Annotated in this window: 58 protein-coding genes (1 of these 58 running past the window's edge); 23 read left to right on the top strand and 35 right to left on the bottom strand. The window is 54.7% G+C overall.

Features of this window, described 5'->3' with window-relative positions; all coding sequences use genetic code 11:
* Window positions 1-1,080, top strand: partial view of a CobW family GTP-binding protein gene (locus RBB62_RS17170; protein ID WP_309400355.1) — the 3' portion only. 174 nt of this gene lie to the left of the window's left edge; only the last 1,080 of its 1,254 coding nucleotides appear in the window; the start codon falls outside the window, past its left edge; it ends in the stop codon at window positions 1,078-1,080.
* On the opposite strand, the gene RBB62_RS17165 is transcribed toward RBB62_RS17170, so the two are convergent.
* From RBB62_RS17165 to RBB62_RS17080, 18 genes are all read right to left on the bottom strand, one after another.
* Window positions 1,077-1,547: a MerC domain-containing protein gene (locus tag RBB62_RS17165; protein WP_425499902.1), complete on the bottom strand. Its 471-nt coding sequence runs from the start codon at window positions 1,545-1,547 to the stop codon at window positions 1,077-1,079. The genes RBB62_RS17170 and RBB62_RS17165 overlap by 4 nt on opposite strands.
* A gap of 85 nt (window positions 1,548-1,632) precedes the next feature.
* Complete coding sequence (locus tag RBB62_RS17160; RefSeq protein ID WP_309400354.1) at window positions 1,633-2,733, bottom strand: choice-of-anchor M domain-containing protein; 1,101 nt, start codon at window positions 2,731-2,733, stop codon at window positions 1,633-1,635.
* 35 nt (window positions 2,734-2,768) lie between these two features.
* The gene (locus RBB62_RS17155; protein ID WP_309400353.1) at window positions 2,769-3,512 is read right to left on the bottom strand and encodes a type II secretion system protein; all 744 of its coding nucleotides are present in this window, start codon (window positions 3,510-3,512) and stop codon (window positions 2,769-2,771) included.
* A 322-nt stretch (window positions 3,513-3,834) separates the two neighbouring features.
* The gene (locus RBB62_RS17150; RefSeq protein WP_309400352.1) at window positions 3,835-4,740 is read right to left on the bottom strand and encodes a glycosyltransferase family 9 protein; all 906 of its coding nucleotides are present in this window, start codon (window positions 4,738-4,740) and stop codon (window positions 3,835-3,837) included.
* 14 nt (window positions 4,741-4,754) lie between these two features.
* Entirely contained in the window at window positions 4,755-5,909 is a 1,155-nt protein-coding gene (dprA, locus tag RBB62_RS17145; protein ID WP_309400351.1) for a DNA-processing protein DprA, read from the bottom strand.
* A 5-nt stretch (window positions 5,910-5,914) separates the two neighbouring features.
* Window positions 5,915-6,313, bottom strand: coding sequence for an META domain-containing protein (locus RBB62_RS17140; RefSeq protein ID WP_309400350.1), 399 nt, complete (start codon window positions 6,311-6,313; stop codon window positions 5,915-5,917).
* A 27-nt stretch (window positions 6,314-6,340) separates the two neighbouring features.
* Entirely contained in the window at window positions 6,341-7,888 is a 1,548-nt protein-coding gene (locus tag RBB62_RS17135; protein ID WP_309400349.1) for an NAD(P)H-hydrate dehydratase, read from the bottom strand.
* 3 nt (window positions 7,889-7,891) lie between these two features.
* Entirely contained in the window at window positions 7,892-8,305 is a 414-nt protein-coding gene (gene acpS / locus RBB62_RS17130) for a holo-ACP synthase (protein ID WP_309400348.1), read from the bottom strand.
* On the bottom strand, window positions 8,305-9,069 hold the full coding sequence (locus tag RBB62_RS17125) for a pyridoxine 5'-phosphate synthase (RefSeq protein ID WP_309400347.1): 765 nt from the start codon (window positions 9,067-9,069) through the stop codon (window positions 8,305-8,307). Before RBB62_RS17125 ends, acpS begins: the two co-directional genes overlap by 1 nt.
* Window positions 9,070-9,123: 54 nt before the next feature.
* On the bottom strand, window positions 9,124-9,879 hold the full coding sequence (locus RBB62_RS17120) for a ribonuclease HII (RefSeq protein WP_309400346.1): 756 nt from the start codon (window positions 9,877-9,879) through the stop codon (window positions 9,124-9,126).
* A gap of 8 nt (window positions 9,880-9,887) precedes the next feature.
* Complete coding sequence (gene moaA, locus RBB62_RS17115; protein WP_309400345.1) at window positions 9,888-10,961, bottom strand: GTP 3',8-cyclase MoaA; 1,074 nt, start codon at window positions 10,959-10,961, stop codon at window positions 9,888-9,890.
* Window positions 10,961-11,416, bottom strand: a complete 456-nt coding sequence (locus RBB62_RS17110) for a molybdenum cofactor biosynthesis protein MoaE (RefSeq protein ID WP_343219102.1) — start codon at window positions 11,414-11,416, stop codon at window positions 10,961-10,963. Before RBB62_RS17110 ends, moaA begins: the two co-directional genes overlap by 1 nt.
* A 2-nt stretch (window positions 11,417-11,418) precedes the next feature.
* Complete coding sequence (locus RBB62_RS17105; RefSeq protein ID WP_309400341.1) at window positions 11,419-11,661, bottom strand: MoaD/ThiS family protein; 243 nt, start codon at window positions 11,659-11,661, stop codon at window positions 11,419-11,421.
* Window positions 11,658-12,281: a molybdenum cofactor guanylyltransferase gene (gene mobA, locus RBB62_RS17100; RefSeq protein ID WP_309400340.1), complete on the bottom strand. Its 624-nt coding sequence runs from the start codon at window positions 12,279-12,281 to the stop codon at window positions 11,658-11,660. The genes RBB62_RS17105 and mobA overlap by 4 nt, the downstream gene beginning before the upstream one ends.
* Window positions 12,274-12,759: a cyclic pyranopterin monophosphate synthase MoaC gene (moaC, locus tag RBB62_RS17095; RefSeq protein WP_309400339.1), complete on the bottom strand. Its 486-nt coding sequence runs from the start codon at window positions 12,757-12,759 to the stop codon at window positions 12,274-12,276. Before moaC ends, mobA begins: the two co-directional genes overlap by 8 nt.
* Complete coding sequence (locus tag RBB62_RS17090; RefSeq protein ID WP_309400337.1) at window positions 12,756-13,955, bottom strand: molybdopterin molybdotransferase MoeA; 1,200 nt, start codon at window positions 13,953-13,955, stop codon at window positions 12,756-12,758. Before RBB62_RS17090 ends, moaC begins: the two co-directional genes overlap by 4 nt.
* A complete protein-coding gene (locus RBB62_RS17085) occupies window positions 13,952-14,422 on the bottom strand; it encodes an MOSC domain-containing protein (protein WP_309400336.1) in 471 nt (156 codons plus the stop codon). Before RBB62_RS17085 ends, RBB62_RS17090 begins: the two co-directional genes overlap by 4 nt.
* Window positions 14,423-14,551: 129 nt before the next feature.
* Window positions 14,552-15,853: an alginate export family protein gene (locus RBB62_RS17080; RefSeq protein ID WP_309400334.1), complete on the bottom strand. Its 1,302-nt coding sequence runs from the start codon at window positions 15,851-15,853 to the stop codon at window positions 14,552-14,554.
* Between the two features lie 334 nt (window positions 15,854-16,187).
* Here RBB62_RS17080 and RBB62_RS17075 point away from each other — a divergent pair, with 334 nt between their 5' ends.
* The gene (locus RBB62_RS17075) at window positions 16,188-16,955 is read left to right on the top strand and encodes an exodeoxyribonuclease III (RefSeq protein ID WP_309400333.1); all 768 of its coding nucleotides are present in this window, start codon (window positions 16,188-16,190) and stop codon (window positions 16,953-16,955) included.
* Here the strand turns inward: RBB62_RS17075 and RBB62_RS17070 are convergent.
* From RBB62_RS17070 to RBB62_RS17060, 3 genes are read right to left on the bottom strand one after another with little or no spacing between them, the layout of a single operon-like run.
* A complete protein-coding gene (locus RBB62_RS17070; protein ID WP_309400332.1) occupies window positions 16,939-17,613 on the bottom strand; it encodes a PqiC family protein in 675 nt (224 codons plus the stop codon). The two genes, RBB62_RS17075 and RBB62_RS17070, sit on opposite strands and share 17 nt — an antisense overlap.
* Before the next feature lie 4 nt (window positions 17,614-17,617).
* Window positions 17,618-18,622, bottom strand: a complete 1,005-nt coding sequence (locus RBB62_RS17065) for an MlaD family protein (protein ID WP_309400331.1) — start codon at window positions 18,620-18,622, stop codon at window positions 17,618-17,620.
* A 58-nt stretch (window positions 18,623-18,680) separates the two neighbouring features.
* On the bottom strand, window positions 18,681-19,466 hold the full coding sequence (locus RBB62_RS17060; protein ID WP_309400329.1) for an ABC transporter ATP-binding protein: 786 nt from the start codon (window positions 19,464-19,466) through the stop codon (window positions 18,681-18,683).
* 158 nt (window positions 19,467-19,624) lie between these two features.
* On the opposite strand from RBB62_RS17060, the gene RBB62_RS17055 reads away from it, so the two are divergent.
* The 9 genes from RBB62_RS17055 (at window position 19,625) to lipA (ending at window position 27,610) form a co-directional block, all read left to right on the top strand.
* Window positions 19,625-19,999, top strand: coding sequence for a lycopene cyclase domain-containing protein (locus RBB62_RS17055; protein WP_309400328.1), 375 nt, complete (start codon window positions 19,625-19,627; stop codon window positions 19,997-19,999).
* Window positions 20,000-20,161: 162 nt separating this feature from the next.
* Window positions 20,162-21,490: a hypothetical protein gene (locus RBB62_RS17050; protein WP_309400326.1), complete on the top strand. Its 1,329-nt coding sequence runs from the start codon at window positions 20,162-20,164 to the stop codon at window positions 21,488-21,490.
* The gene (locus RBB62_RS17045; protein WP_309400324.1) at window positions 21,487-22,308 is read left to right on the top strand and encodes a type II secretion system protein; all 822 of its coding nucleotides are present in this window, start codon (window positions 21,487-21,489) and stop codon (window positions 22,306-22,308) included. Before RBB62_RS17050 ends, RBB62_RS17045 begins: the two co-directional genes overlap by 4 nt.
* Window positions 22,309-22,386: 78 nt before the next feature.
* The gene (locus tag RBB62_RS17040) at window positions 22,387-22,857 is read left to right on the top strand and encodes a hypothetical protein (RefSeq protein ID WP_309400323.1); all 471 of its coding nucleotides are present in this window, start codon (window positions 22,387-22,389) and stop codon (window positions 22,855-22,857) included.
* Between the two features lie 74 nt (window positions 22,858-22,931).
* Entirely contained in the window at window positions 22,932-23,066 is a 135-nt protein-coding gene (locus RBB62_RS17035) for a hypothetical protein (RefSeq protein WP_309400322.1), read from the top strand.
* 305 nt (window positions 23,067-23,371) lie between these two features.
* Window positions 23,372-24,010, top strand: a complete 639-nt coding sequence (gene lipB / locus RBB62_RS17030; protein WP_309400321.1) for a lipoyl(octanoyl) transferase LipB — start codon at window positions 23,372-23,374, stop codon at window positions 24,008-24,010.
* Window positions 24,011-24,124: 114 nt separating this feature from the next.
* Window positions 24,125-25,039, top strand: a complete 915-nt coding sequence (locus RBB62_RS17025) for a restriction endonuclease (RefSeq protein WP_309400320.1) — start codon at window positions 24,125-24,127, stop codon at window positions 25,037-25,039.
* A gap of 27 nt (window positions 25,040-25,066) precedes the next feature.
* On the top strand, window positions 25,067-25,882 hold the full coding sequence (locus tag RBB62_RS17020; protein ID WP_309400319.1) for a DUF2726 domain-containing protein: 816 nt from the start codon (window positions 25,067-25,069) through the stop codon (window positions 25,880-25,882).
* 825 nt (window positions 25,883-26,707) lie between these two features.
* Window positions 26,708-27,610 carry a lipoyl synthase gene (gene lipA / locus RBB62_RS17015; RefSeq protein WP_309400318.1) on the top strand — a complete coding sequence of 301 codons (903 nt, stop codon included), beginning with the start codon at window positions 26,708-26,710 and terminating at the stop codon, window positions 27,608-27,610.
* A gap of 147 nt (window positions 27,611-27,757) precedes the next feature.
* On the opposite strand, the gene RBB62_RS17010 is transcribed toward lipA, so the two are convergent.
* Window positions 27,758-28,318: a hypothetical protein gene (locus RBB62_RS17010; RefSeq protein ID WP_309400317.1), complete on the bottom strand. Its 561-nt coding sequence runs from the start codon at window positions 28,316-28,318 to the stop codon at window positions 27,758-27,760.
* A 123-nt stretch (window positions 28,319-28,441) separates the two neighbouring features.
* On the opposite strand from RBB62_RS17010, the gene malQ reads away from it, so the two are divergent.
* The 4 genes from malQ (at window position 28,442) to recD2 (ending at window position 34,610) form a co-directional block, all read left to right on the top strand.
* Window positions 28,442-29,974, top strand: coding sequence for a 4-alpha-glucanotransferase (gene malQ, locus RBB62_RS17005; protein ID WP_309400315.1), 1,533 nt, complete (start codon window positions 28,442-28,444; stop codon window positions 29,972-29,974).
* An 83-nt stretch (window positions 29,975-30,057) separates the two neighbouring features.
* Window positions 30,058-30,306 (top strand): exodeoxyribonuclease VII small subunit, encoded by a 249-nt coding sequence (gene xseB, locus RBB62_RS17000; RefSeq protein ID WP_309400314.1) that lies wholly within the window; start codon window positions 30,058-30,060, stop codon window positions 30,304-30,306.
* A 25-nt stretch (window positions 30,307-30,331) separates the two neighbouring features.
* Entirely contained in the window at window positions 30,332-32,275 is a 1,944-nt protein-coding gene (gene dxs / locus RBB62_RS16995; protein ID WP_309400313.1) for a 1-deoxy-D-xylulose-5-phosphate synthase, read from the top strand.
* Window positions 32,276-32,405: 130 nt separating this feature from the next.
* Window positions 32,406-34,610: an SF1B family DNA helicase RecD2 gene (recD2, locus tag RBB62_RS16990; RefSeq protein ID WP_309400312.1), complete on the top strand. Its 2,205-nt coding sequence runs from the start codon at window positions 32,406-32,408 to the stop codon at window positions 34,608-34,610.
* Here the strand turns inward: recD2 and RBB62_RS16985 are convergent.
* Window positions 34,607-36,499 carry an SBBP repeat-containing protein gene (locus RBB62_RS16985; protein WP_309400311.1) on the bottom strand — a complete coding sequence of 631 codons (1,893 nt, stop codon included), beginning with the start codon at window positions 36,497-36,499 and terminating at the stop codon, window positions 34,607-34,609. The two genes, recD2 and RBB62_RS16985, sit on opposite strands and share 4 nt — an antisense overlap.
* Before the next feature lie 101 nt (window positions 36,500-36,600).
* Window positions 36,601-37,608 (bottom strand): porphobilinogen synthase, encoded by a 1,008-nt coding sequence (hemB, locus tag RBB62_RS16980; RefSeq protein ID WP_309400309.1) that lies wholly within the window; start codon window positions 37,606-37,608, stop codon window positions 36,601-36,603.
* 142 nt (window positions 37,609-37,750) lie between these two features.
* Here hemB and RBB62_RS16975 point away from each other — a divergent pair, with 142 nt between their 5' ends.
* The gene (locus RBB62_RS16975) at window positions 37,751-39,781 is read left to right on the top strand and encodes an FG-GAP repeat protein (RefSeq protein WP_309400308.1); all 2,031 of its coding nucleotides are present in this window, start codon (window positions 37,751-37,753) and stop codon (window positions 39,779-39,781) included.
* 415 nt (window positions 39,782-40,196) lie between these two features.
* On the opposite strand, the gene RBB62_RS16970 is transcribed toward RBB62_RS16975, so the two are convergent.
* The 4 genes from RBB62_RS16970 to RBB62_RS16955 form a co-directional block, all read right to left on the bottom strand.
* A complete protein-coding gene (locus RBB62_RS16970) occupies window positions 40,197-41,240 on the bottom strand; it encodes a type III polyketide synthase (RefSeq protein WP_309400307.1) in 1,044 nt (347 codons plus the stop codon).
* Window positions 41,241-41,264: 24 nt separating this feature from the next.
* The gene (locus tag RBB62_RS16965) at window positions 41,265-41,990 is read right to left on the bottom strand and encodes an NAD(P)/FAD-dependent oxidoreductase (protein ID WP_309400306.1); all 726 of its coding nucleotides are present in this window, start codon (window positions 41,988-41,990) and stop codon (window positions 41,265-41,267) included.
* A 284-nt stretch (window positions 41,991-42,274) separates the two neighbouring features.
* Window positions 42,275-42,925 (bottom strand): class I SAM-dependent methyltransferase, encoded by a 651-nt coding sequence (locus tag RBB62_RS16960; protein ID WP_309400305.1) that lies wholly within the window; start codon window positions 42,923-42,925, stop codon window positions 42,275-42,277.
* A gap of 55 nt (window positions 42,926-42,980) precedes the next feature.
* Complete coding sequence (locus RBB62_RS16955) at window positions 42,981-44,531, bottom strand: sodium:solute symporter family transporter (protein WP_309400304.1); 1,551 nt, start codon at window positions 44,529-44,531, stop codon at window positions 42,981-42,983.
* Window positions 44,532-44,889: 358 nt separating this feature from the next.
* On the opposite strand from RBB62_RS16955, the gene RBB62_RS16950 reads away from it, so the two are divergent.
* Window positions 44,890-45,363 carry a type II secretion system protein gene (locus RBB62_RS16950; RefSeq protein WP_309400303.1) on the top strand — a complete coding sequence of 158 codons (474 nt, stop codon included), beginning with the start codon at window positions 44,890-44,892 and terminating at the stop codon, window positions 45,361-45,363.
* Here the strand turns inward: RBB62_RS16950 and RBB62_RS16945 are convergent.
* The 3 genes from RBB62_RS16945 to RBB62_RS16935 form a co-directional block, all read right to left on the bottom strand.
* Complete coding sequence (locus RBB62_RS16945) at window positions 45,350-45,556, bottom strand: hypothetical protein (protein WP_309400302.1); 207 nt, start codon at window positions 45,554-45,556, stop codon at window positions 45,350-45,352. The two genes, RBB62_RS16950 and RBB62_RS16945, sit on opposite strands and share 14 nt — an antisense overlap.
* Window positions 45,553-46,029 carry a Holliday junction resolvase RuvX gene (ruvX, locus tag RBB62_RS16940; protein ID WP_309400301.1) on the bottom strand — a complete coding sequence of 159 codons (477 nt, stop codon included), beginning with the start codon at window positions 46,027-46,029 and terminating at the stop codon, window positions 45,553-45,555. The genes RBB62_RS16945 and ruvX overlap by 4 nt, the downstream gene beginning before the upstream one ends.
* 222 nt (window positions 46,030-46,251) lie before the next feature.
* A complete protein-coding gene (locus tag RBB62_RS16935; protein ID WP_309400300.1) occupies window positions 46,252-47,346 on the bottom strand; it encodes a mannose-1-phosphate guanylyltransferase in 1,095 nt (364 codons plus the stop codon).
* Window positions 47,347-47,966: 620 nt separating this feature from the next.
* Here RBB62_RS16935 and RBB62_RS16930 point away from each other — a divergent pair.
* Window positions 47,967-48,680, top strand: coding sequence for a hypothetical protein (locus tag RBB62_RS16930; RefSeq protein WP_309400299.1), 714 nt, complete (start codon window positions 47,967-47,969; stop codon window positions 48,678-48,680).
* Window positions 48,681-48,773: 93 nt separating this feature from the next.
* On the top strand, window positions 48,774-49,919 hold the full coding sequence (gene moeB / locus RBB62_RS16925) for a molybdopterin-synthase adenylyltransferase MoeB (RefSeq protein WP_309400298.1): 1,146 nt from the start codon (window positions 48,774-48,776) through the stop codon (window positions 49,917-49,919).
* Between the two features lie 226 nt (window positions 49,920-50,145).
* Here moeB and RBB62_RS16920 read toward each other — a convergent pair whose 3' ends face one another.
* From RBB62_RS16920 to RBB62_RS16910, 3 genes are read right to left on the bottom strand one after another with little or no spacing between them, the layout of a single operon-like run.
* Window positions 50,146-50,931, bottom strand: a complete 786-nt coding sequence (locus RBB62_RS16920; protein ID WP_309400297.1) for a heme ABC transporter ATP-binding protein — start codon at window positions 50,929-50,931, stop codon at window positions 50,146-50,148.
* A 2-nt stretch (window positions 50,932-50,933) separates the two neighbouring features.
* Window positions 50,934-51,992: a FecCD family ABC transporter permease gene (locus tag RBB62_RS16915; protein ID WP_309400296.1), complete on the bottom strand. Its 1,059-nt coding sequence runs from the start codon at window positions 51,990-51,992 to the stop codon at window positions 50,934-50,936.
* Window positions 51,993-52,031: 39 nt separating this feature from the next.
* Window positions 52,032-52,943 (bottom strand): heme/hemin ABC transporter substrate-binding protein, encoded by a 912-nt coding sequence (locus tag RBB62_RS16910; RefSeq protein ID WP_309400295.1) that lies wholly within the window; start codon window positions 52,941-52,943, stop codon window positions 52,032-52,034.
* Window positions 52,944-52,998: 55 nt separating this feature from the next.
* Between RBB62_RS16910 and RBB62_RS16905 the strand changes: the two genes are divergently transcribed.
* From RBB62_RS16905 to RBB62_RS16890, 4 genes are all read left to right on the top strand, one after another.
* Window positions 52,999-54,036 carry a hemin-degrading factor gene (locus tag RBB62_RS16905; RefSeq protein WP_309400294.1) on the top strand — a complete coding sequence of 346 codons (1,038 nt, stop codon included), beginning with the start codon at window positions 52,999-53,001 and terminating at the stop codon, window positions 54,034-54,036.
* 106 nt (window positions 54,037-54,142) lie between these two features.
* The gene (locus tag RBB62_RS16900; RefSeq protein WP_309400293.1) at window positions 54,143-54,805 is read left to right on the top strand and encodes a PEP-CTERM sorting domain-containing protein; all 663 of its coding nucleotides are present in this window, start codon (window positions 54,143-54,145) and stop codon (window positions 54,803-54,805) included.
* A 141-nt stretch (window positions 54,806-54,946) separates the two neighbouring features.
* A complete protein-coding gene (locus RBB62_RS16895; RefSeq protein WP_309400291.1) occupies window positions 54,947-56,182 on the top strand; it encodes an InlB B-repeat-containing protein in 1,236 nt (411 codons plus the stop codon).
* 5 nt (window positions 56,183-56,187) lie between these two features.
* Window positions 56,188-56,994 (top strand): prepilin-type N-terminal cleavage/methylation domain-containing protein, encoded by an 807-nt coding sequence (locus tag RBB62_RS16890; RefSeq protein ID WP_309400290.1) that lies wholly within the window; start codon window positions 56,188-56,190, stop codon window positions 56,992-56,994.
* Here RBB62_RS16890 and RBB62_RS16885 read toward each other — a convergent pair.
* Window positions 56,950-57,137, bottom strand: a 188-nt coding sequence (locus RBB62_RS16885; RefSeq protein WP_309400289.1) for a hypothetical protein, incomplete at its 5' end; no start/stop codon positions are given. The genes RBB62_RS16890 and RBB62_RS16885 overlap by 45 nt on opposite strands.

Genomic DNA, 57,137 nt, shown 5'->3' with positions numbered 1-57,137 from the left:
ATTGATGCGGCTCTGATACGCAATCAATTGAAAGAGCTCGATGGCCCCATCGCCGGCATGCTTGAGCTACAGGGCGGCTGCATTTGTTGCTCGATTCAAAACGATTTGCTGGATGCGCTGTTGGAGCTCTGGCATCGCTATCAGCCAAGCCATATTCTGATTGAAGCAACGGGCGTAGCTGTGCCGAAATCCATTCTGGAAACGATTTACACCATGAACCCAGCTGGTCGCAAGGGAACGGATTTTCTGCGCGTCGCCAACACCGTAACCGTTCTGGATGGTGCCAATCTGGCGAACCATTTTGAGTCTCCGGAAAATACTGGCGAGCAGCGGCGACGCCACTTGCTCTTGGCAGATCCACGTAGGCCGCTGCAAGAATTGCTCATGGAGCAGGTTGAAGTTGCCGACATTTTGCTCATCAATAAATCGGATGTACTGCCAGATGAAGACTGCGAGCGTTTCAAGCGATACCTACGGACGCTGAATGAACGCGCGGAAATCTGGCAATGCGCCTTTGGCCAAATCGATGTTGCTCGACTCATGCAGGACAGCCGTTTCTGCGAAAGCGACACGCTCACGGCTTCCAGTTGGCAACGCGCGATCATGGGCAATCGCGAAGGAAGGCTTTGTGATGCAAAGTTTACGCCGATCACACATCGCCCCGACTACGTAAGGAGTCCCCAGCGTAGTCACAAAGACTACGGACTGGAGACATTTATCTACAATGCGCGGCAACCGTTTGGGGAGACAAAATTCTTGTGCGTGCTACGCGACGGGCTCCCCGGCGTGATTCGCGCCAAAGGCTTTTTCTGGTCCGACGCTCACCCCGAGTTGGTGGGTCTGTTGTCCATCGCCGGCGCCATGTTGCGCACGGATTATCTCTCCCCCTGGTGGCATACTAAAGTGCAGCGTGGTGAGGCATCGCTGGAAGCAATGCCCGCGCTGGTTCAGGAGGCATGGCTGCCCCATGTGGGTGACCGACGTCAGGAATTGGTCTTTATCGGAATTGACCTCGACCGTGATCGGATTGCCCAACTGCTCGACGAGTGTTTAGTAACGCAGGACACTGCGGTGCGTTAATGCGCGCACTTCGACCTGCGGCAGAGCAGGAAATTTCGTGAGTGACCGGCGACAAGAAACAAGCCGCCCAACGTGTTCATTATTGGGAGCCAGGCCAACTCCGAGTGTTCGGCTGGCAGTTCATTGCTGGCACTACTGGGTAATGCGCAATGTCGGCAAGTGGAACAGTCGCTTGAATCCGAAGTGGCAGACGGCGTAATATTCGCGGTTGAAAAGTCATCATGCAAAGCCCGTTCGCTGAGCAAAGCGGCTACCAGCAGGCTCAGTCCAATGAACGCCAGGACAACGACGATGCGGTCCTTATGCTGTCGGCATCCAGAGAACAGCGCTAAGGAGGTTGTCGGGATCACGAGCAAGAGCATCCATAGGTGAAAGTTTTCGTTGACCCAAAACGTGGTTGCCAAAATCGGTAAGGCCACCAATAGCACGGGCGTGACCAGGCAATGAATACCGCATACAACGGCCATAGAAATCGCCAGATGATCCAGTAAAGAACTCTTAGACTGAGTGCAGGAAAAACTCATCACTTCAAAATTTCCCAATCAAATTCTACTATTCCCCAAGCACAACCAAGACTCGCCCAAATCGACTAAGAGCGCCTTCGGTCGGATCGATTACTACTACGCGCTCCCAGTCGTCATCGATTGAGGTGACAGTTTCTTCAGTCGCGGTTTGCCAATCCACAGCACTCAAGCCAGAGGCGAACTGAGCTTCATAAGTGATTTCCGATGTGCCCGAATCTTTGCGTCTAACGTATTCTATTTGCAGTTGAGCATCATTGTTTAAAGTCAAAGCAGGCAGGCCGCTCACACCGACACCCGGCTCCAGGGATGCGACAGTAGAGGCAAGGGGGGAGAGGTTAAAGGCATACTCCAGAAGCAGCGGCACACCGTCTTGGTTCGCGTCCGCCGTGGCACCGGTAACTGCCTCGTTGAACAAATCGCCTCCCGAAAAATAGGTGGCCTTCCAAATCGCATAGGTCCCCACGGCAAAGATAACGCCCTCCACTTCGCTTTGCGTAGGGTCGGTCATCCCCTCGCCAGCGTAGGCGCTTGCTTGCATGCCCAATCGATAAATACCTTTTTCGGTGAAACCCCAATTCAGGTGACTGTGCCCGTTAGCCAGTTGGTAGTAGGCATCCGTTGAGTCTAACCCATCGGAAGTCGCAGCCCAGACTACAGTGCCACTCGTTGTGCTGTTTTGCCAAAGGGAAACTTGGGGATCCTCGCCCTCGCCGGAGTAGTCCACCTCAACTAAAGTCATTTTGATCCATGACTGCGAGCCTTGTGAGCTCACGCGTGAGTCGCTCGGTGTGTAGCTGGCAATGGCGCCTAGTTCCTGCTCATTGCGAAATCCCGGCCAGGCAAAGCCGCCATCCGACTGGGGCGCAATCCATACTGGGCTACCAGCAGAGCCGCCTAGAAACTCAAAGCCACTGTTTGGAATGGAATAACGTGGGCCGCCCGATGTGTATGGAATATCCTCAAGTGGAAAAGCCACCTGATCAAAAGCTGCAAAGTTTTCTGGATTCTCAAAACTCCCATAAACAATTTCCGCACCCCAAGTTGAGGACGCCGACTCGTAGTTGAAGCGAACGTCCGCATGGCCGTCGATCAGAATTGAACCCTGACCATTGGCAAGGCATGCGCTCACAAGCAGTGAAGCTATCGCTCGTATAAACATAAGAATTACTGAACTGCAGCGATGTTATCGCCATTGACTATTTTCTCTTTAACGGCAGCCGCAGATATACTTTCCACGTGGGTGTCCGCATACAGGTAATTCGCGGAGCCGGAGGTTAAATCGTTTTCTCTGCCTCCATGACGATTGGGTTGAATATCCCGGAGCACCGAGCTCCAGCCGGTCCAATCGCTTGAGTGCGTGTGGTCATTGGTGGCTCCTATTGGCATCGAGTCCGAAACATTAAACGCGAGAATCGTCTTCGCTGGATTGGGAATCAAGGAGGGCCGATTGTATACTTTACCGACAGTATTGCCAAACGGGTCCAACGTCTGGTCAGCAGCAAAGACATTGCTGTTTAAAATATAGCTGGTTCCGCCTGCCTTTAAGCGCTTATCCGCTTTGGGGTCCACTGGGCAGATTCTAACCTCATCAAGATCTTCGAGGTAATCAGAAAGGGTATAAATCCACGATTCGTTTAGGTCGGTTGTATTCGCCTTAGGATACTCTCCGTGGTCGTTGGCATACAGCTGGAGGCCAAAGCCGATCTGCCGCATGTTGCTGGCGCAAGCAGCTTGATGGGCTTTTGCCTTTACGCCACCAATGACCGCAATCAGCAAGCTCCCCAAGATCGCCAAGACCGCAACAACTGTCAGCAGCTCAACCAAGGTAAACGCCTTGCGCAATGTTCGTGATTTTTCCATTTTGATCGAATCGTAGACAGGACGAATTGAATTGCAAATATTTTGCAATAAAATCGTGTTACGTGAGCAAGCAGGTAGGCCAGGTCGCGCTGACGTTACGCGCGATATCAATCTTTCAAATCCATACTACAAGCCAGGTTCCATCATAAAATCGCTCCTTGGGAATCTCCCTACTTGATCAGCAATGGGCGATCGATCGGGCATGTTCGGTCGCGCGCCACCCCGTCTCCATCCAACCTCAAACAATGAATCGCAGTTTGACCAAGGCTAACCCGAAACTCGATTTTTCCTAAGAGGGCGTCTAAAAACTCAATTGACCTTCCCCGAAGACGCTCTCCAACGAAGGTCAATTGAGTTTTTAGACGCCCTCTTAGGACTGGATTTCTGCTAAAACCGTATCCGATCGCAAAAGCGATAGCTCACCCTCCGGCGCACGGACCACTCGGTTACTTGGCGCACTTAGTGGATACGGCCCATAGCGTTCTGGCGGTGTTGGCCCGAAAATGCCTATCACTGGCCTCCCCATTGCCGCTGCCAGATGCATCGGACCACTATCATTGCACACGGTGACTTTCGCACTGGCAATCATCATGGGCAGAACATCTAGTGCCGTTTGCGCCGTTAAATTAAAGAATCGGTCTGATGGCCAATGAGCATTGCCTTCCGCAGAAACATCACCACCCCAAACAACCGTCTCCCCATCGCCCAAAAGCAGTTCGGTTAGCTCCAAAAATCCGGGCCATTCCTTCTCGGCACGTCGGCTTCCGGGAAATAGCAGATAATAGCCATTGGGTAATTCCGGTAGCGCATGATGTGGATCAGAAAAAGTCAACGCGCCAAGTAATTGGTTTTCCAAGCCCATTACCGACATAAACTCACGTAAAATGTCGACAGCGTGAGGCGCATCTCCGGGCGGCAATTTAGCCTTAACGCCACAAGCCAAGGCGCTGCCTTCGCGCGCATCGCTACGTCCAATTCGATGCTTGCGGGGCGTCTTTGAACAAGCCGCCATAACGCCACTGCGCGCCAATCCCTGCATGTCGAGAACCCAGTCGTAGTCGACATCGCGGATATCTGCAATCAACTGCCCAAATGCGCCGAAACCTCCTCCACGATAGAATGGCAGCACGCGGCTAACCGTGTCGCAGGCTTCAACCATCGGCGCAAAGATATCACGAGCTACCCAATCGATCTGCGCACCATCGAGCTGTAGGCGAATCGATTCCGCAACCTGCAAGCCATGAATAATGTCGCCCAGCGATGAAGGTTTTATCACAAGAATCCGCATACTTACTTGCGTCGTTCATAGCATCCGTCGGCTCGTTTGCCAACGCAGCGTTTGAGCTCCAACATGAGCAGGGTCGCCGAAACCGCCGCCACCGGCAGGCCGCTCTTGTGCGCAATTGCATCGCGGGTCAACGCCTCACCTTCGAGCAGGGGTTGAAAGACTGCGCGCTCATCGTTGTTTAAATCCTTGAGCAGGTTCTCCCGTTCGTCTGCCTTGATCGCATTGCCGGATGATCCACCGTCCAGATTCAATTCCGCTTGTTGTCCGCCGCCGTAAGCCAGTTCATTGATCAGATCGTCAATGGAAGTCAGCAGCACCGCGCCATCCCGAATGAGTTGATGGCAGCCCGCGCTACTGGGTTGGTCAATGCGCCCGGGCACCGCGAACACTGGGCGGTTTTGCTCCATGGCAAAACGTGCGGTTATCATGCTGCCACCACTCTTATCCGACTCCACTACGATGGTTGCCGCAGACATCCCGGCGATCAGGCGGTTCCGCATTGGAAAGGTCGTGCGACTGGCCCTGGTGCCAAACGGCAATTCACTAATCAAGGCCCCGCGCTCACCGATCTTTTTGTAGAGCTCAATGTTTTCCGGTGGATAAACAATGTCGACGCCGCATCCTAATACCGCCGCCGTATCGCCCCCGGCATCGATGGCCCCTTGCTGCGCTGCGGTGTCAATCCCGCGCGCCAAGCCGCTGACGACGCAGAAGCCCATGCGGACGAGATCCTCCGCCAAGCGCTTAGCAACGCTTTGACCATAGAGCGTAGTCCGGCGACTCCCCACAATCGCCACGGATTTCACACTCGGGCGCAGTGGCCCAATAATATAGAGCCCAAGTGGCGGATCGTAAATTTTCTTCAGCGGCTTCGGATAATCTGCATCGGTTACCGCTACAAAACTGGCGCCAGCGCGAGCCAGCCGCTTCTCCTCACGGGCCAGGTCGAAGTGCTTTTCCCAGTTTTGAATAATGTCAGCAGTGTCTTGCCCAACACGCTCGACGCGCAGCAAGGCCGACTTACTCGCGGAAAGAACTGCGATTGGATCGTCTTTAAATTCGTTGAGCAAACGCCGCAGCGTCACCGGCCCCAATCGAGGCAATCCATTCAGCGCCAGTAAGGCCTGTGTTGTGGTCAACGAAGCAGATGCGCTCATCTTGATTACTCCGACTTACTGAAGACAATGGTGGATTCCGTTTTGCTAAAAACCAGCTCGTCAGTTTTCTGCTCCATGACGGAGCCTTCCATCTGCGAAATAAAACGGCTCTCGAACTGCATGATATGGGCAGGACCACCGCGGCGAGTCACGATCATCGGGCCGACTTTGCCGAACTCAACCGAAGCCTGCCATCGGTTGATCGGGCCATTTCCGTGAATTTCTTTATTCTTCAACTCTAACGTAACCGCCTCCACGGTCGGCGCTTCACCATCAATTGAAGTCAACGAGTAGGTCTGATCATTCTCGGTGGGCATTGACTTGCTGGATGCGCAACCGGAGAAGAATGCGACGAGTCCAAACGTGAGCGTCAAGAGGATGATGGATACGGAATGTTTGCTCATTGCAGACATACTCTACGGATTCTTCCACTATGCCAAACGTAAAACGGGCGACAGAAAATCTAATAATTCCGTCGTAGCAACCGATACCGCACCACGCTCTCGCGCGAGTAAATCTGCCGCCATCCCATGCCAAACAACGCCAGCGCCAGCAGCGTGAAAGGCTCGTTCGGGCCATTGTGCCAGGAGCCCTCCAATCAAGCCACTTAGCAGATCGCCACTGCCACCACGCGCCAATACTGGTCCACCGAATGGCGAGGCATGCACCAGTTGGCCATTGGTAACCCGCGTCAGCGGCCCTTTATAAACAGTGATGATATCGTGCTTGTGCGCATGCCAAGCCAGTGCTTCTCGATCATAAGCCGCTGAATCCTGACCACTGATTCGCATGAATTCACCCGCATGCGGCGTCACGATGACCGCGCCTTTGTTCGGGCCGCGCTCAGCAGCTTTCTCAATCACCGAAGGTATGAGCGCATCGGCGTCGAGCACCATTGGTGCTTGGATTTCTGAAACCATTTCTTCGATTAGAGCCCGCGTTTCGGCTTCTTGCCCAATACCCGAACCACAGAGCACCGCCGTGGCCCTGGGCAGTTTTTCTCTAAGCAAATGCCAGCCTTCGAGCGCCAGTCCACCCTCGGGAGTTTCCGGCCAGGGAACCCACATGACCTCGGGGGCCTGTGCTGCAAATTGAGCTGCGACACTCTCCGGTGCAAAAGCCGTCACCAACCCTACTCCACTATGCAACGCAGCCTTGGCGTTCATGAGTAAGGCACCAGGCATGCTGCGTGAGCCAGCCACAACGAACAGGTGCCCGAACTTTCGCTTGTCGCTGGCCGATGGACGCCAGTTTCGCAAAGGCGCTAGCACGTCAGGCGTCAGGACATCTTCGCCGCTCGCTTGCGGTCCAGTGTAAAGCTCATCGAAGAAACCGATGTCCAGGTAGCGGATGCGGCCAACGTTTTCCGCGTGCTGAGGATCTAAGGCGGGAGCCTTTAAAATGCCCGTAGCATAAGTCGTGTTCGCTTGAAACGCATCGGGGTCGCCCAAGCCGCTGGGGAGATCTACCGCTACGCGAAACCGAATGGACGGATGCGCATTCACCGAGCTAAGCAGTTGTTTCACGTTGTCCCTCAGCGGCGGCTTAAATTGCATGCCGAGCAAACCGTCGAAGCATAGCTCAAAATCCAGATTGCCCATCTTCATGGCTGGAATCACCTGTGCCTTACCAGTAGTCTCCAAGTTATCCCAAGCGCGACGGGTTAAGGATCGGCATTCCTTTTTCTCAACTAGCGGCACGATACTCACCTCCGCTTCGGGACGCAGCTTCAGGATTTCATCGGCGGCAAGCAACGCGTCACCACCATTGTGACCTTTGCCCACCAGCACCAGAATGCGCGGTTTGCGATGTGCGCGCGAATGCATGTGTGCGACTTCGCAAAAATCGTCCAAAGCCGCGCGCCCCAATGAACGGCCGGCTTTATTCATTGCGGTCCATTCCGCTTCTTTGCCGGTCAGCAATTGCTTTTCGTGGGCAATCGATTCTTCGCAGGTCAGGATTGGGTCGGCGTAAATCATCTTCTAGCTGGGATTCCGAACCACGACAGCAAACGCCATGGCTTGGGTCGAAGTATGCGACAGCGACAGGAGCACTTCCGTTCCACCAACTTTCTCCAGCAAGGCCTGTCCTTGATCATCGAGCACCGCGACTGGCTCGCCGTTTTGCCCTTTGCCGACACTCAGCGATAATAAGCCAAACTCTTTACCGATCCCCGTTCCGAATGCTTTAGAGACCGCCTCCTTGGCCGCAAACCTTGCCGCGAGCGAGGGATAAGGGTTCCGCATTTGCAGGCAGTAAGCTTGCTCGGCTTCCGTATAAATACGGGTAAGGCAACGCTCACCATGACGCTCATGCATTTCGCGAACACGCTCGATGTCCACGAGGTCGCAGCCAATGCCAATCACGGCGCCTTGTATGCGGGTGGGGTCGATCATCAGCGATAAATCCCGTTCATCAGGGCTTTCATTTCCCGAACGGCTTCATTGACACCAACAAACAATGAACGGCTAACAATGCTGTGGCCGATGTTCATTTCATGCAGCCACGGAATTTCTCGCGCGTGCTTGATGTTGCTATAGTTGATGCCATGCCCAGCATTCACCTTGAGCCCGGCATCGTGCGCGCGCACGGCGCCGTGCTTGAGCTTGGTCAGTTCCTCATCCATGCCCGCGCCGTAAAATACGTTGGCAAAGGCACCCGTGTGCAGCTCAACAAATTCCGCTTCCAGTTCTGCCGCCATATCAATCTGCGCCGCCTCTGGATCAATGAACAAGCTCGTGGCAATCCCATTAGCTTTCATCGCGGCGATCACGTCTTTGACGCGGCTCTGGTGCTTGATGACGTCCAATCCGCCTTCTGTCGTGACCTCCTCCCGGCTTTCGGGCACGAGGAGCACAACTGCTGGCTTCACTTCACAAGCGATTTTGGCCATTTCTTCCGTTGCTGCCATCTCGAGGTTCATCGGAACCTGGATCATCTCGATCATGCGATACACATCGCTGTCTTGAATGTGGCGGCGGTCTTCGCGCAAATGCAGCGTGATGCCATCTGCACCAGCACGCTGCGCAGCCAAGGCGAAATCAACAGGGTCAGGCTCCACCATGCGGCCGCGGTCCAAGGGGTTTTCGCGATAGCGTGCCTGCCGTAACGTTGCGCTATGGTCGATATTTACGCCTAATAATACGTTTTGAGAAATCATGAATAACGGGATTTAAACGATGCAGCTTAGGCCAAAATTTTGGCGGCGCAAAGTTTAAAACAACTCCCGCTGCTCGCAGACATTCGCTGGTAAATCCAGCTTCCGCAGGAAGACCTTGCGGTGATGTGGCGTTGGGCCATGAGCTCGCAACGCTTCCAAGTGTCGCGGGGTGCCATAACCTTTGTGTTGATCATAGCCAAAACGCGGATCCTCTTCGTGCAGTTGGAGCATCACCCGGTCGCGTGTCACCTTGGCCACAATGGAGGCCATCGCGATTGCCAGGCTCTTACCATCGCCGCCGACCACCGCTTCATGCGCCCAGGGGAATGGCTTGAGCGGTTTGCCGTCTACCATGATGCGCGGGTAATCCGCGACTTTGTTATCGCACTTAAGCAATTCGCTCCCCACCGAATCTGCTCGAAGCAGTGTCAGCTCCAAGGCGTCCAACGCACGCTGCATGGCGAGCCTCGTGGCGCCTAAAATATTATGGACTTCAATTTCCTCCACGCTCGCCACGCCTGGGGCCACGGCGACAAGCTTATCCGCAGTCCATTGCTCGATGAGGGTAAATTGAGCTTCGCGCTGCTCGGCCTTCAGTTGTTTGGAATCGTTGATTGCTGTGCTCGCTCGCTTGAAGCCAACGTGGTCGTAGGCGTCTGCGGGGATGTGAGCTACTGCGGCAACCACCGGGCCTGCTAGGCAACCTCGGCCAGCCTCATCCACTCCAATCAGCGCAGGATAAGGCGCGTTGCGCAATTGCTGCCGATCGAAACGCCAAAGCGGATGTCCCTTAGTCTGCTTTTTTGCCATCGATTCCCCTACCCTCCCAGTCGCCACATTTCCGCTGGAGCTTCGCCGGGGGCTTTACCATGCGGTTTCACCTGACGCTCTTCCGAATAATTATCTTTGCGCTTGAGCCAAAGCTCGCGAATAGCCGTGCTTAGACTTGGCGTTGCCAAATGCGGCCTCAGCGACACCCCATGATTAGCGAAAAGGCAGGTGAATAATTCGCCGTCTGCTGAGACACGCGCACGGGTGCAACTTCCACAGAATGGCTTGCTGATCGATTCAATGAAGCCTACTTCCAGACCATTGTCCTGATAACGATAACGTCGTGCGACTTCGCCGAAAGTCTTTGGCGCTAGAGGCTCCAAAGCGCTCAGCATGCCCAACTCCTCACGTATTTCAGCCCCCGTGAGAACGTCTTGTGCCGTCCAACCATTTGTGGCACCAACATCCATGTATTCGATAAAACGAAGCACAAAGCCACGATCCCGAGCCATTCTAGCCAAAGGCAAAACTTCACTATCATTGACGCCTCGCTTGATGACGGCGTTCAATTTAACCTCGAGTCCTGCGTCGCGCGCAGACTCCGCTGCTCTCAAGACGACATCCGGCGAGTACGAACGGCCAGCCATCTTTTCAGCAACTAAGGGATCGAGCGCATCGAGGCTAACATTGACTCGACTCAAGCCAGCTTGCTTCAAGTCGTCCACAACTGCAGCCAAACGTAGTCCATTGGTGGTCAGCGCAAGGTCGACTACGGGGTGCGCCTCACTTAAGCGGGCAACAAACTCTACAATACCTGGGCGCAAGAGCGGCTCGCCACCAGTCAGGCGAATCTTCTCCACGCCGAGTTCCACGAAAGCAGCGGCAACAGTCGCTAGCTCATCGTAGCTGAGCAGCTCACGTATCGGCCGAAAACGAAAGTCTTCACCGAAGAGTTCGGCTGGTAGGCAATACTGACAGCGCAAGTTACAGCGATCGATCACCGACAAGCGAAGGTCTTTGAGGAAACGTCCTCTCTTATCGATAGCCGAAGGAGCCGCATCCACTTTGTCCTGCAAAGTAGCTTTCGGTTGCAAAGTCGATTGTGCTCCGAGTGTAAACATCAATGTGAATGCGCGCCGCTCTTCAACCGATGGTCGCAGTTACAGGCTGTCGGGTCGACCCACTCATCACTGCCATCCAGATAGAATTCGTGTTTCCAAATGGGTACGGTGGCTTTGATTTCATCAATGATGAAACGGCAAGCCTCGAATGCTTGGTCTCGATGCACCGAACAGACGCCAACCCACACCGCCATATCACCAGGAATGAGTGCGCCGATTCGATGCTCCGCGCGCAGACCGAGGAGATCGTAACGCTGCATCGCATCATCAAGGACCGCTTGCCCTTGTTTCACCGCCAGCCTCACGTAAGCCTGATACTCCAAACGCTCTACGCCACGGCCCAGGTGGTGATTGCGCACCCAGCCCTCAAAATTACAGAACCCGCCCGCGTCAATGCGCTCTAGCGATTGTCGCAAATTGGCGTGATCGATAGCTTTGTCAGACAAAGTAAACATGATCAACCTCCTGACATAGGTGGCATGATTGCCAAGGCGTCACCTTCACTGAAGCCTGCTTCCGCAGGACAGAACGCATCGTTTCGCGCAAAACGAACCTTATCCGCTGGCAAGGTCCAGCCGTGAATGCCTTTTAGTTCTAAAAAAAGCTCGGCTACAGTATTTGCTCCGGTTTCCACTTGTTCTTCGGAGCAGCCAGCCTGCGCGCCGAGTTGTGCAAAATACATTAATGTCACCGTTTTCATTGTGCAGAACTAGTTGGTTGCGCCAAGCCTTGTAGGCGCGTGAATTCTTCTGGTGTGTTGGCATTATCGAGCGCCGTTGGCTCAGCCAATTCGATCAGGCAAACATCCGCTCCGCCCTCAATCAGCAGCTTGCGCGGACAACGTCGATCAGCCTTCATCGCCGCTTCGAAGATGGGCTTCGCCGACGGTTCGTAAATGGCGCACATTGGCTCGGGCAGTGAATCGCTGGAGCTGCGGTAGGCCGTTGCCCATGCATTCGGGCTGCGCTGTTCGATTAGTGTTTGAATCGTGCTCACGTCAAGCAAAGGCAAATCGCAAGCGACGACCAGTAGCGCGTGGTTCGGAAACTTTTGCCAAGCGCTCATCCACCCTGCCAAAGGCCCTGCGCCTTCAAAAGCATCGGAGATTAAGGCATCCTCATATGCATTCGATCCCGGTAATACCTGCCCCTCGCGAATGGAGACTCCAACCGAAAGCCCGCATGCTTTTAATAGCTCTGCTTGCTTACGCCACAACGGCATCCCCCCCCAGTCAAGGCTGGCTTTATCCTGGCCCATGCGACGGCTTTGACCGCCTGCAAGCACCAGCCCAAGCATAGGCGCGGTATTAGAATCATGCATCGGCATTGAAATCCTTTTTGCCTCCGGTTTTGCTAACCAGTCGGGTGCGGCTGACTTCTATGCCATGTCCAAGCGCCTTAGTCATGTCATAGATGGTTAAGGCGGCAGCAGCGGCGCCGGTCAAGGCTTCCATTTCGACACCGGTTTTCCCGGTTGTCTTAACGCGGCATTGAATCACCAACTGCGGCTCAGCTTCGGATGGTTCGATCTCAAAAGAACAGCCGTCAATAGGCAGCGGGTGGCAAAACGGGATCCATTGACTGGTCTGCTTAACACCCATAGTGCCTGCTACGCGTGCGACATCTAGAATGGCACCTTTCTTCGAGGTAAAGCCATTCTCGCGTAAATGCGCCCAAGCATCATGCGGGAACACCACCACCGCTTCGGCAACTGCCTCACGCGTGGTAATGGATTTCTCGCTGACATCGACCATGCGAGGTCGTGCTGCTTCATCTAAATGCGTTAATCCTTCACTCATTTTGACCAATTGTAGAATGGAACCGAGATGCCCGCTTTCCACTGCGATGCCTCGGCTGAAAGTTCAATAAATCCGTCTGTGCCGCAGAGTCTAGCATAGTCGCCCGAATTATTGACCGGGCGCGGAGCGGCTGTTCCGTCATCTAAGATTTCGACTGGCAAAAACCAAGTCATCGGCGATTTCGAAGCAATGTCTTCTGCTAAGCAAACTGACTGTGTTGACGAAGCAAAGCCGTCGCGCGCACACAGGTATGGAAGCACATAACGATGAAGCCCAACCATAGCCGAAACAGGATTACCGGGGAGTGCAAAGATCATTTTCCCTTCCCCCGTTCGCCAAAGTCCCATTGGTTTGCCCGGACGTTGGCGCACACCATGAAAAATGCACTGCGCGACTTCGTCCAGCGCACCAGGTATCCAATCGCGCTGTCCCTTGGAAACGGCACCCGCAATAATCATCACATCTGTTCGTCCAAGCAATTCGATCATGCGTGCTTTGCCAAGTTCGGCATCATCGCACCAGTGATCAATTTCGCCCACATGGTAGTCAGCCAAGCCTAATGCAGACTCAACCGTGACGGCGTTCGAGGAGCGAATTTGATGCGGCAATGGAGTCGTCGAAACGGGCACCAGCTCATCACCGGTGCCAATCACCGCGATACGAGGGCGAGAGCTGACTTTCAGCTCCGTATAGCCACAAGATGCGGCAACGCCCATTTCGACAGGGCCTAGACTTGCGCCAGCTGGAACCAATAAGCTTTGCGCTGCAAAGTCTGAACCCTCACGGTGGATATACTGGCCTGGTTCAACGTTGGCGTCTTTCGCTAAAGTGAATGCCTCGCTTTCACGTATGGTCTCCTCATACGGCACAACCACATCTGCGCCTTCGGGCAGCGGCGCGCCTGTCATGATTTCAATTGCAGCGGCAGTTTCTTCGGGTAGCGCGCACTTGCAGTCGCCTGCCATCAGTTGGCCGCAGACTTTAAACTCGCCACATCCATGTTCTATGTCCGCATAGCGCAAAGCATAACCATCCATCATCACTCGATTAAATGGCGGCAATGGGCGGTCTGCATAAATATTTTCACGTAAAACGCGGCCTGCTGCCTTTCCCAATGGGCTGGAAATGACCGGCGACTGGTCCCCAAACTCAGCAATTAAGCGATCTGCTTCCGCGACACTGATTAAACCACTCAAGACAGGACCTCCAATTCATGGGAGCCCAACTTCAGCAAACCCGACTCTACGATTCGGCATCTTAGCCCACCTCGACCTTTGAGCCACTCATGTGCTCCGGGCGTTACAGCTTCATCCATCCAATAGCAAGGGCTGCATTCTTCGCTACCGGTCAAAATCAATTCACCCAGGCGGAACCTCTTCCCGATGAGTGAATTGAGTTCAATTCCGCTCAGCAGCACATTGCGTCGAAAAAGCGAGCGGTCCAATTCGGCTAAATTAAAGTTTCGCTCAAGCTCGCTGGCCACCGCTTCATCGAAAAACGTGATCTGCCCTTTGTAATCTTCTTTATGGCCGTAATAGCGATCGTCGACAATGCCCTTGCCCGCATGACATTGTACTGAATCCATCGCCGCCAGCCCATGTTCCAGGCGTCCGAGACCATGACGTCCACGAAAATCATGGCCCGGGGAAATCCAGATGGCCATTACGTCGACAGTAGTATGTTCAACGAGCATTAAGAAACGTTATGATCGATTGAGCGAGTTTCAACCCCAGAAAAAAGCTGCCGGCGAATCAATCACCGACAGCTTGTCTCTAACCTATAACAAACCTTACTATAATTTGAAATCCAACTGAATCCAAACCTTGGTGACATCTGAGCCCAGAGGCACAGACGGGCCACCATGACCATCATAGTAAGCAAATTTTACCAGTGCGGTGAGGTTTTCCGTGATCGGACGCTTGAGGCTGATATCAGCTTCCTTACCGTAGGTGTTGCTGCCGCCATCTTCAGAAGTGAAGTAGTGGAATGCGCCACCGAGGCCGAATTTGTATGGCAACTTGACCTTGTAGTAGAGGTAGTAGTCGTTTAGGCCATTTGCTGGAGTATTCAGGAATACGTCAGCCCAGCCATTGAACTTATGGAGCGTAGCGAGCGGAGTTCTGAAACCGCGTGTTCCGTTACCACCAAGGCTTTCAAAACCGAAACCAGCTTCATAGCCTTCGTAGTTCAGACCTAATACTGTGTGGAAATAGTTCAGGTCGTAGCTTACGCCGGCGCCGGAAGCAGAGTTGTCAAACTGAAGGGCATACTCTGCACGGAACGGCATCGTTAAGCTGTCGCTCAGCTTTGCCTTACCAGCGTAATACAGGCCCCATGTGTTTGAGGAGTTAATCGGAGATCCATCTAGATCTACATAGTAGAAGTAGGTCGCGATCTTGCCGTATGGTACGCCTTCATAGTGCGCATTGATAAAGTGGTTGTTGGAATTGAAACGTTCCTGATTCGCAACCGGAGCATAAACACCGAAAATGCGGTTTACACGCCAATCCCATGCATAGGAAAGCCAGGTGTCCTTGATGATTTCAGTTTGGAAGCGAATTGCATCAAAAGTCTGGTCGTTCTGACGCCAGGCAACAGCGCCTACGTAGCGTTGGTTGTCCAGATTAATGACTTGGCGGCCACCCTTGAAATCACTGTTCCAGCCCTTAAAGCCGAAGAAAAATTGATTCAGCTCATTATTGCGGGGGTCCGGAATAATGGTCTTTGTGCCGGGTCCCGGGAATGCCTGGTAGTCCGAATAGTTGATGGCCCATGTGTTCTCGAACTCACCCAGCAGATACATGCCGTAGAGCTTCGGCGTTTCGTAGCCGATGCGAGTGCGCAGAGTCAGTGCGTTTGAAGACGTACGCGGACCTTGCAAATCAGCGTATTCAAAACGCAGACGCTGATTGTAGAGCAAACGCCCCTGCAATGCTGGCTCGCCTGCGTAGCCCAGAACTTTTTGACCCAGTTCGGTGTTGGGCTTGGCGTTCTGCCATTTTTCCGGTGCACTGCCAAAATCGACAATTTCAGCGGAGAGAGCTGTAGCGCCAAGAAGCGTCAGCGTGGTGAGTTGTTTCAGTGTGTTTTTCATTTTGAGTTAGCAATATTCAAATGGTGATAGAAATGACCTTGCGCATACCATTTAAGCGTCACCCGTGCCAAAGATCGCAAATGTTCTATTTATGACAGTGATTAAAAGTAATCCGGAACATGAACCAGATTCATCTATTCTGTTTTAGGACCTCATGTGCCACTTCTGTAGCCTTTTGGTGCAGCACGAGAATTTCATGGCCAATTGCAGAATCATCATCGATCCTGCTCATGGCCTAAATGAATTGAACGAACGCAAATGTATAGCCGAACTGCTGGCTTATTTCTCACTGCGCGGGTGGCGGTGTTCAATTTTGGACCTAAATTTTAGACAAATGAGTGAATCAATTGAAATTATTTCGTGGAATGTAAACGGCCTGCGGGCAGTTCTCAAAAAGGGCTTCCTTAATTTTCTCGCAGAGCGCCAACCCGACGTGATCTGCCTACAGGAGATCAAGGCAAGCGAGCATCAAATCCCCAAGCTAGAGCTTCCTTTCGAGCGCCAATGCTACCACAGCGCAGAGCGTGCAGGTTACTCGGGAACGGCAACTTTCTCTAAGCCGACTTTTGTTGGCAAAACAACCGGTCTGCCTGAACACCCGGCAGAAGGCCGCATTCTCACGCTGGAATACGACGCCTTTTACCTCGTGAATGTCTATGTGCCAAATTCACAGGACGAGTTACGCCGGCTTGACTACCGAACTGCTCAGTTTGATCCGGATTTCCGCGATTACTTAAAAGAACTCGATGCGAAAAAACCGGTGATCGTTTGCGGAGACTTCAATGTGGCTCATGAGGAAATCGACATTGCCCGCCCCAAGGCCAATCGCCGCAGCCCAGGCTTTACGAACGAGGAACGCGAGCAATTCACCCAGCACTTAAATGCTGGCTTGGTTGATGTATTTCGCCAACAGCATCCAAATGAGCCGGACCATTATACTTGGTGGAGCTACCGTGGCGGTGCCCGCGCAAGAAATGTTGGCTGGAGAATCGACTACTTCCTTGTCTCGGAGCGTCTAGCCCCACAGGTGAAGAAAACCGAAATACTCAGTGATGTGCTCGGTAGCGACCACTGCCCCATCTCAATTACTTTGGAGTTATAGACGCGGGCTGTTCCTGCGAAGCTTGAGCTTTTTGCTCAGCGTCAACCTTGGCGATGTCATTTGCAGCGGCGCGGGAAAACTGCTCCAGCGTGTCGCTCAAGGCCTCGACTGCGCTGGCAGTCGATAGGCGAGAACCACTTGAATCCTTGAAGGTTGCTTCGCTGATCAAGTAAGTCGTCTGATTCCTCCGGTCCGCAATGCGGTAAATAATGCTCAACTCCGCGATGCCATCATTATTGGCGGAGAAGTCAGTCACGACTGCGCTCAGCATGTACTTGCGCGGATACGCCTGCATCCACGGGAAGGCGGCAACTTTACCGGGCCCAAGCAGCTGTGTAAGGTTTTCCCGGGTGACACGGGTCACGCCCGAACTGATGGGTTCCGCCCAACGCTCAAATTCATTGAACTCAACTTGGTTTGTGTTCACCCGATAGGCCATTTGCGGACGATCAAGATACTTCGGTATCTCAATCTGCGCCACGCCGACATCCGGTGGATCTCCTTCAAAAATAGGAAGTGCATCGGTACTTTGCGGCAAAGAAGTCAATACATAGAACGTTGAGGGCGTCGACTCCTTGCCAAGGCTACAACCGGTTTGAAGCGCCAATAGGCACACCGCAAGAATCGGGAGGAAAATTTTCAAAATACGGTCTCTCATGTGGTTAATTCTCCTGCTTGCCGGTGAGAATGGCGCTCGGGTTTTGCTCCAAATAATCCAGCAAGACGCGCAACGAGCGCATCGCGCCTCCAAACTCCGACAAAGCGCTGTTTATTTCGTAGCGAAGCTGAGAATCCGGTGCGAGCATGCTGTCGGCGTCCGTGGCTAATACACTGACTTTATCCAAGGTGCCACGCGCAGAGCTCAAAGTCACACGGATGTCTTTCACTAATTCTCCCATGTCGCCATCCAGATTATTTATCAGCACCTGCATGTCAGAGAGTGTCTTGTCCAGATTCGCGAACGCCTTCCGTAAATCCGGGTTATTGGCCAATTCCTCATAAGCCTTCAATGTTTCCTTCGTCTGATTACTAATCCCCTTGAAGTCAACTTCGCCAATACCTTTATCTAGCTTATCTAAAGTAGCGTTGAGCTTGATGCCGATACCGCGGAAATCGATTTGTGAAATCTCATTCACCATCGAAGAAACCTTTTTGATTATCTCCGTCAGACCGGACTGTAGCGTCGGGATTTCCAAGTATTCATTGTCGAGGCCCTGCATTTGCCGAAACACTGGTGGCGGCGCTGGATTGACGTAATTCAACTCCACAAAAAGTAGGCCCGTTACAAAGCTGGCTTGTTGCAAGCTACCGCGCAATCCTCCGTTTATTTGCTCTCGAAGCACCGCAGGGTTCCCCAGATCCACATCCACCCCCAGCGACGTGCGCAATCGACTAACATCGACTTCAATGATCACAGGGATGCTGTCCGAGTCTTCTTTCTGGTTAAACCGGATAAGAATGTCCTTAACTTGGCCAATGGGAACGCCCTTGAACTTGACTGGGGCTCCAATCGCGAGGCCGTTCACCGAGTCATCAAAATACAGGACGAACTCCGCCTGCTGCTTGAAAAAGTTGCCCGAGCCAAACACCACAATCGCCGCTATAGCGAGCACTACGGCGGTGACCACGAATCCTCCAATAACTGCCGGGTTGGCTTTCTTACTCATAGAAAGATAGATGTGAAATTAACGGTCTTGTTGCCCTTGGCAAAGTTTTTCATAGAAATTATCCAATATCGGTGGCGGCGCTCGCATCGGCCAATTCGCCGCGCATCAGGAAGTTGCGGACGGTTTCGAATTCGCTGTGGTCGCGCATTTGAACGGGATTACCAACTTCGAGTTGGTAGCGCGTCTTGGCGTCCAGAAAGATAGCGCGGTCAGCAATCGCAAAAATACTGGCCAGCTCGTGGGTCACCACGACAAACGTTGCGCCCAGTGAATCACGAAGCTCGAGGATTAAGTCGTCCAGGAGGCGCGAGCTAATGGGGTCGAGACCAGCCGAAGGTTCGTCAAAAAACAGAACGTCTGGGTCCAGCGCCATGGCGCGGGCCAAGCCAGCGCGCTTGCACATACCGCCGGAAATCTCCGACGGATAAAAGTCTTCAAAGCCGCGCAACCCGACGAGCGAGAGCTTATAGCTGGCGACTTCGCGGATCTCCTTTGGCTTCAGGTTGGTGTATTCGCCAAGCGGTAGGCCGACGTTCTCCGCCAGCGTCATGGAGCTCCAAAGCGCCCCACCCTGGTAAGTAACGCCGAAGCCCTTGAGCATGTCTTTTTTCACGTCGTCGTCTGCCGAGGTGAAGTTCTTACCATCGTAGAAAATCTCGCCGCGCGCAGGTTCCTTTATGCCAATCAGGTGTTTGAGCAGCGTACTTTTGCCGCAACCGGAACCGCCCATGATGATAAACACTTCACCCTTGTTGACCTCGAAATTGAGATCATTCATCACGGTAAAGCTACCGTAAGCCATGTCGAGGTGCTCGACACGTATTTTAGGTTCATCCTGAGCCATAGCAATAGACCACGCACAACATCGCCTTTAAACCATTGCAAGGCAAGGTTTTTGATACGGCAAATGGTTGTCGAGGCATTCCCTGTCCGAAACTACACGTTCCGCGGTTGCGTTTAACCGGAAACTCCATTCAGCTGACTAGAATACCACGTTGATCCATGACTTACTGGGGCTATCATTTAATCTTCACCCTGCCACTCCTGGCGCTGCTCATTGCCTGGAATCGCAAACGACTGCGCCGCGCGCACTGGATCTGCATGGGTATTGTGTGTGGCATCGCCTTTATCTTCACGACGCCGTGGGACAATTACGCAGTTTGGCTGGGTGTCTGGGGCTTCGGCGAATCCGTCAGCCTGGGCTACCCTGCCGCTGAAATGGCCGAAGGCCCCAACAACCCCGACGGCCTCACCTGGCTCGGGCACATCCCCTTCGAAGAGTATTCTTTCTTCCTAATCGAATCGGTGATGGTCTGCCTGCTGGCAATTCGCTTTTTGCCGAATCCCGAGGAACATGGAAGCGAAACTGACGTCTAGGCTTCTAATCCAAGCAGTTTTCTAAATTAAACTTGCTTATCTCATGCGTGCATACGATAACCTCGTTTAGCAATTAACTGCCATTAACTGGCTTTCCCGGTTGACTCACACCATGACCTGGATTGAAAGATTCCCTTAATGGCAACATACTGCCACCAATAGATGATTCGCAATTTCACAGTCGGGTTCAGCTTACTAACGATGGCCCTGTCGTTGGCGGCTCAGCAGTATTCAGCTGCGCTGAGTGATAACGAAAACGCCTTTGACGCGCCGATCCCCGGCTTCACAGGTCCCGGCGGCGAAGGCAAGTCGAACACGTCCGGTTACGAAAGCCCCGATGGTGAAACGAGCGTGAATCCAATTTTCCTCGGATGGGCCTCAGACGTGGCGGAGTATTATGGTGCCGACAGCACCGACCTCGTTACTGGCGATCCTACTCTAGCCGCCCCGTGGAATGAAACTTCTTGGATTCTCGGGCCAGTGACTGGCGACCTGTTTCAGATCACCTCATTAGGCGACTTAAACAGCGTAGACATCGCCGCTGGAGACTCCCCTGGCTACATCACCCTCACCTTCGATAAGCCGATACAAAACTTCACCGGCGCGGATTTTGCCGTATTTGAAAATGGCGGCATCTCTGAGTCCAACCAAGGTGGCGCTGGCATTGGTGGCATTTTTGCTGAGCTTGCCTACGTCGAAGTTTCCAGTAATGGCGTGGACTTCGCCCGGTTTCCCAGCATCTCGAATACAGACGGTGCTGTAGGCCGCTATGGCTCCATCGATCCTACACTGGTTTACAACCTCGCCGGCAAGCACGTGAACGGCTTTGGAGACAGCTGGGGAACGCCTTTCGACTTGGAAGACCTGGCCGATGACGAGCTCGTGGCCCAAGGCAAACTGGACCTCAATGCAATCACCCACGTTCGCATGGTAGATATCCCGGGAGACGGCAGCTTTCTCGACAGTCTTGGCAACCCAATCTACGACGCCTGGATTACCTACGACAGTGGTGGTGCCGACATCGAAGCCGTTGGTGCAATCGGCCAATCGCTGACTTACGACGAATGGGATAACGAACGCGGCCTCCTCCCCGACAATGACGACGATGGCGACGGCTGGACCAATTTCGCGGAATACGCCTTCCGCCTCGACCCGGAAACGCCCGACAGCGCTGCCGTAACCCGAGCCGAACTCGACGGCACATCCAACCCGCAATTCGTATTTCCTCGCGACGAGCGCAATGCCGACGTCGTCTACGTTATCGAATACCAGGATGGCGCGCTGGATGGAACTTGGCTGGAAGCCGCTCGCTTTGGTCCGCTGACCGCATCCACTGTCGACAGCGCCGTGATCGAATCCGTCACGACCGTAAACCAATCGCCACAAGCCAGCCTCGGCGTTTTGCAGGAAGTCTATTTACAAATCGCGGAGCCCGCGAACCCGGCGGATGGACGTTTCGTCCGCCTGCGACTGGAGGCCATAGCGGAATGAAACACACAACCCGCGCCTTCACGCTCGTTGAATTACTCACGGTGATCGCCATCGTGGGCATTCTGTCGAGCATCCTCATCGTCGCCGTGGGCGAAGTGCGTTTCACGGCACAGAAATCTCAATCTGCGAGTAACATCCGGCAGCTCGCGAACGCCAACCTGCTTTACGCGAACGACCACGGAGAGTTTGCGCCCAACGCCGATTACCGCGACATCACTCACTGGCACGGCAAGCGCAAGTATGGCAAGTTCGACGGAACCGGCGGCTACCTCAGCGACTACCTTGATGGCGGCCAGGTCCGCATTTGCCCTGTTTTTAAAGATCTCATGGAAGCCAGCACCGGCAGCGAATTCGACTCGGGCACTGGAGGCTACGGCTACAACGCGACCTACTACGGCGCGCGCCAGGACCTGTGGAACGTGTCTGGCTCGTCATTCGTCAACGGCGTTTACCAGCCTTGGTTTTGTCGCGGCAATCTCCCCGCCCGCATCGAGGACGCCGCCAACACCGTCATGTTCACGTCCACAGCCATCGTCAAAGGCGGCGGCATCGTGGAGACGGGAAACTCCGTCCCCTACCGCACCATTTCCAACGGCAAACTTGCCGGACAGATGACCCCCACTTGCCACTTTCGTTTCCGCGGCCAAGCGGTCGTTGCCTGGGGCGACGGCCATGTGACCTTCGAAGAGCCCAACGACGCCTCAACCGACCACAATGCTTACGGTGACGACAACGATGCGCACAGCGTAGGCTGGTTCGGCGACACGAAGCTCAATGGCCCTTGGAACCCACGCTCTGGCATGGGCCTTCCTTATTAAGCGCCCAAACGCAACTTACTGCGGGCACATCGCGCATTAAAAGTTTGCGAGCAGCCCTAACCCTGCTCAAATCAAAGCATGGGTTTATTTGACAAAGTTAAGTCGATGAAAGACGCCGTCACCGGAGGCGGCGCTAAAGTGTTCGCGCAGGCAGAGGCCCCCGTATTGGGCCAGCCCTTCACGGTGACCATCACCGCCAGCTCCACCGGAGCCGACGTCAAATACGACCGCGTTTACCTCAAGGTCCGCGGCATCGAATACATCGATATGCACGACAACGTGAGCTTCAGCCACGACGGCCAGAGCCACAACAAGAGCGTCCATATCAAAAAGTCCACCACCACCTTCGAGCAGGAGTTCAACGTCGCGCCCGCAGGCGTCCTCCCCGGCAGCGCAACTGAAGGCTGGACGATCGACGTGCAGCTCCCCGAAAACGCCATGCCCAGCTTCCGTGGCCGCTACGCCCGCCACTACTACGCGATCTTCGCTGGCTTGGATTGCTTCGGCAACGACCCTGACTCTGGCTGGATCGAGCTCCACATGCAGTAATCCCCATTCCAGCAGGGGGTAATACCTACAGGTCCCGGTTACGCGCCGTCCAATTGGGCGGCAAACTAACCGGCATGAAACTCCCTGCTCCCCCCTGTAACCTCCCCGACGACGCCTTCGAAGCCGACGAAGCCATCGCGCATTCTTTTATCAAGTATTTGGTAGGGACGGTTGCCCTCAACCGTCCGCCGCGTCATCCAAAGCCCTGACCAACGACGCCGACTCCAACGAACGGACGGTTGAGGGCAACCGTCCCTACCCTATCCCTCCACTTGCCAATCTTCCTGATAAAAATCCTCGCACCATGCCACCCTCACACTTCCCCTATGCTCCCTTTCCCCCTTTTGTTTAAAACCACCCCCCTCCACTCATCCCAGCCTCTGCTCCCTCTGCTTGCTCCTGTTCCCAAACCCGCCTGCCTCTCAGCCGCTTCTCGATCACCCACTCCCACTCAATTTACCAAAAAACATTCGCGTCATTCGCGCCATTCGTAGTTAAAAAAGCGTTCACCGACATGGAAATTGAAATCGAAGACTGGGGACGCACCCGCTACGCCGACGCCACACAACGCCAACTCGACCGCGTGCAACAACGCCGCGACAACGAGATCGGCGACCTGTTAATCTTCACCGAGCACGAGCCGGTTTACACCATCGGCCGCCGACGCGACGCCCGCCAAAACCTGCTCTTAAGCGAAGAACTCCTGGCCGCAAAGGGCTTCGACTTGGCTGAAACCTCCCGCGGCGGCGACATTACCTACCACGGCCCGGGGCAGCTGGTCGGCTACGCCATCTTATCGCTCGAACACCGCAAAGACCTCCACCGCTACCTGCGCGACATCGAGCAAGTCCTGATCAACGCCCTCGGCGTCCTCGGCCTGGCCGCCGCCCGCCGCGAAGGCAAGACCGGCATCTGGCTGCAAGACCGCAAAATCGCGGCCATCGGCATCGCCGTCACGCGCTGGATCAGCTACCACGGCTTCGCGCTCAACGTCTCGCCGGATTTGGCACACTTTAGCGGCATCGTCCCCTGCGGCATCGCCCCCACCGACGGCTCCGTCACGAGTCTCCAACAAGAACTCGCGGATTTATGCCCCCCCATGGACGAAGTAAAGGCCGTCATCGCCGCCGAATTCCAGTCCATCTTCGGCTAACCATGCGCCCCCTCGCGTAGAAGCGGCATCCTGCCGCTTTCCCTGCCCAATCTTCCCCCTTTCCCATCTTCGGGCTTCCCTTGATGCCGATGTCTTGTGATAAAATCAGTCATCATGGATATCCCAACCTACCAAGAGATGATGCACCCGATATTAACTTTGGCCAATCGGGAGCCTATTAAGCGGCAAAGCGCCGCCAAGGCAATGATAGCACATTTCAATTTAACTGAAGAACAGGCCAATGCTCTTCTACCCAGCGGAAAGACAACTTACGTACGCAACCGGGCGGGCTGGGCATTAACTTATTTGACCAAAGCTGCCTTGATTGAGCGCGTGGCGACCGCGACTTACGCCGCAACTGAGCGAGGCCGCCAATTTCTAAACGAACATCCCAATGGATTCAGAAGCCGGGACCTGAGATCGCTCGACGGCTACAAAGAGGCTTGGGAGACGAACAAATCAAAGCCCGACAATTCGAAAAAGGACCCCGTCGACACGGATGACGACGCGCCGCCCGAGGAAGTAATCGAAACCGCCGTGGCCACGCTGCGCGCCAAGCTGAAATCAGAAGTCCTCGACTACACCAAGGCCATGGACCCGCTGCGCTTCGAGCAGCTCGTGTTGGACCTAATGCTCCGCATGGGCTATGGAGGTTCGCGCGAGGGCGCCGGGCAGCTCACACAGGCGAGCAACGATGGTGGCGTCGACGGTTTAATCAACGAAGACAAGCTCGGGCTCGACGTCATTTACCTGCAAGCCAAGCGCTACACGGATGGAACCATCGGACGCCCGAAAATTCAGGAATTCGTCGGCGCCTTAGCGGGCAAACAGGCAAATAAAGGCGTCTTCATCACGACCAGCACCTTCTCCAGCGGAGCCGTGGAGTTCGCCAACGCGGTCCAACAAAAGATCATCCTGATCGACGGCGACCGCCTTGCGGATTTAATGATCGAGCATAACCTCGGCGTAGCCATCGAGACAACCTACGAAGTCAAACGCATTGATTCAGACTTCTTCGAGCAGGATTAACCATCCGCCCACACATCGACAGTGACTATGCACCCATATTTGCCGGCCATTGCCGCAGTCGACTTCTCGCCGCTCATATCGACGATGATTGGCTACCTGGTGCTTCTTGCCGTCTTTGTCCTCGTATTTACCTTTTTCCTGGCAGCGCTGCTGTATCTTTTAAAAAGGTTTCATCTTACTTACATTTTGCCGCAAAGCCTACAGGGGCTAGCAATCATCCGGCAGCTGCTTAAGCCCGCCGAGTCTCCAATAGAATCCGACCAGCCGACCGCTGAGCTCGACTACCCTTACTCAGCCGTCGACCGGATACTTTCGCCGGCGGAAGAGCTGTTTTCGCACGCGCTCATGGAAGCAATTGGCGATGACTGGACAGCCTTGGTTAAGCTTCGGCTGGCCGACGTGCTCGACGTCACGGCAACCGGCAAAGCATACATGCCCGCGTTTCGGCGCATTTCGCAGAAGCACATCGACTTCCTGCTCATCGATCCTGAGACGACGGCGCCGCTGCTCGCCATCGAGCTAGACGACCGTTCTCACTTGCGCACAGACCGCCAAGAGCGCGATGCCTTTGTCGACGCCGCGCTCGCAGCTGCCGGCCTGCCGATTTTACACATTCCCTGCGCAGCGAGCTATAATGCTCAGTTTCTTAGACAGGAAATACAGGAGATATTAAGACCTGTCCAGAAACCCGAGCAATCAGCACAGCCGGATGCAGACCGCCAACCATTTTATTTACCATCTCAGACGTTTGGCGCTGGCCTTGTAACGCCTCCTGCACAACGCAACAACTCGGGCGACACATCCAATGACCACCTTGACGCACGCTACATGCCGAAGCGTTAACGTGCCCGCAAACGCGCCAAGCCTGCCGAGTAGCCGCCAAGTCGTTGCCTCACGGCTTCATTCAACGTCCTCACGGTTTTAATGAAAGTCTATAAGGTAGGGACGGTTGCCCTTAACCGTCCGCCGCGCTGCCTCACGGTTAAACCTAACCACTTCAAGGTAGCGCCCGTTATCCTTAACGGGCAAAAGCCTGCCCCTCCGCCCTCGTCTTCAAACTGCCACTCCGTTGAAACTGCCCGGTAAGGATACCGGGCGCTACCCTAACCACGTTAACTGCAACGGACGGTTGAGGGCAACCGTCCCTACCCTGGATAATGCATGCGGGCGCATGCTTCCCGCTCTTCCCGATCTTCCTGTTTAAAACATACCTTGCCCCCACGACTGCACGCCCAGCCTTTGCTCCCTTAGCTGCCTTCTGTATAAAACTGCCCCTGCCCAGTCTCCCCCAAAAGCCTAACTAGGCTTTTCAAAAACAACAGTGGCTGTACTTGGCCGATAACCGGTGCTGTACTGAGGCAACAACCGATGCTGTACCTCGGCAGTACAGCAGCGGTTGTTTTGCAAACACAGCATAAGGGTTTTTAGAAAGAACCGAGTAGGCTTCTCGGAGGTACAGCACTAGGCTTTTCCGAAGTACAGCACTAGGCTTTTCGGAAAAGACCGAGTAGGCTTTTGCGAAACAACCGTATAGGCTTTTGCGAAACAACCGTATAGGCTTTTAAGCAAAGACCGCATAGGCTTCGGGCAAATGGCTGCCAAGGGCTGTAAATCCCCAGAAAACGTTTGAAATCTGCGGCGATCATGGCGATTGTCTGACGATTCAAGATGCAAGATTTATCGCGCAAACCTGATTGGCTCCGCGCCAAGCTCCCCAATGGGCCCGGTTACATGGCCACGCGTAAGAACGTGGACGGGCACAACCTGCACACCGTGTGCGAGTCCGCCAAGTGCCCAAATATGGGCGAGTGCTGGAGCCGCGGCACCGCAACCGTCATGATCCTCGGCAATGTGTGCACCCGCGCCTGCACCTTCTGCAACATTGCCACCGGTCGCCCGCCCGAAACCGATCTCGGCGAGCCAGCCCGCGTCGCGGACAGCATCCGGAAGATGAACCTCAAGCATGTCGTCATTACCTCTGTGGCCCGCGACGACCTGCCGGACGGCGGCGCCAGCATCTGGGCAGCCACCGTGCGCGCCGTTCATTACAAGTGCCCGAACACCACTGTGGAAATTCTCCCGGCGGACTTTAAGGGCAAGGCCGAGCACCTGGACATCGTCCTCGACGCCAAGCCCGACATTTTCAACCACAACATGGAGACCGTGGAGCGCCTCCAGCGCCCGATCCGCAAAACCGCGCGCTACGACCGCTCCCTGTGGGTGCTCGACCACGCCAAGAAGCGCGGCTTCGTGACCAAGAGCGGCATCATGCTCGGCATTGGCGAGAAGGAAGAGGAAGTCGAACAGCTGTTGCGCGACCTGCGTGCCATCGACTGCAATATCCTCACCATCGGCCAGTATCTCCAGCCCACCAAGAAGCACCAGGAAATGGATCGCTGGGTGACGCCGGAAGAATTTGCCCACTGGAAGCAATGGGCGCTCGATTTGGGCTTCGACGTTGTCGAAAGCGGCCCGCTGGTCCGCTCCAGCTACCATGCCGACGAGCAAGTCGATCTCTTTGGCCTGCTGGAAAAGCGTCAGGCCGAAAAGGCCGCCGCGGCCAGCGCCTAAAGCGTCTTGAGTCATGACAGCCCGTACTTGTGGTAAGAAATACCACACGCGGGTTCATCGAGCCAATGAGCCCTGAGGCGCTTCATTTTATCATTTAGACTGGCCCACTCACTACTTCAGATTGCGTCGTGACTACGCCCAATTAACTCACTTGGAGGTATTAACACGACGCGGTATCACACGACGTCGACGCTCGGTGTTTGACGAATTACCAGGACGAGTAACGCTCCGATTTACGTCTGGGCGCAACTGAGCCGGAATATTGCTTTTCTGAGCTGCCACCGGAGTAGCCGTGGGGATCGAAACGCCGTCAGTCTTTGACAAATAAATGGTCTCACGCATACCATTGCCTGCCTGTAGAACCACTGACCGATCACCGGAATCCTTGTAATCCACAACGGTGAAGCGGCCCTTGCTCTTATCATTGAGCGGCATCAACAAACTGCGGTTTTCGACCTTGTCGAACAGGTTGAAAAAGCGCTCCTCGCCAATGCGCATCGTGCCTTTGAAAACCACTTCCCGGCTGAGTGCGCCACTGGTGTTGGTTACGGGCGGTGGCTTGACCACGGGGGGCTTTGGCGCTTGCCATTTTTTAAAAGGAGAATTTTCCAGCATGCTTTCACGCGCTTCATCCAAGCCAGCCTGGGAAACAGCAGGCAGCACCATAAGGGCAAGTAAGCAGCCAAGTTGTACAATGGAACGCTTCATTCTTCGATTAAACCCCAATCTCTCAGATAAAGTTCCACGCGTAAAGTATTAAAGCCAAACTGTATTTACGGCTTGCCGCCAAGGGGGCGCTTCCCTGTTATGCTCAGCTTTGTTTTAAACATCATGCCTAGTTCACTCTTTAATTGGCTCGACTCGCGTGCTTCCGGCATCCTACTGCACCCCACCTCCCTACCCTCTGGACACGGCATTGGCAATTTCGGCCCCGCCGCATACCAGTTCGTAGATTTCCTCGCCGAAGGTGGTTTCGGCTACTGGCAAATTTGCCCGCTCGGGCCCACCGGCTTCGGTGATTCGCCCTACCAGTGCTTTTCGGCCTTCGCTGGCAACCCGTATTTGATTGATCTCGATCCGGTGGTGTCGTTTGGCCTGCTGAAAGAGTCAGACTTGGAGCCCCTGCGCGCCTTGCCTCACGACCACGTGGAATACGGCGGGCTCTATGAGGCATTCTGGCCGCTGATGGCCAAGGCTGCCAAGCGCTTTGCCAAGGACGGCGAACCCAGCCTCGACGGCTACGGCAACTACAAGAGCTTCATCAAGGAGCATGCGCATTGGCTGGACCCCTACGCCGCCTACCGCGCCACCAAGGACCACTTCAAGGGCAAGCCCTGGTTCGAATGGGCCAAGAAATACCGCTCCTACGAGCTATGGCAGAAGTCTGATCTACCGAAGAAGCTGGCTGACGCCATTGCCGCGGAGAAATTCTACCAATACCTGTTTTTCGGCCAATGGAAGCTGCTGCGCGACTACGCGAACAGCAAGGGCATCAAGATCATTGGCGATGTGCCGATCTTCGTCGCTTTCGACAGCGCGGACACCTGGTCGTCGCTGGAGATCTTCCAAATGACCAAGGAAGGCAAGCCGAAGGCCGTGGCCGGCGTCCCGCCCGACTATTTCTCCGAGCTCGGCCAGCTATGGGGCAACCCGCTCTTCGACTGGGATGCGCTCAAGAAGCGCGACTACGACTGGTGGATTGCGCGCCTCAAGGCCAACTTCCTGCTCTACGACGTCGTCCGCATTGACCATTTCCGCGGATTCCACGACTACTGGTCCATTCCGGCGACCGCGAAGGATGCCCGCACCGGCGAATGGAAGGCTGGCCCCGGCATTGAGTTCTTTGAAAAGGTCAAAGAAGAGTTGCCAGAGGCCTTGCTCATCGCTGAAGACTTGGGCGACTTGAGCGACGGCGTGCACGTGCTCCGCGAAGCCACCGGCCTGCCGGGCATGGTCATCCTGCAATTTGCCTTCGGCGGCGACGCCTCCAACGATTACCTGCCGCACAACCACGAAAAAAACAGCGTGGTCTACGCCGGCACTCATGACAACGACACGACACTCGGCTGGTATTGGACGGAGGGCGACCACGTACGTGACCACGTGCGCCGCTACCTGAATGTCGGCGACGAGTCACCCCAGTGGGACTTTGTCCGCGCCTGCTACCGCTCCCCCGCCCGTCTAGCCGTCATCACGGTGCAAGATTTGCTCAACCTTGGCAGCGATGCGCGTTTGAACACACCGGGTGCCGCCCAGGGCAACTGGCAATGGCGTTATACGCATGAAAATATTGATTTCCTGCGTCGCGAAGTAGCTGGCTATCTCAACGAATTGGGCTACGAATACGGTCGCAAACAAGGCTAAAGCTGTAATCGTCTGACAATTTTACACTTGAAACATATGCTTTCATCGGGCACGTGTTTTGCTAATCGCTATGGCGTTATCATATGGGGAAAAAGCCAAATAAAGATGAAGAGATTTCATTCGAGAGCGCGATTGAGCGCCTTGAAGTCCTCGTCGACTCTCTCGAAGAGGGGGATATTCCGCTTGCCGAACTCGTTGAAAAATACGAAGAAGGTAGTAACCTATTTCAAAACTGTAATCGCAAATTAACTAACGCTGAACTAAGAATTGAACAATTGCGGAAGCAAAACGAAGCCGTCTCTACTAACCTAACCGACGACTCCGAGGACTAGCCTTCCGCAAATGGTGACTGCAAACATGGAATTACTGCCGCGCATTAAGGGCCCGGATGACGTGAAAGCGCTCAATCCGGATCAATTGCCACAATTGGCCGAAGAAATTCGCCAGGAGATCATCCAGGTGACATCCGACAACGGCGGCCACATCGGCCCCAATCTCGGCGTTGTGGAATTGACGATTGCCCTGCACCGTCATTTTTCGACTCCCAAGGACCGCTTCGTTTTCGACGTGGCGCACCAGGGTTACGTTCACAAGCTGCTGACTGGCCGCTATGGTGACGAGTTCAAGAAGATCCGCTCTTCCGGCGGCCTCTCCGGCTTCCTGACCCGCGAAGAAAGCGAGCACGACTGCTACGGCGCAGGCCACGCTGGCACCGCGCTTTCCGCCGCCCTCGGCATGGCGACCGCCCGCGACCTTCGCGGCACGGACGAGCATGTCGTGGCGCTGATCGGCGACGCCGCCCTCACCTGCGGTATTACTATGGAGGCCCTGAACAACATCAAGACCTCCACCAAGAAGCTCATTGTTGTCCTCAACGACAACAAGTGGTCCATCGCTCCCAACGTCGGCGCGATCCCCAGCTACCTGAACGAGCTGATCACCAACCCTGTTTACAATCGCCTGCACAACGACCTGGAGGGCTTCCTGGAAACGGTTCCCGGCGGCAGCCGCATCCGCAAGATCGGCAAGAAGGTCAAGGCCGAGACCAAGGACTTCTTCAGCGATCAGGAATCTTCGCTCTTTGAGAAGTATGGCCTGCGCTACATTGGCCCGATCGACGGCCATGACCAGGAACTGCTCGACCAATACATGACCTTCGCCAAGGAGTGCGAAGAACCCGTCATGCTCCACGTCCTCACAACGAAGGGCAAGGGCTTTGATGCAGCGCTGAAGAATCCGGAAAAATTCCACGGCACGAGTCCGTTCTGTCCGCAGACCGGCCAAACCAAGCCTGGTAAGCCAGGCAAGCCGCCGCAGTATCAGGATGTTTTCGGCCACGCCCTCGTGGACTTCGCCAAGAAGGACAAGCGCGTCGTCGGCATCACGGGCGCCATGCCCTCCGGCACTGGCATGAAGTATCTTCGCGACGAAGTGCCCGGCCAATACTTTGACGTCGGCATCGCTGAAGAGCACGCCGTGCTCTTTGCCGCCGGTCTCGCGACCAGCGATGTGAAGCCGGTTGTTGCGATTTACTCGACTTTCCTCCAGCGCGCTTACGACTGCATCATCCACGACGTGGCCCTTCAGGACCTCGATGTGATGTTCTGCATGGACCGCGCTGGTCTCTCGCCGAATGACGGACCAACGCATCACGGCCTCTTCGACGTGTCTTACCTCCGCTGCGTCCCGCGCGCCATCATCATGGCTCCCAAGGACGAAGACGAGCTGGTCGACATGATGAAGACCGGCATCGACCATAAGGGCGCGACCTTCATCCGCTACCCACGTGGCAACGGTGTGGGCGTCAAGATGAAGGAAGAGCCGGAAGCCGTTGAAATCGGTAAGGCCGAGCTCCTGCGTGATGGTGCCGACATCATGATCTGGGCCCTCGGCCCGATGGTTCACGATGCGCTCAAGCTCGCCAACAAGATTTCCGCCGAGCAAGGCCTGCAAGTTGGCGTCGTCAACGCCCGCTTTGCCAAGCCGCTCGATACCGAGCTCCTGCTCGAGCATGCCAAAAACTGCCGCATGATCGCCACGATCGAAGAAAACGTCCTCATGGGCGGCTTCGGCAGCGGTGTTCTCGAAGAGCTGCAGGATGCGGGCCTCGACACGCCGGTCGTGCGCATTGGCTGGCCGGACAACTTCGTGGGCCACGGCAGCACCGTCGAAGAACTGCGCGCAGCCAACGGCATGTCTCCGCAGCAGATGGAAGCCGACATCCTTGAGCGCTTCAACAGCCTCTGCCAGGAAACCGCCTCTGTCGACCAAGGCGCGATTCAGTTCCCGAGCGGCAAGTAAGCCACAGGAGTTTAAAGAAAAGATTTCAGCAAGGTCGCCAGATTGGCGGCCTTGCTTTTTTCCAGTAACATGGATTCCAGGAACGATTCTCCTTTAATCTTTTTCCTTTAATCTTTTTCCTCATTCCTACATGCCCGACACCCTGACAGGCGTTCTCGATCGCATCGTTTTTCACAACGAGGAAAACCACTTCACCATTGGCGAAGTGAAGGCCAGTGACCACCGCGGCCCGATCACCGTGTTGGGCAACCTGCCCGGCGTGCAATGCGGCGAAACGCTCAAGCTAACCGGTGACTGGACCACCCACGCAACACACGGCAAGCAGTTTAAGATCAAGGAATTTTCCTCGCAACTGCCCGCCTCGGTTTACGGCATCGAGAAGTATTTGGGCAGCGGACAAATACCCAAAGTCGGCCCGAAGTTTGCCAAGAAGATTGTCGCCAAGTTCGGCGCGGACACATTGCGCGTTATTTCGGAAGAATCTGGCCGCTTGCGCGAGATCCCCGGCGTCGGCCCCAAACGCGCCAAGGAGATTAAAAAAGCCTGGGACGAGCAGGCCGCGCTCCGCGACGTAATGACGTTCCTGCAGACCTACGGCGTTGGCACCAATCTTTGTCTGCGGCTCATCCGCCAATACGGCAATGCCGCGAAAACCATTCTGCAAAACGAGCCCTACCGTGTCGCGCGTGAGGTGCCCGGGATTGGCTTTAAGACCGCCGACCGCATTGCGGTTAATCTGGGCTACTCCAACGAGAGCCCGCAGCGCATTGATGCGGGTTTGCTCTTCGCATTGCAGGAACTCGAGGTCGACGGCCACACCGGCTACCCGGTTTCGGATCTGACCAAGAAGTCTTCGGAAATGCTCGACGTGCACGAGGACCTCGTCAGCCCACGGGTCAATGCGCTGACCGAGAAATCACACCTCGTAAAGACGGTAGGCATTGATGGCGAAGACTTCATTCAGCTGCCTGCTATGCGCCGCTCGGAGGTGTCCATTGCGGGTGCCTTGGGCCAGATCGCCAACACCGAATCATGCCTGCCGCCAATCAAGGTAACCAAAGCCATTGAATGGGCTCAGGAACGCGCAGGCTTTCAATTTGCGCCGGAGCAATCGGACGCCGTGGCCGCTGGCCTGAAGTGCAAAGTAAGCATCCTAACTGGTGGTCCCGGCACCGGTAAGACGACGATCCTCCGCGCGCTGGTTGACATCCTGAAAGCCAAGAAAGTGCGCCTGACCCTTGCCGCCCCGACTGGCCGCGCGGCGCAACGCATGTCAGAAAGCACCGGGGCATTCGCGATGACGATTCACCGGCTGCTGAAGTTTGACCACGAAGCGGGCGGCTTTCTCCACACCGACGACAACCGCTTGAAGACGGAGTTCATGATCGTCGACGAGAGCTCGATGCTAGACTCGCGTTTGGCGTCGTCGCTTCTGCGCGCCCTGCCCGACTCCGCGCATCTGCTCCTTGTTGGCGACATTCACCAGCTGCCTTCGGTCGGCGCGGGCAGCGTGTTGAGCGACATCATTAAGTTCATTGAAGACAAGCCACGTCCGCAGCTGGCCGTGACACGTCTGGAGAAGATATTCCGCCAAGGTCAACGTTCGGCGATTGTCGCGACGGCGCACGCGATCCTCCAAGGCCGCGCTGGGGCACCCTTCGTTTTAACCGACGTCAAGGACGTCGACCCGAGGCAAGATTTGCATTTTCTCTCCTGCGAAGACCCGGAAGAAACGCTCAAGCTCACCGCGGCGCTCATTCGTGATCACCTGCCACGCTGGTTCAACTGGGCGGACAAGTTTATGGACATCCAGGTCCTCGCCCCAATGCACAAGGGCGCGGGCGGCGTTGGCCGGATGAACGAAGAGCTGCCCAATGCGCTCAATGCGCAGAGCCGCGGCATCACCTACGGCGCCTATAAATACCGCGTCGGCGATAAGGTGATCCAGACGCGCAACAACTACGAGAAAGGCGTCTTCAATGGCGACCTCGGGCGCATCAGCGCGGTCAACGCCGAGGCTGGTACAGTGGCGGTCAACTTCGACGGCAACGAAATCGACTACGAGCGCCCCGAGCTGCTTGACCTTTCACTAGCCTACGCCATCACGATCCACAAAAGCCAAGGCAGTGAATTTCCCATCGTGATCGTGCCGCTGCTCAAGCAGCACTTCGTCATGCTGCAGCGCAACCTACTCTACACCGCAATCACCCGAGGACGCCGCAAAGTATTCCTGGTGGGCGATCCCGCAGCCTACTCGATGGCCGTGCGCAACGTGGATTCGCTCCGCCGCTTAACCGGCCTCGGTGTGCGCCTGGGCGAAGCGTTTAGCGCTTAGTTTATGGTTAGCCGCATGAAGAGTGGCTCGCCATCAAAGGACTTAGATGCGGTAACCTCACTACCATTTGTTTCGACAGTTATGCCATCCGTAAACCACTGCTGTAAGTTGAGTGAATATTCCGGCGTATAAGTCAGGTCCGATCGCGCCGACGAAAACTGCAACTGAAAGGAAGTGCCCGAAAAGTGTATGCTCGGCAGATTGTTTTCACTGGGCGAAGTCGGATCGGAGTTCAACGCCGCCTCGATAAAATCGCTCAAGAGATCGCGATCAAAGTCGGTCGTGGCGTCCTGCGCATAGTGCTTAAAGTTGAGCCACTCCCAGGCGTCCCATAAAGAGTCACCATCAAGATCTGCCTCGGCGACTGAGAACTTGGCCAGCGTCACATCGCCAGCGTTGCAGCCACCTTTGTAGCAAGATCCAACGCCGCCAGCAAAGTAGTCCTGATACGCATTAAGTGTGGGCCAGCCGTCACCGTTGCAGGAGCCGGCAAAATAGTAATCGCCGTTGGCGGCCAGGAAACTACCGCGCCCGTAGTCAAACTTCGCCCCGCCGAAATAAGTGGAATATAACAGTTCGGAAAAATCGGGCGACAAGATGCTGAAAACCACATCATAGCTGCCCGCCAAGCTGGCTTGCAGCGCGTCTGCGGAAACCGGATAATCCGTGGAGTCTGAAGAGCCGGAAATATAAACGTAGCCGCGACTATCGGCATAGATGCCATCGTATTCTTCATCGCCGCTGCCTCCCAGATAAGTGCTGGCGATCAACGCGCCAGTATCCGCGGCAAACTTGGCCAGCATCGCGTCGCCGTTGCCCCCGGCGTGCGCCGTTTGGTAGGCACCCGTGGTGGTGGGCAACACTTCACCCGATGGCGCCCAAAAAACGATGTAGGCATTGCCATCAGGATCGAGTGCGAGGTTGTGCGTACTCGTGCCACCAGAACTAGCGGAACCACCAAAATACGTGCCCCAAACGATATCCGATCCATCGTCTTTAACTTTGACGACGTATGAATCATGCGAGCCATTGTGAGTTTGGTCATAGGAGCCCGCAGTCGTGGGAATGTTAGTCGATTCAGTCCAGTAAAGCAGTACTGGGCAGTGGTCATCGCCAACCCGCACTGCAGCCTCCTTTTGCTCATTGCCCGTGCCACCAAGCCAAGTCGCCCAGAGCACCGTGCTTCCGTCGTTGGAAATCTTGATGACGCCGTTGTCCATCTTTCCTTCGCGCGTCGGCTGAAGCGCGTTGGTAAACCACTCGCTAGGCATCGTGCCCGTGCCTTTGTTTTCGTGGGCAATGTGCGTGTAGAGGTTGCCTTCGTCATCAATGGCGAAGTCACGACACAATGACGCCACCCCGCAGTAGCTGGCCCAAACGATTGCGGATCCATCGGGCTCGATCTTGCAAATGAAACCGTTATTCTGGCCATAGATACCAGCGTCGACGCCTTTGAAAGTTTCCTGAAACGCGCCCGTCGTCACAGGGAAGCCCGGCCCCGCGCGCCCGCAAACATACACGTAGCCATCATCGTCCACTTCGATACCATAACCGCGATCATAATTCGGGCCACCGAGGTAGGACGACCATACCAACGAACCATCCGGCGCAAACTTGCTCACAAACGCATCGCAATAGCCACCGCTGCCAACGTCAGTGCCGGTTTTGTCATATACGGTTTGAAATGCATTTTCGGTGGTCGGGTAATCCGCCGATGCAACACCTCCGGTCACATAAATAAAGCCGTCTTTGTCTACGCAAATATCGCGCGCCTGATCCCAGTTAGTGCCTCCAATGTAAGTCGATTGGGCAAGCTCAAATGAGCCGGCAAAAGCTGAGGTAACGGTTAGCGCAAGCAATGACAGGGGGATGATGCGGGGGGAAAACATGCCGCATAAATCCTAAATTGCTTAGCCAAAGTCAAAACGAATCGAGCTAATCTAACAATTGATAAGAGGTCTCATATACAAAACACATTAGGTTCCACTGATTATTCAGCCGCAATTTCCTTCGCGAAGTAGGTCAGAATCATATCTGCCCCAGCGCGCTTGATCGCCAACAAGCTTTCGTCGCGCGTGCGCTGGTAGTCGAGCCAGCCCAGCTTGGCGGCAGCATGGATTTGTGAGTATTCGCCACTCACCTGGTAGGCCGCAACTGGCAGTGAAGTACGGTTGCGCAACTCGCGAATGATGTCGAGATACGCGCCCGCTGGTTTAACCATCAGCACATCGGTGCCTTCCATCTCATCGAGCTCGGTTTCGATAACTGCCGCGCGGCGGTTGGCCGGATCGCATTGGTAGGTGTGCTTTCCAAGTAAATTCGTGCCCGCCGCCTTGGCGCTGCCCACGGCGTCACGGAACGGCCCGTAGTAAGCCGAGTTGAACTTGGCCGAATACGCCATAATGGCGGTATTGGTCATTCCCGAATCATCGAGCGCAGAGCGGATTGCGCCGATGCGGCCGTCCATCATATCCGACGGAGCCACAAAGTCTGCGCCAGCTTCGGCATTCAGCTTGGCCATATCGCAGAGGATTTCCACCGTGGCGTCGTTGGCCACATCTTGGCCATCCTCGGTCAGGACCCCATCGTGGCCGTGGCTGGTGTAGGGATCGAGCGCGACGTCGGTGATAATCGCCAGCTCCGGCGCAGCCGCCTTGACGGCGCGCACCGCACGGAGCACCAAAGTTTCCGGATTCAGCGCTTCCTTCCCACAGGCGGTCTTCAGCGAGCTATCGAGCTTCGGGAAAAGCCCCACGCCCGGGATGCCGAGATCGCGTAACTTAAGACATTCATCAACTAGTCCCTTGATCGTAAACCGCGACTGTCCGGGCATGGAATCAATCGGCTCTTCTGCCCCATCGCCATCAATCACAAACAACGGGTGAATCAGGTCGTTGACGCGCACTTCGGTCTCGCGCACGAGGCGGCGTATAGCGTCAGTGCGACGCAAACGCCGCGGGCGATAGGTTAAGTTCAGTCTCGGTTCGGTGTCGCTCATTTGTCAGAAATCGTAGTGAGGAAATCGACACGCGCAAGGCTGGGTTAAACAACAATTGGGAGGGGTATTAGTTGTGTTCATCTTCCAAATACTTACTTCGTTTCCATTGACATCATAGCACAATACATCTGGATATATCTGCGTGTTTGCTTTACATATTAATAAGCGCTTTGGGCTTTGGGCTAGCTCGCTCCTCATTATCCTCACCACGGGTAGCATTGCCGCAGCGATTTCCCACACGGTCACCTTCGACTTGGGCGCGCATGGGACGCTGGCGGCAGGTCAACTTGTTCAAAGCATTGAAGACGGCGGCACGGCCATTGCACCGGATATCGTTACCGATGCGGGGTGGGCCTTTGCGGGATGGAATTCGTCATTCAATGATGTTCAAGCAGACCTGACCATTGCCGCGACCTACATAGATGCGGCATGGGCAGGGATTCGGGAGGAAGAACATGTCCCCAGTGGAATTGATTTTAACAGCTATGCGGGCAATCGCGTCAGTATCTGCGGCGACACGGCGGTAGTCGGTACTCACTATGATCAGGACTACGGTCCCAGCAGCGGCAGTGCCTATGTCTATGTTCGACAAAATGGGATCTGGTCAGAGCAAGCTGAGCTAAAACCTAATGACAGCGTAACGAATGATTACTTTGGCGCAACAGTCACGATTAGTGGAGATACCATTGCAGTTGGATCTTATAACGATAATGAAAATGGAGAAGACAGTGGCAGCGTTTATATTTTCACTCGTAAAAACGGCGTCTGGACGGAGCAAGCCAAGCTGACTGCGAGTGATGGACAAGCCGGTGATTGGTTTGGAGCGGATATCAGTATTGATGGAGATACCTTACTCGTTGGCGCCTGTGGAATAATTCGTCTCCCGGAAGGTGGATTCGTCGAACAACAGGGCAGTGTCTATGTATTCGTGCGTATTAATGGAGTCTGGACAGAGCAGGCCAAACTAACTGCCAGCGATGGAGAGGTAGGTGATTCCTTTTGTTCAGTCAGCATCTCTGGCGATATTGCTATGGTCGGAGCATCTTTAGATGAGGATAATGGGACCGCTAGTGGTAGTGTGTATGTTTTCGAACGAAGTAACGGCATTTGGAATGAAGTAAAAAAGTTAACCGCCAGCGATGGAGCCAGTCATCAATTTTTTGGCATGGATCTGTGTGTTCGTGGGGATACCCTTATCGTAGGAGCTTTTCAGCACGGTAAGTCATATATTTTCAAACAAACTAATGGTGAATGGATAGAATACGCCAAGATTCAGACCAGCAATTTAGAAACGGATTACTTTGGCTCTAATGTCGGCCTTAGCGACAATACCGCAGTCATCGGTGCATACGCGGATAGCAGTAACGGCAATTACAGCGGCAGCGCCTACATCTTCAAATTGATCGATGGGGTGTGGACTGAACAAACCAAACTCGTGCCGAAAGATAATGCCTCTGGCGATTTCTTCGGCATTGCTGTTGGCATCAGCGGGAACCAAGTGATCGTAGGCGCTGATGGAAATCATGATGATCCTGCCGTAAATGGCAGTGCCTATTTCTACAACATCGCGATGCCGCCCGTTACGGTAACCTATGACTTGGATAATATCGGCACGCGCACTGGCGGCGGTGAATTAAGCCAACTGGTCATTTATGGGACGACCGCCCCTGCCCCGGATATTTCGTTTGCCGATGGCTGGATCTTCGATGGCTGGGATGTGGATTTTTCTGAAGTTACGACCGATCTCGATGTGAGAAGTCAATTCTCCTACGACTCGACCGACTTAGATGGAGACGGACTCTGGGATGGCTGGGAATTGATCAATCTCGGTGGCATTGAATTTTCGGACGGCTCAATCGACACCGATAAAGATGGGCGCTCGGATGCGGATGAATTCTTGGCCGGGAGCGACCCGATGGACGGCAATAATTTCTTTAGCGTGCTTGAGCAGTCTTATTCGCTCAACGATGGCTTGGTCACGCTGGAAGTGCTGACAGACAATCACGTGCCCAACCGCCGCTATCGCATTCTCTACAAATCGGACCTCAATGCCGCGTCTTGGCAAGAATTGCCAGACAGCGCATTTGCCCCGGGTTTCGGCAATCGTTCAACGATAAGCTTCACCCCGCCAAGTGAGCCGTATTTCTTTACCATCGAAGCTTACCTTGAGTGAGCTTCGACACTAGAAAGTATCGGCGAGGCGAGTAGCCAATCCTTATTGTAAAGATTGCAGTAACGAAAAAGGCGTCAGTCTTTTAGGGTAACTATTTTCCATGCGGCAATCGGCTGACCGCCTAAGAATGCCCGATGTTAAGCGGCTCGCCGAGGCAACGGTTACAAACCGCTGCGCTTCATGAACCAAGATGATCTCCGTCAAAACCCAAGCGTTCTCAGCCCGGACCGAAGCGTTTTATCACCAAACCAAATCGATCCAGCGCCAAACCTAATCGTTCTTGTGCCAAACCTAAGCGTTCCTGCGCGAAACCTGCTTGGCCCCGCCGAAAACCAAAGCAATTCAGGCAAGGATTGGCTCGAATTATTCGCAGCACGCCTGAAGACGCTATCTCTGTCGATGCTCAACTGACTGGCTAGAGATAACATGAAAAATGCTCCAGCGCCATTCGACAAGCATGTGCGGCAAAACCAGCCCCAAAACTCGTCAACCAGAGATCGTCCACATCATCTGGCTTGGCCAGTTGAGCTTCCAGCGCCATCAGCACGGATGGGCTACTGACATTGCCGTATTGTCGCAGGACTGACTCACTCTCAGCCAGTTTCTGACCAGGCAGCACCTCGCGCAGGGCCTCAATGACGTCCCGCCCACCAGCGTGCGCCACCACTTTTCCCGTTGGCTGCTGCCGTTCATAAAGCGTACGGACAGCCTCCCCTGCCCGTTGTGGCACGGTGAGGTCAAGCTGGTTGCGCAGGAATCCCTCGTGGTTAACAAAGCGAAGCAGCTCGCGATTTTCCGGCTGGTGAATGGTGTCGAAATCTGTCATCCGCCAAGCGTTCTCCCCGGGCGGGTTTCCGGTCCAAATGCTGGCGCTGGCGCCATCGCCAAATAAGCACAACGAGACGAGGACCCCCGGGTCGTCATTGACAAAGAAAGCCGCCGAACATATCTCCACCGCGATCACGCCAATCTTCGCCTTGGGATTAGCCGCCAGGAAGCCCGCAGCATTGCGCAAAGTGGGAATTGCGGCGCCGCAGCCCAACCCTACCAGATCCTGTAGGTAGCAATCACCGCGCAAGCCGAGTTGCTCAGCTACATAACTGGACACGCCGGGGCAAAGATAGCCGGTGCAGGTGCACACAATCAGCGCATCCAAATCCTTGGCGCGAAGTTTTGCCTGCTCCAGGGCACCACGTAGCGCATCCCCCGCCAAAGCCGGTGCCGAACGCTGAAAGTCTTCATTGAGCGCCTGTGGCGTGCGCGAAAACAGCTGGCTCATGTCGTCAATGGCAAAGTGCCGCTTATCAATGCCGTTTTGGTTGTTAAGGATACGGTCAAGCAGGTAGCCGCTACGTGGGGTCAGCTTGGACAACACATCTGACTGCTGGATAATTTCCCAACAGTCTGATTGGGTGTAGCTTTGCGTTGGAACACGGCTGGCGAGGCTGAGTAAATACATAGGTGGCAGAGTGTAGCGGCAGCGTTAATGCGTTAATCTGAAGAGCAATCCAAAAGGCAGACAGCCGCCCTCTGCAAGCTTGGCGAGGCACCCCTGCTTGCTGGGTGACAAGAGCCAGGGGTGCAACCAGCGCGCAATCCTGCGCCTCCGGTTAAATGCGGCGTGAAGTCGATCATTGATCACGGCAACCGTGGAGTTCCATTCTGCCCTGCCCGCAGAATAGTCGGTCAGTGGATCAGCAGCCAGTGCTGCGCTTTCCAGCGCCATAGCCATACCATTGCCGGTAAAGGGTGCGATGAGCCCAGACTGATCCCCCAATCGAATGACCCCGTCGGTCGGACGATGGGCGTAGGAAAGCGCCGTCACTCCAACGGCGCTTTGCGGGTCGGGCTCTCCACCGTGCAGGCGCTCAGCGAGCTGAGCCAATCCACAGGCATCGAGGTACGCTGGCAGTTGATCCACACGGCCTGCCGCACGAACCTTGCGCATTTTAAAAAGTCCGCAAACGTTCACGCGGGTTCCTTCCACCGGACAAACGCCAACATAAGCCTGCTCGCCCAAATGCACCTCAAGATCCGCAGCCGTATCCAGCTTCAGGCAATGCAATTTTAAGCCGATCCAATCACTCTGGCAGCGGATGCGTCCACTGGCCCACACCATGCCTGGTTCATGCTCGGAGCCACGGTAGCGCGAGTGCGTTAGAAGCTCGCCTCCCAGGCCCGTAAAGCTCTCTGCGAGCCGTTTATCCAAGGCGTATCTTGAGATGCCATAAGCTAATGCTGGTAGGCGACGTTGAAACACCTGCCGACTTCGGTACTGCCAAGCCGTATTCCGAAGTGGGCGTGCATCGGCAAGGCAATCTGCAATGCCCAGCTGTGTGAAGATTTCCGTTCTCGCCCCAGCAATAAATTCACCACACACCCGGTGCCGAGGGTATGCGCTGGCCTCGTGCAACGTGACCGGCACGCATCGATTTCGCAATGCAATCCCCAAGCTGAGCCCAGCCAAGCCCCCGCCAACTATGGTCACAGGTTTCACGCCTTGGCCTTTCGCTGTGCAAGCAAACGATACGAACCAAGAAACGTCTCCTTGAGCTCAAGTTTCCATTCGTCAGCCAGGCCTAGGGCCTCCACTAATTCCTGACGGCGAAAGCCGCCCTCAATGCTGACCCGACCGTCGTAGCGAGTTACGTCACAAATCACTGGGTAAAGAAGCCGTAATTGCCAAAGATGCAGTGGACGCCGCAAAGTCTCGTTGAAAGCCAACATGCGGATGCCCGATGCATTAATTTTTCGGCCTATATCAGCCAATGCGACATCACTAAAATGATGCAAAATAAAATTGCCCATGAGGACATCCACACCGGCGTAATCGAGCTCCAGCAAATCTTTGCAGCACCAGTTAAATTCATCAGGCAAACCATCGGGACGCTGCGCAAAATCGATGCCCGTGTAAGCGCCGATGGCACACAGGTGCTCGGCGAGCATCAAGGCGAGCTCCCCTTTGCCTGCGCCCAGCTCCATCATATGGTCAGTAGGTTGAACACGTGGAAACACCTGGCGCCGAAACCAACTTGGGTTACGCATCAAGGCGTTTATCAGCGTCAAGTCTCGACGCGTCTGGTCAATGCGCGGATCATGACAGGGCAAGGAATCCAGTATTTCCGGTTGCACGATACGCTTCATTAACACAAGCGCAGTTAACTTGCACCAACGCAAAGTTGCAAGCACCGCCACGGAATTAAATTACGCTTAACAGAACGGCAACCAGCACACCGTAAATCGTTAAAATGACCACCCGCTGCTTGGCCTTGCTATCGAGTGAGATGCCCGTCTTTTGGGCCAGTGTGTAATGGTTCGGTCGCTGTCGATCCACTATGGCTACGCTAACGCCGACCACCCATGCGATGATAAAACCAAACACATTCCACCAAAGCCAGGAGATCGATGGCGCAAATTTCCACATCCACGCGTTGCTCGCTATGCCAATCACCAAACCTGCAATGGCCGCCCGAGGGCCAATGAAGCGTGTCAGCAGCCCCATAGTAAACAACGCCAACAGCGGCCCATTGAGCAGTGAGCCAACTTTGTTAACCGACTCAACCACCGTCTCTGCGATATCGCCCACATAAAACGAAAACACCAGACACAATATGCCCCAGAACACCGTGGTTAGCTTCGATAAAATCAACTCTTGCCGATCGCTTAGCGGGCGTGGCGTCAGCCGATGAATGAAGTCCTGCATTGAAACGGCGCTCATAGAGTTGAGCGTAGAATCCAGTGACGACATCGCAGCGCCCAGGATGCCCACCATCATTAGGCCAATCATACCCGTCGGAAATTGATGCAGTACGAAAACTGGCACCGCGAGGTTCAGGTCAGGCTCCCCGGGCTTGTCCGGGTTGAGCTTTAACTGATTGAGGAACTCCGGATGCAGCTCGGCAAAAGCCCCAATTGCAACGCCAAGCAAACAATATGCCGCCACCAACGGAAAGCGTAGCAAGCCGCCAATGAAAAGCGCGCGGCTGGTCTCCTCCGGGCTGCGGGTTGAGAGGCTGCGCTGAGCCTGCGTTTGGTCACAACCATAGTAGGCCATGTACAGAAAAAATCCGCCCAATAGCATTGGCCAAAACGCAAAGGTTTGCCCGTCCCCGAGTCCCGTTCCACGAAAATCCACCGCCTGAATCCGCTCGGGTGGAATGGCAGCCATTGTGCTCCCCCACCCGCCATTCACGTGCAAAGCAACGAACACCGCCGCGATCACCGAACCGAAAATCAGGATGATTTGTATCACGTCCGACCAGATCACTGCCTTCATTCCCCCGAGAAAATCATAGATAATCGTCGCCGCCATCAGCATGAGCGCCGCCATGAGGAAGTCCACTTGCAGCACGCGGCCAATCATCAAACTTACGCCATAAATCGTCACCCCAGTCGCAAAGGCGCGCAGCACCAGAAACAGGCCAGACAACAGCAACCGAGCGCTCAAGTCGTAACGATCCTCAATGTATTGATAGACGGAAATGAGGTTTAGTCGGCGCAAGGCGGGCATTAAAAACAAGATCAGGCCGATCATCGCAAACGGCACGCCCAACTCGTATTGTAGCCATAGCAGGCCACCATTAAACGCCACAAACGCCGGCACGCCGAGCAAGCTGTTTGTCGAGCACTGAGTCGCCATCGTCGAAAGCGCAATCGCCCACGGCCCCGAACTATTGCCGCCCAGGTAATAATCCTTACGATTGTGTTGCCCTCGCGAAAGCCACGCGCTCAACGCAATCAGTCCAATCAAATAGGCAAAAATAATTACCCAGTCCAGCGGTCCAAAATTGCCGTTGCTAAACTCCATTGAGGCGCACCGTAGAGTGATTGGGCTTGTTCGACAATGAACTTTTGCCCCTTGCGGACAATTAGCTCGGGAGTGCCCGGGGATGAAAGTTATTAATGATACGCGTGAAAATGAATGCAGCACTCACTTTCGGCTAAAGGCTACTACCCGACGGTGATAGATTCATTTACCAGATCCTACCTAAGCCCATAGGGAACCTTTAGAGGTATTCATATGAATTAAATATTAATCATTAAGCTGAGGAATCAGCGGCCTACAATTCACTTCAATAAATTGGTCATTATGATATGTTATATTCACTATGAAAGCAACACGCAGAGAGTCGACCGGATTCACACTAGTGGAAATTATGGTCGTCGTGGTGTTGATTGGCTTACTGGCGGTCATGGCCATGCCCGCGTTTGCACGCGTCAGGCAGGCAGCCCAAAACACACGCTTTATGAACGACGCGCGTCAGTTCAGCGGCGCCATCGACACTTACATGCTCGAAGTCGGACTGCCCCCCGAAGACTTCAGTTCGGGCGAGGTTGGATCGCCGCTCGATGAATACATCAAGCCCAGTGATTTCCTTACACAGCCGAGCATTGGCGGAGTCTGGGACATTGAAGGCGATGACGGCGGGCTCTTCTATGCCGCTGTGGGCGTCGATGACTTCACCTGTAGCATGGAGCAAATCCAGGACATCGACGATAAATTCGACGACGGCGACACGTCCACCGGCAAGCTCCAGCTAGCCGACGGCGGCTCCCGCTACTACTGGGTCATCGAGGAATAATCCGCCACACCTGCGCGCGGCCGCGACGCTCCGTCCGGTCCAGCGCAATGTCGGCCTCCAGACACCGCGTCCACTCGGGGCAAGCCCGCGCGTAGGGCAAGTCCGCCGCCGCTTTCAACTCACGCCAAGTCAACCCGCCCGGCGCTTGTTGGAGCTCGCTTTGCACACGCGTCTTAAATTCCAGATAGGTCATTCGTCGTCCCAATCGGGCAACAGCGGCGCCATGCCGCCATCCAGATAATCCTGTAAGATCAATGCCGCCGCACGCGAGTCCAAATTGCCGCTGCGGCGCTCTTCCTGCTTCGCCTTGACGGACTTCTTGGAGCGGCTTTTCTTGGGCTTATTCGTCCGCATCTGCGCCTCGGCCGCCTGCGAAGTCAGGCGCTCGTCGGTGCGGTGAATCGGCAAACCGAACTTCGCCTCCAGCTCACCAATAAACGCATCCACTTCCTTGGCTTTAAAGCCGACCGAGCCATCCATGTTATACGGATAACCCACGACCAACGCGCCGATGCGGCGCTGCTTGATCTCCTGCGCGATGTGCACCATCCGCGCCTCCTTGGTCGGCTCGACAGCAGCAGGAATCGGTACAGCGAGGCACACCTCATCGTCGCCCGCGCTCAGGCCGATGCGTTTCTCCCCGTAGTCAATACCAAGGTAGTTCATGGCCACCGTTATCTAATCACGTCCGTTGCAAATCAACTGAAATTGGCAACGCAGTTTTGAACTACAGATAGCGCAGATGAACGCAGATCCACTCCAATGTCTTTCATGAAAATTGAGCACGTTTACCAATCATCTGCGTTCATCTGCGCTATCTGTAGTTCAAAAAAATGCGCCGGAGTCAGCATCCCCGGCGCATTCAAAGGTTCGTTGCAGTCTCAAGCGCTACATCAGCTTCTTCCAGACTTCGTGGGCGCCGAGCTCCTTCACGAGGGCCTTGATTTCCTGCGCCTTTTCTTTGGGGCAGATCAAGGTCGCGTCCGGCGTGCGGACCGCGATCAAGTCGTCCACGCCGACGAGCGCCACGAGGTGGCCGTCGCTGTTTTCGCTGAGCACGATATTGCCACTGCCCTGCTCGACCCAACCGTCGCCCTTGACGACATTACCCGCATCGTCCTTCGGGTGGTGGTTGGCCACGGCTGGCCAGGAGCCGACGTCGTCCCAATCGAAAGCCGATGGCAGGGTCACCACGTTGTCAGCTTTTTCCATGAGCGCGAAGTCGATGGAGATCTTTTCAAAAGTCGGATATTCGCGGGCAAGAAGCGCATCGATCGGCTCCTTGGCGGCGAGCGCGGACTTCACCTTTTCCAGCGAAGCATAGAGGCTCGGCGAATGCGCGGCAAAGCCAGCGTCGATCGTGGAAACGCTCCACACAAACATGCCGGCGTTCCAGTAGTATTCGCCGCTGGACACGTATTCCTCGGCGGTGGCGAGGTCGGGCTTTTCAACGAAGCGCTGAACCTTGAAGACGGGCTGCTCGTCGATGGTCGCGTATTGCTCGCCCTTGTGGACGTAGCCAAAACCGGTCGCTGGATAAGTCGGCTCGACACCCACGGTGACGAGCACCGGGTCTTGCTCGGCGGCCTGGAAAGCAGCGCCCAGCACGCGGCGGAATCCAGCAGCGTCGTGAATCACGGCATCGGCCGGCAGCATGGCGAACACGCCTTGCGGATCACGCGCGCGGACCAGCTCCATTGCCAGGCCTACGGCGGGTGCGGTATCACGGCCCACGGGCTCGGCAATCACGTTTTCCGGCGGCAGCATTGGGCACACTTCGATCACGGCGTCGCGCTGCTCAGCGTTGGTGATGATCATCACGTTCTCCATCGGCGCGAGTCCTTCGAGGCGCTCAATGGTCTGCGTGAGCATGGGCTTGGACCCCACGATTGGCAGCAGGTGCTTGGGGCGGCGTAAACGACTTTGCGGCCAGAAGCGCTCACCGCGTCCTCCAGCCATGATGACAACAAACTTTTCGGGCATGAGTCCCTACCATGCGCAAGCCCGGCCATTGATCAACTCCTTCCTGAAAATTTCGCCGACACGGCTATTCGCGGCGTAAAACCGCTTCCACGCATGAATGATTATAGCCGTGAGGCAACGAGCATTCATTTTGAGCACCAAAGGCGTGGCCTAAGGCTGCGGACATTCAACTGCTCGCGCAACAAGGTAGGGACGGTTGCCTCAACCGTCCGCCACGCATGAATGCCGAACTGATGAAACCGGACGGTTGAGGGCAACCGTCCCTACCTCTAAGAGGGCGTCTAAAAAGTCTGATCGAGTCGGCGAGATGTATTCGAGAGGCAAAATTCCGACTTCTGAATCGAGGCGAAACCAGTTTCGTCGAGATGAAGAAATGATATTTTGACCTCGAAGACGCTCTCCGGCGAAGACCACTTGAGCTTTTAGACGCCCTCTAAGGACTGTTTTCATGCTACGATCTTCTCCCCCCCTAGCGCCAGCGTTCTCCCTACCCAAATCAGCCGCGCTACGGAAAAAAATCTGATTTTCGAAAACTTCGCTTGCACGAAGTGTGAACATTATAAAACAATTGAAAATCTGTAATTGATCAAAATTATCAATGTGCTAAAGTGGTTTTTATTATGAGATACGCCTTCTCTCTCTGCATCCTCTCCTTCCTCGTTCTTTGCTGCTCTGCGCAAGCCAGAGAATGGTATCGCGAATTCACCAGCCAAAGTGGACAAACAATGAACGCGCGCCCCGTCGCCGTCATTGGGCAAAACATCCGAATCAAGCGGGATGATGGTGCCGAGTTTACTGTGGCCCCCGACATTTTCTCGGAGAAAGATCAGAAGTTTCTCAAAGAATGGCGCCTGACGTTTCTCATGGATCAGGGGCGCCTGCTCAAAATCAACACCAAAGAAGGCGGTACGCGCAAGGAGCGTAGCCAAGACGGCGGCATTGAAAGTTGGGATTGGAACGGCTACTATGAAATCACCCTTGAGAACAGCAGCGACATCGACCTTAAAAACGTCCGGGTAGAATACGTCTTTTTCAAATTCGACGACCAAATCGCCGCAGACAGCCGTAAGGACGGTGACTACAAGAAGCAAGAGGGCGAATACAACATCAATTTCCTTTCCGCACGCAAAAGCATCACCACTTCGACTGAGCGCATCGCGATGCAAAAGACAGAGCTCGATGCAGGCTACTATTGGGTCGGTGGCGGGGCCAAAAAATCCATGGATAAACTGCTGGGCATCAGCATGAAGATCTACGTTGGCGATCAACTGATCGCCCGTTACGCCTCGCCTAAGGATATTCTGGATAAGGTTCGCACTAACTCGTCCCGCTAGGGAGCACTGACTCTATAGGTCGATTAGTGCACACTCCCTGTCGATCATTAAAATCCCTTTGCAAACGCTTCATTGCGCGCTTCACTGTGGCGCATGTCCCTGACACCGGAGCAAATTTCCCGATACTCGCGCCACGTGCGCCTGCCACAAGTGGGCCTTCCCGGCCAGGAAAAGCTGACTGGCGCGCGCGTGCTGATCATTGGGCTTGGCGGTCTCGGCAGCCCGGCCTCGCTTTACCTCGCCGCTGCTGGCGTGGGCGCGATGGGCCTAGCCGAGTTTGACCAGGTCGAAGCGCACAACCTGCAACGACAGATTGCCCACGGCGACGCCGATGTCGGCCAACCCAAGCTCGACTCCGGCATGGCCTCGCTGCGCGCGATTAACCCGCACATCGAGTTGATCCCCCACCCTGGCGGCATCACCGTTGACAACGCCGTGGAGCTCATCAGCCAATATGACATCGTCGTCGACGGCTCGGATAACTTCCCGACGCGCTACCTCGTCAACGACGCCGCGTTCTTTGCGGGCAAACCGCTCGTTTACGGCAGCGTTTTCCAGTTTGAGGGCCAGGTATCGCTCTTTGAGCCCCAGGCTGGCGGCCCATGCTACCGTTGCCTCTTCCCGACCATGCCCGAGCCCGGCACGGTGCCCAACTGCGAGGAAGCCGGCGTGTTCGGCGCACTGTGCGGCGTGATCGGCAGCTACCAGTCGATGGAGGCAATCAAGCGCCTCATGGGTATTGGCGATAGCCTCCTGGGCCGCCTGCTCGTCGTCGATAGCCTGGCCCAGCGGCACCGCACGCTTAAGCTCAAGCCCGACCCCGAGTGCCCGCTCTGTGGCACCCACCCGAGCATCACAGAAATTTCTGCCGCCAATTACGAGTGGTCTTGCGCCGAGCCCGAAGCGGCGCCAGAAAGTGTCTCCATGGAAATTACGGTTCAAGAGGCGCATGCCCTGCTACAGCAAGCCAGACCACCCGCCGTGCTCGATGTCCGCGAAGACTTCGAAGTGGCCATCGCCAAGATCGACGGCGCGATTGAAATCCCCCTCGGTCAGCTTACCCAGCGCTACGGGGAACTCAACGCCAGCGAACCGCTGCTCGTATATTGCCACCACGGCATGCGCAGCCTACGCGCCACGGAATTCCTCCGCTCCAAGGGTGTGGACGGGGCCGTGAGCGTTAAGGGAGGCATCGACGCCTGGGCGCTCGAAATCCAGCCCGGTATGGCGCGTTATTAATTCACACCATTTAGTAATAACCGATCTTTAGGCCGTTTGCGTTGTTTCGCAGGCGGCTTTTTCATGCCGACATTGCCTGCATTGGCGCCAAAAGTTTGCTTTAGATGCCATGAAATGACCCCATATTGGCCAAAAAAGTGCATAAAAGTATTGGTTCTAAATAGCCAATTTCCGCAAGTAGTTAATAATCAGCAACTTACATGAAATCGACCTCAAATGGCGTTTTTCACTTCAGCAAAGTCGCAATAACGCGTTGGCCATCCTGCTCAATCAGTGTCGCATTAACGCCAAAAACATCGCCTACCACCTCGGCCGTCAGCGCGGTTTCGACGGTCCCCGCTGCGCGAACCATACCATCGAACATGACCACACAAGAATCCGCATAGGCCAACGCGAGGTTGAAATCATGGAGAATGCAGGCCACGCCCACACCCTTGTCGGCCAGGCGGCGCGCCTCGCGCAGGCAGGTGTGTTGATGCGAAATATCAAGGTTGTTCGTTGGCTCATCCAGCATCAGGTAGGTGCTTTCACCGCTGGCTTTTTCTCCGGGCCAGACTTGCGCCAAGCAACGCGCCAGCTGCACGCGTTGACGTTCGCCACCAGACAAACTCATGTAGTGCCGATCAGCAAAATGCTTGATGTCCGCCCACTCCATCGCCAGCTCTACCACGCTTTCTTCGTCGGTGCTTTTATCGGCCTTGGCATGCGGCAAACGTCCCATTTCCACGACCTCGCGGACCATGAAATTAAATCCCAGTTGCGAGGTCTGCGGGAGCACTGCGCGGCGCTTAGCCAGCGTGTTTGCACTGTAGTCCTTAAGCGGTTTGCCATCAAGCGTGACCGTGCCTGACTCCGGTGCCACGCTACCGCTGAGCAGGCGGAAAAGCGAGGTCTTGCCCGCTCCATTAGGCCCCAGCAAGGCAATTACTTTACCCGGTTCGATCGCCACCGTGACTTGGTCAACCACCGTCCTGCGACCATAGGAAAAGGAAACTTTATCGGCTTTCAACATGGCTAAATGCTCATTTCCTTTCTGGATTTGAGGAGTAACATCAGGAAGAACGGGCCGCCGATCAGCGACGTCAAAATGCCGATTTGCAACTCCGCCGGTGCCGCAACCGTGCGCGCCAGAGTATCGGCAATCAGCAGCAAAATCGCCCCGCAAAGCGCACTAGCTGGTAGCAGGAAACGGTGGTCCGGCCCAAAGCTCAGACGGATAATATGAGGTGCCACCAAGCCAATAAAACCAATGCCACCCGTGAACCCCACCGTCACGCCCACCATCAGCGCACTGACCACGATTGCGATGCGCTTCACTTTGGGCACGTCGACGCCCAAGTGGTAGGCCTCCAACTCTCCAAACAAGAATGCGTTCAGCGGCTTGCCAAGCCATAGCGCGGCAACCAGGCAAGGCAATAGCACCAGCGCAGTAATTCCGACTACCGGCCAAAGCACGCCATTAAGACTCCCCAGGCTCCAGAAAGTAAAGGATTGCAGCTGCTCAGCGGTCGCAATTTGCGTGACTGCGAGGCCAATCAAAGCGCCGCCAATGGCGTTGATCGCGATGCCGGTCAACAGCATGGAGGCCACATTGATACGCCCGCCGATGCGCGAAAGTTGGTAGATTAAAAATGTAATGCCTACACCGCCAACCATTGCGCATATCGGTGTCGCAGCATACATCAGCCAATCGCCGGTTAGCCCGATGTAAGGAAGCACGATGATTGACACCACTGCGCCCATTGCCGAGCCGCTGGAAACGCCGATCAGCCCGGGGTCCGCCAGTGGGTTGCGGAACAGCCCCTGCATCAATGCGCCCGCCACTGCCAAACCCGCCCCCACAAGCATCGCCATCACAATGCGCGGCATGCGGAGATTCCAGATGATCGGGTCCGCCCAAGAGCGGTCGTCGACCGCCACAAAGAGGATACGGTCACGGATAACTTGCCAGATTTCTCCCCATGTGGACTTCAACGGGCCAATGTTTAGCGCCACGACACCCAGCACGAGCATGATCGTGACCAAGGCGACGTGTATCCAGATACGACGCTTTTCGGGGATGCGCAAGGGCATGATGCTTAACTAGAACGTGCTCTGAGATGAACGCAAAAGCTATTTCGCAACTTCGGCCAAATGAGCATTCCAACGCTGCACAGCATCGCCTAAACGAGGCCCGAAGGAAAGGTCATCCAACGGCACCGCGTAGATGGCATTGTTTTTCACCGCCTTAATCCCCGCTAAACCCGGGAGCTGACGCATCGCCTCGACGCTTTCCGGCGTCGCACCATGCCCATCCGACACGCCCACAAAGATCACGTCGGGGTCCGTCTTTATCAGTGACTCGATCGACATCACTTGAAAATTCGAGAAATCGACGACGCTTTCGCCCCCCGCCAATTCAATCAGCTCTGCGCCGCGAGTGTCCTTCCCGCCCGCGCGACCACCACCACTCGAGCTCGGAGGAGCCAGGAAAAAGACAGCCGTCGGCTTGTTGCTCCACTGCTTCGCAGTATCTGCAGATTCAGCTAATTTGGCGCGCACCTCCAGGATTATTTCCTCCGCTTTTGCGGATTTGCCCAACTTTTTGCCTATTGTCCTCAAGCCGTTTTCCAAGGCTGCAAGGCTCTTTGGCTCAGGAATCCATACCATCGGAGCGCCCATCTGCTTGAGCATTTTCTTAGCAGCCGGCGGCCCCAGTGTTTCGGTTGCAACGATCAAATCCGGACGCATCGACAGAATGCCTTCGGGAGTAATATTGCGGATATAGCCCACTTGAGGCAAGTCACGCACCTTAGCAGGATAAGTGCTGGAAAGGTCAACGGCCACAACGTCATCCCCACCACCTAGAGCAAAAACAATCTCAGTTGCCGCGCCGCCGACAGTTACTATTCGCGGCTTCGCATCAGCTAAAAGCACAACCGGTGCCAGCGTGATTACTAAAAGAAGGCTTTTCAGAAAGATCCATTGGTGAAAATGAGACATAATTTCAAAAACTTGATTTTTCCTATTGACGTGAGCAAGCATTTTTTCGCTGATGGGACTCGTTCTCAATTCCAAGCACTAATCTGCTCAATAACTCATGACCACAACCACCACATTACTCGCCGAACGCTACGCTGCATTGATTGAATCTAATCCGAAGCTACGTATGCGTGACTGCGCCGATCAGCTCGGTGTGACAGAAGGTGAGCTTGTCGCAGCCGATTGTGGCTGCAAGTCCATTCGCCTAGCCGTCGAAAGCTGGATCGATTTTATCAAAGAATTGAAGTCACTTGGCCGTGTCATGGTCCTGACTCGCAACGAACACTGTGTGCATGAGCGTAAGGGCTGTTACGAAGAAATTTCATCTCACAACGGCAAGATAGGACTGGTTGTCGGCAAGGATATCGACTTGCGCCTTTTCTTTGCAGACTGGGCTCACGCCTACGCTGTCACCGCACAAGCCAGGGGGCAAGAAATGAAGTCGATCCAGTTCTTCGATCGCTATGGCAACGCTATTCACAAGGTTTACCCGAAGGAAGAGTCCAAGATGGAACTCTATGAAGAGCTCATCTCACGCTTTAGCCACGAAGATCAGGATGCGACCATGTTGACGGAACCAGCACCTGCCAAGAAGGCCGTTATTCCAGTCGATGAAGAGCGCGCGGCAAAGTTCCTCGATGGCTGGAAGAATCTCAAGGACACGCACGATTTCTTCATGCTCATGGCAAAGAACAAGGTCAGCCGTCTGCAAGCCATGGAACTTGGCGAAGGCAAGTTCACCCGTCGCCTCGACAACGGCGTTGCCCGCACCCTGCTCGAGCAGGCTCGCGACAAGGAAATGCCAATCATGGTATTTGTGGGCAATGACTCCGCGATCCAGATCCACACAGGCACGGTCAGCAAGTTGGTCATCTTCGAAGACTGGTTCAATGTGCTCGATCCAGACTTCAACCTGCACCTGAAGGAAACCGGCATTGCCAGCGCATGGCACGTCATCAAGCCGACTGTCGATGGCGACGTCAACGCAGTCGAACTCTACGACGCCGATGGCGAGATCATTGCTCAGTTCTTCGGTGCCCGCAAGCCAGGCATCCCGGAGCGCGAGGATTGGCGCGAGCTGACCGCAAGCATCTAAATATCAGGGACGCCCTGCCCCTCAGGCGGGCGTCTCATTTTAAGTTAAAATTGAGACTGAATCCTATTTTTAATAATTAGAACAATTCCAAATAACTAACAAAGAAATGAACAAGCAACTGATCACTACTCTCGCACTTGTTGGCGCGGCTACAAGCACGATGGCCATGCTAGACATCACGCTTCCGGGCACTAACGTAGAATCCAGCTGGACGACATTAAACGCGGAAACTTACGGAAATCCCAATTACCCAGTATTTCCCACGAATGCGTATACCGACCCTTTTCTAGCACCGATTTCAGCACAAAATGGAGACACCACAGCTGAATTCACTAAGACTAGCGGAGGCGGTGTCTTTCTGCCAGAGGATGATGGCGGCGGCACTTACAACCTATTCACTCCAGGCTCATGGACAGTCTATGATACCAGCGCCATAGCCGATCTTGCCACAGTTGTTTTCCAAGTTGAAGCCAACGCAGAACTTCTTCCAACGCTCAACTATAACTCCGGCGCGCAAGCATTAAGCGCGGATTTCTCCCACGTTGGCACTGATTTCTTTGCCTACCAATGGGACTTAAGCGGCATTGGCGATGATATTACTAGCTTTGAAATCAACTGGGGTCCTAGCGGCGCTCACTACTCCATCTCGGGCCTCCAGCTCAATCAAGGCGACACCTTCGCACAAGTGGTCCCCGAGCCTCGCACTTATGCGCTCATCGCCGGTCTGGCCTGTGGCGCCCTGATTTTGATGCGTCGTCAACGACGTTAGTTAAAGCCAAGCAAGAAAACCTGCCCGCCAGCGGTTCCATGCCGTTGGCGGGCAACTTTCCACAAACCAATCATTTGCATGAAGCAAATTTTTACAGTTTTAGCTCTAATTTCGACAACGACACTCCAAGCGCAATTCCTTGTGCCAGATTTTCGTAACGGCTTCACTGATGAGGACTTTGCGTATTTCCTCGGCTTTGACGTTGCCTACACGGACGAAGATCCTGCCGACTACTCAACCCTGACGGATGAGGAGGTGAACTATCCTTTCATCGGGGGCAATGAATCCGCGTACCTCGGGCAATACGCCGCAGAGAGTGCGATTGTCACGAGCACAAACCGACTTTACACCTTTACCGATCAGACGCTGGGAATTCGTGTTTACGACAACCCCACCTACAGCCCGGGCGAGATTCTGCTTCAGGCAATGACTTATCAGGGCAGCCAGTCAACACCACTCAACGACTCGGTTAAGCTCTACTACCGGACGGAAGCTGGCGGAGACTGGATACTCTACGAAGCCGGCTACACGAATACAGTTTCAACAACTGACTCGACCAGTAATTTCTTTGTCGCCTGGGAGTGGGACACGTCCAGCCTACTCATATACGACTACTATATCCAGTTCGACTACGAGCTTGCACACTCATCCTTTGCAGCTGCTCAGCTCGACACCAGTGAAACCTATGACCAACAACTCGACGGTTACGGTCTCAACGTCGACACCAACATTCCCTATGGCTTGCTCTTTGGGTTGATTGAAAAATCACCAGAAAAGCTAATCTACGAGCCGTGGGAAACAGTCACCATCACAGCAGACCCCAACGCCAATTATGAATTCGTGAAGTGGGTTGGCGACTTTGGAGAATCCACTGACAACCCACTCGAAATTACCATAGCTGGAGAAACGGACGTCCAGCTGATTCTGGCACCTAGAGATTATACCGTCTGGCGGCAAATTGCGTTTCCATCCAATCATGGCGGCGGCATCTCCTCCTCCGACTGGGCAAAAGATAATGACTATGATGGCGACGCGCTCAGCAACGTAATGGAATACGCACTCGGAGGCGAACCTGAGAACCCTACGCAGGAAGTCTACTTTCAAACAGACATCGTTGCCGTCGATGATGTCAACTACCCAGCGATTGTCTTTCGCCAACAAGTTGCTGCCGACGACCTCACCTACAGCATTGCAGTCTCCAGTGACTTAAGCAGCTGGCTAACCAACGCAGATGTCGGCGGCCCCTACACGAGCGACCCCGAAATTATCCAGCTAAATGATGACGGCACACAACTCACCCGCGTTCGCTCCCTGACTCCCCTCGATGCAGCCACCCCCACTCCATTCATCAAAGTAAATATTAGTTTCGAGGACTGATTAGCATGAAAATACATTGCAAGCATCGCGCATTCACCTTGGTCGAAATTCTGGTCACCGTTGGGGTCGTTGGCGTTCTCTCAGCGGTCACAGTAGCGGCCGTTGGCAAGGTCAAGGAATCTGCTTACAAGGCAGGAGATGTTACGGCTGCCCGACAGTTAGTTTCTGCCTACCTGATGTACCCACAGGAACACAAGGGGCAACTGCTACCATCTAATCCCGACCCCGAAGACCGTCAGAAAGTGATCATCTACGACCACAATGGCAACCCGGTAAGCCGTGGTGTTGACTATGATCGCTACGTCTTCCGCCTGCTCCCTTATGTGGATGGCATTGACGCATTTTACCCCGGTCGCTCACAAGTGCTTCTGGATGCCATTCGCGATGATCCTTACGACGTGGCGCTCTTTCCGTCCTTCGGACTCAATGTCGAATTTATGGGTGGCGACTACGACGAATATAGCCCGAAATATGTTGGCTACGATCCAAACTACAAACTCACCACATTGAGCAAAAGCATCAATCCAAGCCAGCAGATTGTCTTTGCCTCCAGTTTCCAACACAGTGCCGAATACGAAGACGTGGTGGACTACGTCGGATTGGTCAATGTCGATGCGCCACATAAGTGGTCCAGCAGCTACAATGAAGAAATTCCGGGCAACTTCGGCAACGTACACTTGCGCTACAACCAACAAGCCATCGTCGCCAACCTAGATGGCAGCGTAGAGTTGCTGGGTGAAGAAGAGCTGCGCGACATGCGCCGATGGTCAAACGTCGCCCAAGATCGCGGTAATGCAAATTACAAACCATAGACTTTTACCAGAACCAGCATCAGCCATAATTGAAGAGGCCTTCGTCGTAGCGAAGGCCTTTTCTTGTAGTGTGGTGTCAGCGAAGTTTATCTCAAAATAATCTGTACTTTTTCGGAGAGCCCATTCATGCTCTTTTGGATGGA

This window comes from Cerasicoccus maritimus (genome assembly GCA_031296935.1).
Classification (GTDB): domain Bacteria; phylum Verrucomicrobiota; class Verrucomicrobiia; order Opitutales; family Cerasicoccaceae; genus Cerasicoccus; species Cerasicoccus maritimus.
This window is presented reverse-complemented; position numbering and strand designations above follow the sequence as displayed.

Bases quoted from the DNA above. Each gene is read 5' to 3' on its own strand.
- recD2 (WP_309400312.1), top strand. From the start codon at position 32,406: ATGCCCGACACCCTGACAGGCGTTCTCGATCGCATCGTTTTTCACAAC.
- RBB62_RS17060 (WP_309400329.1), bottom strand. From the start codon at position 19,466: ATGGCTCAGGATGAACCTAAAATACGTGTCGAGCACCTCGACATGGCT.
- acpS (WP_309400348.1), bottom strand. From the start codon at position 8,305: ATGATCGACCCCACCCGCATACAAGGCGCCGTGATTGGCATTGGCTGC.
- moaC (WP_309400339.1), bottom strand. From the start codon at position 12,759: ATGAGTGAAGGATTAACGCATTTAGATGAAGCAGCACGACCTCGCATG.
- moeB (WP_309400298.1), top strand. From the start codon at position 48,774: ATGTCCCTGACACCGGAGCAAATTTCCCGATACTCGCGCCACGTGCGC.
- RBB62_RS17010 (WP_309400317.1), bottom strand. From the start codon at position 28,318: ATGAAGCGTTCCATTGTACAACTTGGCTGCTTACTTGCCCTTATGGTG.
- RBB62_RS17085 (WP_309400336.1), bottom strand. From the start codon at position 14,422: ATGGCCATCTGGATTTCCCCGGGCCATGATTTTCGTGGACGTCATGGT.
- RBB62_RS17055 (WP_309400328.1), top strand. From the start codon at position 19,625: ATGACTTACTGGGGCTATCATTTAATCTTCACCCTGCCACTCCTGGCG.
- xseB (WP_309400314.1), top strand. From the start codon at position 30,058: ATGGGGAAAAAGCCAAATAAAGATGAAGAGATTTCATTCGAGAGCGCG.
- RBB62_RS17050 (WP_309400326.1), top strand. From the start codon at position 20,162: ATGATTCGCAATTTCACAGTCGGGTTCAGCTTACTAACGATGGCCCTG.
- malQ (WP_309400315.1), top strand. From the start codon at position 28,442: ATGCCTAGTTCACTCTTTAATTGGCTCGACTCGCGTGCTTCCGGCATC.
- RBB62_RS16920 (WP_309400297.1), bottom strand. From the start codon at position 50,931: ATGTTGAAAGCCGATAAAGTTTCCTTTTCCTATGGTCGCAGGACGGTG.
- RBB62_RS17045 (WP_309400324.1), top strand. From the start codon at position 21,487: ATGAAACACACAACCCGCGCCTTCACGCTCGTTGAATTACTCACGGTG.
- ruvX (WP_309400301.1), bottom strand. From the start codon at position 46,029: ATGAACTACCTTGGTATTGACTACGGGGAGAAACGCATCGGCCTGAGC.
- RBB62_RS16950 (WP_309400303.1), top strand. From the start codon at position 44,890: ATGAAAGCAACACGCAGAGAGTCGACCGGATTCACACTAGTGGAAATT.
- RBB62_RS17040 (WP_309400323.1), top strand. From the start codon at position 22,387: ATGGGTTTATTTGACAAAGTTAAGTCGATGAAAGACGCCGTCACCGGA.
- RBB62_RS17105 (WP_309400341.1), bottom strand. From the start codon at position 11,661: ATGAAAACGGTGACATTAATGTATTTTGCACAACTCGGCGCGCAGGCT.
- RBB62_RS17065 (WP_309400331.1), bottom strand. From the start codon at position 18,622: ATGAGTAAGAAAGCCAACCCGGCAGTTATTGGAGGATTCGTGGTCACC.
- RBB62_RS17140 (WP_309400350.1), bottom strand. From the start codon at position 6,313: ATGAGCAAACATTCCGTATCCATCATCCTCTTGACGCTCACGTTTGGA.
- RBB62_RS16985 (WP_309400311.1), bottom strand. From the start codon at position 36,499: ATGTTTTCCCCCCGCATCATCCCCCTGTCATTGCTTGCGCTAACCGTT.
- lipB (WP_309400321.1), top strand. From the start codon at position 23,372: ATGGAAATTGAAATCGAAGACTGGGGACGCACCCGCTACGCCGACGCC.
- RBB62_RS16900 (WP_309400293.1), top strand. From the start codon at position 54,143: ATGAACAAGCAACTGATCACTACTCTCGCACTTGTTGGCGCGGCTACA.
- RBB62_RS16930 (WP_309400299.1), top strand. From the start codon at position 47,967: ATGAGATACGCCTTCTCTCTCTGCATCCTCTCCTTCCTCGTTCTTTGC.
- RBB62_RS16905 (WP_309400294.1), top strand. From the start codon at position 52,999: ATGACCACAACCACCACATTACTCGCCGAACGCTACGCTGCATTGATT.
- RBB62_RS16945 (WP_309400302.1), bottom strand. From the start codon at position 45,556: ATGACCTATCTGGAATTTAAGACGCGTGTGCAAAGCGAGCTCCAACAA.
- RBB62_RS16910 (WP_309400295.1), bottom strand. From the start codon at position 52,943: ATGCTTGCTCACGTCAATAGGAAAAATCAAGTTTTTGAAATTATGTCT.
- moaA (WP_309400345.1), bottom strand. From the start codon at position 10,961: ATGTTTACACTCGGAGCACAATCGACTTTGCAACCGAAAGCTACTTTG.
- RBB62_RS17025 (WP_309400320.1), top strand. From the start codon at position 24,125: ATGGATATCCCAACCTACCAAGAGATGATGCACCCGATATTAACTTTG.
- dprA (WP_309400351.1), bottom strand. From the start codon at position 5,909: ATGAGCGCATCTGCTTCGTTGACCACAACACAGGCCTTACTGGCGCTG.
- RBB62_RS16915 (WP_309400296.1), bottom strand. From the start codon at position 51,992: ATGCCCTTGCGCATCCCCGAAAAGCGTCGTATCTGGATACACGTCGCC.
- RBB62_RS17135 (WP_309400349.1), bottom strand. From the start codon at position 7,888: ATGATTTACGCCGACCCAATCCTGACCTGCGAAGAATCGATTGCCCAC.
- RBB62_RS16970 (WP_309400307.1), bottom strand. From the start codon at position 41,240: ATGTATTTACTCAGCCTCGCCAGCCGTGTTCCAACGCAAAGCTACACC.
- RBB62_RS17075 (WP_309400333.1), top strand. From the start codon at position 16,188: ATGAGTGAATCAATTGAAATTATTTCGTGGAATGTAAACGGCCTGCGG.
- RBB62_RS17165 (WP_425499902.1), bottom strand. From the start codon at position 1,547: ATGGCCGTTGTATGCGGTATTCATTGCCTGGTCACGCCCGTGCTATTG.
- RBB62_RS17020 (WP_309400319.1), top strand. From the start codon at position 25,067: ATGCACCCATATTTGCCGGCCATTGCCGCAGTCGACTTCTCGCCGCTC.
- RBB62_RS16960 (WP_309400305.1), bottom strand. From the start codon at position 42,925: ATGAAGCGTATCGTGCAACCGGAAATACTGGATTCCTTGCCCTGTCAT.
- RBB62_RS17120 (WP_309400346.1), bottom strand. From the start codon at position 9,879: ATGGCAAAAAAGCAGACTAAGGGACATCCGCTTTGGCGTTTCGATCGG.
- RBB62_RS17080 (WP_309400334.1), bottom strand. From the start codon at position 15,853: ATGAAAAACACACTGAAACAACTCACCACGCTGACGCTTCTTGGCGCT.
- RBB62_RS17110 (WP_343219102.1), bottom strand. From the start codon at position 11,416: ATGTTTACTTTGTCTGACAAAGCTATCGATCACGCCAATTTGCGACAA.
- RBB62_RS16890 (WP_309400290.1), top strand. From the start codon at position 56,188: ATGAAAATACATTGCAAGCATCGCGCATTCACCTTGGTCGAAATTCTG.
- hemB (WP_309400309.1), bottom strand. From the start codon at position 37,608: ATGAGCGACACCGAACCGAGACTGAACTTAACCTATCGCCCGCGGCGT.
- lipA (WP_309400318.1), top strand. From the start codon at position 26,708: ATGCAAGATTTATCGCGCAAACCTGATTGGCTCCGCGCCAAGCTCCCC.
- RBB62_RS17125 (WP_309400347.1), bottom strand. From the start codon at position 9,069: ATGATTTCTCAAAACGTATTATTAGGCGTAAATATCGACCATAGCGCA.
- RBB62_RS17035 (WP_309400322.1), top strand. From the start codon at position 22,932: ATGAAACTCCCTGCTCCCCCCTGTAACCTCCCCGACGACGCCTTCGAA.
- RBB62_RS16935 (WP_309400300.1), bottom strand. From the start codon at position 47,346: ATGCCCGAAAAGTTTGTTGTCATCATGGCTGGAGGACGCGGTGAGCGC.
- dxs (WP_309400313.1), top strand. From the start codon at position 30,332: ATGGAATTACTGCCGCGCATTAAGGGCCCGGATGACGTGAAAGCGCTC.
- RBB62_RS17070 (WP_309400332.1), bottom strand. From the start codon at position 17,613: ATGAGAGACCGTATTTTGAAAATTTTCCTCCCGATTCTTGCGGTGTGC.
- mobA (WP_309400340.1), bottom strand. From the start codon at position 12,281: ATGCATGATTCTAATACCGCGCCTATGCTTGGGCTGGTGCTTGCAGGC.